Source organism: Mycobacterium sp. IDUB_5, assembly GCF_055419565.1.
In genome coordinates this window covers 428950-484064 of record NZ_JBVAXX010000006.1, presented here as the reverse complement: position 1 = coordinate 484064, position 55115 = coordinate 428950, and the positions used below count along the sequence as shown (strand labels likewise).

Here is a 55115-nt window from a genome sequence, read left to right as displayed (position 1 = left end):
CAGGTCGTCTCCGAACCGGCCGTAGGACAGCCGGACCATCTCGACGCTGCTACGCCGACCCCACTTGCGCGACGACAACGTCACCGCCTTGGTGTGCAGACGGCCACGGCCGGCGACCAGCACCCCGGACTGCTCCGGGAGCGGGGTGCCGCCGGGCAGGGCCAGCGCGACCACCGCGGCCGAGGCCACCTCGATGCGCCGGGCGGCCGCGACCGTGCGGGGAGCGAGATCGCCGAGCAGCGCCGGCAGCCGCGGCGCGGGAACCGCCAGCACCACCGCATCGGCGGGCCAGCGCGCACCCTCGTCGTCGATCACCTCCCAGCCGTGAGTCGCCGGAGCGACGCTGCGAACGGCGACCTGCGCCCACGTGAGTCCAGAACGCCGCACCAGTTCGTCGATCAGCACGGCGTAACCGCCGTCGATCGCACCGAACACCGACCCCGGCGCAGGCGGCGGCAGCGCGGCGGTGACAGCCTCGGTCAGGCTGCGCGCCCCGCGGTCGAGCGCCGCCGCCACCGTAGGGGCGGCCGCGCGCAACCCGATCGTCGCGGCCGACCCGGCGTACACACCGGCCAGCAGCGGGTCGATCGATCGCACCACGACCTGCTCGCCGAAGCGGTCGCCGACGAGGTCGGCCACCGTCGGGTCGGCGCCGGGAGTCCAGGACAGCGGGCGGCGGGGCTCGTCGAGCATCCAGCGGATCGTGGCGTCGTCGACCAGTCCGGTCAGCGAGGCAGGCCGCGTCGGGATGCCGTTGACGGTGTGCTGGGGTAGCGCATGCAGGCGGCCCTCGCTGTAGATCAGCGGACGCACCCCGGTCGTCGTCAGCTGCTTCCCCGACAGACCCAACTCCCCCAGCAGCGCGGGCACCTCCGGGCGGCGGGTGACGAACGCTTCGGCTCCGACGTCGATCGGCTGCCCGCCGATGCGTTCGGTGCGCAACACCCCACCGAGCCGGTCCGCCGGGTCCAGCACGGTGATGGACGCGTCCGGGCCGGCCGCCACCCGCAGTCGGTAGGCTGCCACTAAACCCGAAATGCCGCCGCCGACAACGCAATACGTTGTCACAGCTGGTGCACCAGGGCCACGGCCTTGGTGATGACGTCGGGGTCGGTGGCAGGCAGGACCCCGTGACCGAGGTTGAACACGTGTCCGACGGCGCCCGCGTCGATCGCGCGGCGCCCGTCCTCGACGACGGCCCGCACCGCGCGTTCGACCACCGGCATGCCGGCCAACAGCACCACCGGATCGAGGTTGCCCTGCAGTGCGACTCCCCGCTGCACCCGCGTCGCGGCATCGGCCAGCGACGTCCGCCAGTCCACCCCGACGACCGCGGGGACGTCGTGTCCGACGACGGCTTCCGACATGGCACCCAGCAATTCCGCCGTCCCGACGCCGAAATGCGTCATCGGCACGCCGTAGCCGGCCAGCGCAGCGAACACCCGGGCGCTATGGGGCAACACGTAGCTGCGGTAGTCGGCCAGCGACAGGGTGCCCGCCCAGGAGTCGAACACCTGGATCGCGTCGACGCCCGCCTCGATCTGGGTGCGCAGGAACGCGATCGTGACGTCGGTCAGGGATTCCATCAGCGCATGCCACGTGTCGGTCTCGCCGAGCATCATCGCCTTGGTGTGCTCGTGGTTGCGGCTCGGACCACCCTCCACGAGATAGGACGCCAGCGTGAACGGGGCTCCGGCGAACCCGATCAGCGGCACCTCCCCCAGTTCGCCGGTCAGCCGACTCACCGCTGCCGCCACCGGCGCCACCTGGTCGGGGTCCAGCTCAGTGATGGTGCCGACATCAGCTCGGGTGCGGATCGGATGATCGATGACCGGGCCCACATCGGGCACGATGTCCAACCCGATACCGGCCGCGCGCAGCGGGACGACGATGTCGGAGAACAAGATTGCCGCGTCAACGTCGTGGCGACGCACCGGCTGCAGCGTGATCTCGGTGATCAGGTCGGCGTCGAAGCAGGCCTGCATCATGGTGTTCTTGGCCCGAAGAGCCCGGTACTCGGGCAGCGACCGACCGGCCTGCCGCATCATCCACACCGGCATGCGGTGGGGCTTGCGGCCGGCGACGGCAGCCAGGTAGGGCGATTCGGGCAGCTCGCGGCGCGTGTTCATCGATGCCCATGCTGCCATGCCTCCTCCGCCCCGAATCGGCGCGCCATGAGCACAGACCTGTGAAAATGGACTACCGTCGATCGGCGTGACCTCCGCCGAACCGGCTCAATTCCGTGAAGCGGTGGCGGCGATGAACGCCACCACCGTACGGCCGGAGATCGAGCTGGGCCCGATCCGGCCGCCGCAGCGCCTCGCCCCCTTCAGTTACGCACTGGGAGCCGAGGTCAAGCATGCCGAAGCCCCGGTCGTCCCCGAGCGCTCCGACGGCGACGCGTTCGGGCGGCTGATCCTGCTGCACGACCCCGAGGGCGCCGACGCCTGGGACGGCACGATGCGGCTGGTCGCTTATATCCAGGCCGACCTCGATTCCACCGAGGCCGTCGATCCGCTGCTGCCCGAGGTGGCGTGGAGCTGGCTCGTCGACGCCCTGACCGAACGTGCGCAGCACCTCACCGCCCTCGGCGGCACCGTCACCGCCACCACCTCGGTGCGCTACGGCGACATCTCCGGACCACCGCGAGCCCATCAGCTGGAGCTGCGTGCGTCCTGGACCGCCACCGATCTGGAACTGGGGCCACACGTCGAGGCGTTCTGCGAAGTGCTCGAACACGCCGCAGGCCTGCCCCCCGCCGGGGTGACCGACCTGGGCTCGCGCACCCGCGCCTGATCCGATGACCGAACCCGACACCGGCGGTTCCCCGCCGGACGCCGAACACTCCGACGACGTCGACATCTCCGAGACACCCGCCACGCCGCTGCTGGCCCCGCGCGACGGAGTGCCGAACGTCGCGGTGAGCCGCAGCGAAATCGCCCGCGCCGCAGACTTTCTCGCGTCCGGGTCGGGCGCGTTCGCCGTCGACGCCGAACGGGCGTCGGGATTCCGGTACTCCAACCGCGCCTACCTGGTGCAGATTCGGCGTGCCGGCGCGGGCACGGTGCTGATCGACCCCGTCAGCCACGGCGGCGACTCCGTCGAGGTGCTCGCCCCGGTGGCACAGGTGCTGTCGGAGGATCAGTGGATCCTGCACGCCGCCGACCAGGATCTGCCCTGCCTGGCGGAGATCGGCATGCGCCCGCCGTCGCTCTACGACACCGAGCTGGCCGGGCGGCTGGCCGACCTCGACCGCGTGAACCTCGCCTCGATGGTGCAGCAGCTGCTCGGCCTGGCCCTGACCAAGGGGCACGGCGCTGCGGACTGGTCGAAGCGGCCCCTTCCCGACGAATGGCTCAACTACGCGGCGCTCGATGTCGAGGTGCTGATCGAGTTGCGTGACGCGATCGACGCCGTGCTCATCGCCGAGGGCAAAGACGGTTGGGCCAGAGAAGAATTCGAGTACCTCCGGACGGCCGAGAGCACACCGACCCGGCGGGACCGCTGGCGGCGCACCTCCGGAATCCACAAGGTGCGCGACCCGCGGGCGCTGGCCGCCGTACGGGAGTTGTGGCTGACCCGCGACCAGATCGCCCGACGGCGAGATATCGCCCCGGGCCGAATCCTGCCCGACAGCGCAATCGTGAGCGCGGCGACCGCAGACCCGGACACGGTCGAGAAGCTCGTTGCTCTGCCGATTTTCGGCGGAGCCCGGCAACGGCGCAGCGCAAGCGTGTGGCTCGACGCGTTGGCGCGGGCCCGCACGGCCGACCCGCCGTCGTCGCAGGAACCGTCCAGCGGTCCGCCGCCGGCATCACGGTGGGCCCGACGCAAGCCCGAGGCCGCCGCCCGGCTGGAGGCGGCGCGAGCCGCGATCAACGAACTGGCGCAACAGGTTTCCGTGCCGCCGGAGAATCTTCTGGCACCCGACATCGTGCGCCGGCTGTGCTGGGACTGGGTTGCCGTGGACGACACGACCGCCGCGGTGGAGGCGTTTCTCGACACCACGGCAGCGCGACGCTGGCAACGCGAGCTGACGACACCCCTGCTCGCTGCAGCCTTGAAATCAGCTCCCAGCGACTAGCGACCGGCAGTGCTCAGTCGAGCTGCTGGCTGACTTCCTTCTCCGCGACACCGGTACCCAGTGCTGCGACCCAGCCGGTGATCTGGCGGGCGAGATTGCGCTCGGTCAGGCCGACCTCGGTGAGCACCTCACCGCGGGAGGCGTGGGCGAAGAACTCCTGCGGCAACGCGGCGTCCCGGCAGGGCACGTCGATCTCCGCGCGACGCAATGCCGTCGAGACCGCCGAACCGATACCGCCGTGCACCCCGTTGTCCTCGAGCGTGACGACCAGCTTGTGCTGCGCGGCGAGCGTGGTGAGCACCGCGGGCACCGGCAGCACCCACCGGGGATCGACGACGGTGACGCCGATGCCCTGGTTGCGCAACCGCTCGGCCACTGCCAGCGCCATCGTGGCGAACGGTCCGATGGCGATGACCAGGACGTCGTCGGTGAGACCGTCGGCGGGCTTCGCCAGCACGTCCACCCCGTCGCGGCGTTCGACCGCTGTGATGTCTTGTCCGACATCGCCTTTCGGGAAACGAATGGCGGTGGGGCCGTCACTGACGTCGAGTGCTTCTGCCAGCTCTTCCCGCAGCCGGGCGCCGTCGCGCGGCGCCGCCACCTTCATGCCGGGGACCACGCCGAGGATCGACATGTCCCACATGCCGTTGTGGCTGGCCCCATCGGGACCGGTGACTCCGGCGCGGTCCAGCACGATCGTCACCGGCAGCTTGTGCAGCGCGACGTCCATCATCACCTGGTCGAACGCCCGGTTCAGGAACGTCGAGTACACGGCGACCACCGGATGCATTCCGCCCATCGCCAGACCGGCAGCAGAGGTGATCGCGTGCTGCTCGGCGATGCCGACGTCGAAGAAACGGTCGGGGTACCGCTGTCGGAACGCGCTCAGACCCGTCGGTCCCGGCATCGCCGCGGTGATCGCGACGACATCGCGCCGCTTGCCGGCCAGCGAGATCAACGACTCGGAGAAGGTCGACGTCCACCCCGGACCCGGGATCGTCGTCGCCAGACCCGTCTCCGGGTCGATCACACCGCACGCGTGCATCTGGTCGTCTTCGTCGTTCTCGGCGGGCGCGTAGCCCATGCCCTTGCGGGTGACGACGTGCACCACCACCGGCGCGTTGTAGGCGCGGGCATGCCGCAGCGCGCTCTCGACAGCGTGTTCGTCATGGCCGTCGATAGGGCCGACGTACTTGAGGCCCAGGTCGGTGAACATCACCTGCGGGGAGAGCGCGTCCTTGATGCCCGCCTTGATGCTGTGCATGCACTGGTAGCAGAACTCGCCGATCATCGGCACGCCCCGCACCGCCTTGCGGCCTTCTTCGAGCACGCGCTCGTAGCCCGGCTGCAGACGCAACCGCGCCAGATGCTCGGCGAATCCGCCGATCGTCGGCGCATAGCTGCGGCCGTTGTCGTTGACGACGATCACCACGGGGCGCTTGGATGCCGCGATGTTGTTCATCGCCTCCCAGCACATGCCGCCGGTCAGGGCGCCGTCGCCGACGACGGCCACCACGTGGCGGTTGCGGTGCCCGCTGAGCTCGAAGGCCTTCGCCAGACCGTCGGCGTAGGACAGCGCCGAGGACGCATGGCTGGACTCGACCCAGTCGTGGACGCTCTCCTCGCGCGAGGGGTAGCCGGACAGGCCGTCCTTCTTGCGTAGCGTCTCGAAGTCCTGGCAGCGGCCCGTGAGCATCTTGTGCACGTAGGCCTGATGTCCCGTGTCGAACAGGATCGGATCATGGGGCGAGTCGAAGACGCGATGCAGCGCGAGTGTCAGCTCGACAACGCCGAGATTGGGTCCCAGGTGACCGCCGGTTGCCGCGACCTTGTGGATCAGGAAGTGGCGGATTTCCCCGGCCAGCGCATCCACCTGTGCCTGCGACAGGTGCTGCAGATCAGCGGGACCGCGGATCTGTTCAAGCATTGGGTCAGTCTACGCACCGGTAACCAGATCAGTCGTTTCGACGCTGGTACACATCGGGCACGCCGTCGAGGTCCGCGTCCACCGATTCCTCACGACAAATCCGCCGGTAGGCCCTGTTCCTGGTCAGCAGGACGACCGCAGCGAGACATGCCGCCAGCAGTGATCCGCACAACACTCCGATCTTCACGAATTCGTCACGTTCGGAGCCCATGCCGTAAGCCAGGTCCCCGATCAACAGCGAGACCGTGAAGCCGATCCCGGCCAGCAGGGAGATGCCGAACACGTCGACCCAGCGCAGCGACGGATCGAGCGTGGCCCGGGTGATGCGCGACAGGACACCGGTGGTCAGCAGGATGCCGATGGGCTTGCCCAGCACCAGCCCGGCGATGATGCCGAGCGTGATCGGGTCGGTCAGCGCCCGGCCCAGACCACTGAGCCCACCGATACCGACCCCCGCGGCGAAGAACGCGAACACGGGGATCGCGAAACCGGCCGACACCGGCCGCAGCAGATGCTCGAAATGCTCGGCCAGGCCCGGCCCTGCGTCGGGACCCCCTGCGGCTTGGCTGCGCAGCACCGGCACCGTGAAACCGAGCAGCACGCCGGCGACCGTGGCGTGCACGCCCGACTCGTGCATCAGCACCCAGGTGGCCACCGCCAGCGGGATCAGCAGCCACGGGGCACGTATGCGGCGCTGCACGCACAGTGCGAACAACGCGAGCGGGATCAGTGTGGCCGCCAACGCGATCAGGTTGATCTTCTCGGAGTAGAAGACCGCGATCACAGTGATGGCCAGCAGGTCGTCCACCACGGCCAGGGTCAGCAGGAACGTGCGCAACGCCGACGGCAGGTGCGTCGCGATGACGGCGAGCACGGCGACCGCGAACGCGATGTCGGTGGCGGTCGGGATCGCCCAGCCGCGCAGGGCCCCGTTGTCGCTGCCGGTGCCGACGTTGATGGCGACGAAGATCAGCGCCGGCATCACCATGCCGCCGACCGCGGCCGCGATGGGCAGCGCGGCACGGCTCGGGTCGCGCAGATCGCCGGCGACGAATTCCCGTTTGAGCTCCAGCCCGACGACGAAGAAGAAGATTGCCAGTAGCCCGTCGGCCGCCCACGCGCCCAGCGTCAGATCCAGGTGCAGCCCCAGCCAGTGACCGCCGACCTCGAGGTCACGCAATGCGAAGTAGCTGGCCGCCCACGGGGAGTTGGCCCAGACGAGCGCGGCGGCGGCCGCGACGAGGAGGATGACCCCGCCGACGGTCTCCTTGCGAAGGATCTCGGTGGCCCGGCTGGTCTCGGCCCAGGACCCGCGGCTGAACAGCCGTCGCCGCAGCGGAATCCGGGGATCGTCGGCCATCAGGTGCCCTCCTCGGTCGTCGAAGTCACGCCGACCAGACTTCCCGGCACACCTGGCGATCACCCTACTACCGGGTGAGCACCGCCACGCACTCCACGTGGTGGGTGAGCGGAAACGAATCGAACACCCGGAGATCCTCGACCTGGTACCCACCTTCGCGGTACAAGCCAATATCGCGCGCGAAAGACGCTGCCTCACAACCGATGTGGACGACCCTCGGCACCTCGGCGGCAGACAGTGCGGCGATCACGTCGCGACCGGCCCCGGTACGCGGTGGGTCGAGCACGGCGACGTCCGCGCGGGTCGTCTGACTTGCCAGTGCGCGGCGCACCGAGTCCGTGACCACGCTGACCGAGCCCAGATCACCCAGCGCAGCCCGGGCGGCGCGGGCCGCTCCGCGTGAGGTGTCGACGGTGAGCACCCGTCCGGTGTCCCCCATGGCCGTCGCCAGCGCCGCCGCGAACACACCCGCGCCGCCGTAGAGGTCCCACGCGGTCATGCCCGGTTCGAGCTGCGCCCACTCCGACACCAGGGCGCTGTAGAGCGCCGGGGCATCACGATGCGCCTGCCAGAAAGCCGTCACCGGCACACGCCACGTCCGACCGGCGACGCGCTGCACTCCCTCGTAATCACCTTCTCGCACTTCAGCTTTGCGACCCTTTGCCGCCACCACGATGTGTCGGCGCCCGTCGTCGTCGACGGCCACGTGCACCGCAGCGTCCGACGGCCACCTCTGCTCGGCCACCCCGGACAGCAGCGCCGCGGGCACCTGCGCACAGTCGAGTCGGTGCACCAGGTCGGCGCTGTGGTATCGGTGGAATCCTGCCCGCCCGTCAGCCGACACATCCAGACGCACCCGGGTGCGCCAGCCGCTGTGCCCGGCCTCTCCCACCGCCTCTGCGGACGCGTCATCCTCGGCCCGCCAGTCGTAATTGCCAAGCCGCGCAAGCTGATTGGCCACCACAGCACCCTTGAGCCGTCGGGCCGCCGCGGGCTCGACGAACGCCAGGTCGCAGCATCCCGACCCACCCACGCCAGCGATCGGACACCAGGAGTCGACGCGATCCGGCGACGGTTCGATCACCTCGACCGCCTCGGCGTTCCAGAACTTCTCGCGCGTCGAACCGGCGTCGACCAGGCGCGCCCGCACGGTCTCCCCGGGAAGGGCGTAGCGCACGAACACCACCCGGCCGTCATGGCGGGCGACGACGCTACCGCCGTTGGCGGGGCGCCCCGTGGTGAGGATCAGCTCCGCGGGCACCTCAGCGGTCAATCGAGGAACCCCTTGCGCGCATCGCCCGGGGCGGACTGCGGAGAGAGCTTCTTGAGCCGCTCGGACGACGACAGCTGCCACGGCACCGACGTCACCATGACGTTGGGTTCGAACAGCAGTCTGCCCTTGAGCCGCAACGCACTCTGGTTGTGCAGCACCTGTTCCCACCAGTGGCCGACCACGTACTCGGGGATGAACACCGTCACCACCGTGCGGGGCGACTCACGGCTGACCCGCTTGACGTACTCGAGGACGGGACGGGTGATCTCGCGGTACGGCGAGGCGATGACCTTGAGCGGCACACTGATGTCACTGGATTCCCACTTGTGCACGAGCTCACGGGTTTCCCCGTCGTCGACGCTGACCGTGATGGCCTCCAGCACGTCAGGGCGGGTGGCGCGGGCGTACGCCAGCGCGCGCAGGGTGGGCATGTGCACGTTGGACACCAGCACGACCGCGTGATTGCGGCTGGGCAGCACGATGTCTTCCATTTCGGCTGCGCGGGCTTCCAGCTCGCGGCTCACCGACGCGTAGTGCTTGTGGATCAGCTTCATGATGAAGAACAGCGCAGCCATCGCGAGGATCGCGATCCACGCCCCCACCAGGAACTTGGTGAGCACCACGATGATGAGCACCGTTCCGGTGCACAGGAAACCGACGGTGTTGATGACCCGCGAACGCATCATTCGTGCCCGCGCGGCCGAATCGGTCTCGGTGCGCAACAACCGCGTCCAGTGCCGCACCATCCCGATCTGGCTGAGGGTGAACGACACGAACACCCCGACGATGTACAGCTGGATCAGCGCCGTCACCTGCGCCTGGAACGCCACGATGAACGCGATCGCGCCGAACGCCAGGAACAGGATCCCATTGGAGAACGCCAGCCGATCACCGCGGGTGTGCAGCTGCCGTGGCAGGAAGCGGTCCTGGGCGAGGATGGAGCCCAGCACCGGAAAGCCGTTGAAGGCGGTGTTGGCGGCGAGCACCAGGATCAGTGCGGTCACCCCGGCGATCAGATAGAGCCCGATGGGGAAATCGTGGAACACCGCGTCGGCCAACTGGGCGATCAGCGTCTTCTGCTGGTAGTCCGGCGGGGCCCCGCCCAGCTGTTCCAGCGGACGCTCGGCGATCTGCGCACCGGTGGCACGGGCCAGCATGATGATGCCCATGAACAGCGTGATCGCGATGCCGCCGAGCAGCAGCAGCGTGGTCGCGGCGTTGCGGGACTTGGGTTTCCGGAACGCCGGGACGCCATTGCTGATCGCCTCGACACCGGTCAGCGCCGCGCTGCCCGAGGAGAAGGCGCGCGCGATCAGGAACACCAGCGCGAATCCCAGGACGTCGCCGTGCTCGGAGTGCATCTCGAACCCCGCCGACTCGGCGCGCAGCTCGTGGCCCAGCACGTAGATCTGGAAGAAGCCCCAGCCCAGCATCAGGTACATGCCGATCATGAACGCGTAGGTGGGAACAGCGAATGCGGTGCCCGATTCCCGGATGCCGCGCAGGTTCAGCGAGGCCAGCACCAGGATCGCGATGATCGCGAACCACACCTTGTGCTGGTCGATGAACGGTATCGCCGACCCGATGTTGGACATCGCCGACGACATCGACACGGCCACGGTGAGCACGTAGTCGACCAGCAGCGCGCTGGCGACGGTCAGGCCGGCGGTCGGGCCGAGGTTGGTGGTCACCACCTCGTAGTCGCCGCCGCCGGACGGGTAGGCGTGCACGTTCTGCCGGTAACTCGCGATCACGATCAGCATGACCGCGGCGACCACCAGACCGATCCAGGGCGCCATCGAGTAGGCCGACAAACCCGCGACCGAGAGCACCAGGAAGATCTCTTCGGGGGCGTAGGCGACCGACGACAGCGCGTCAGAGGCGAAGACCGGGAGCGCGATCCGTTTCGGCAGCAGCGTGTGGGCGAGCTTGTCGCTGCGGAACGGCCGGCCCAGTACGAGCCGTCGGGCGGCCGTCGAAAGCTTGGACACGAGTGCCAAGAGTAAAGCCCGACGGTCGTGAGGTGACGCAAAGCTGTAGCGTTCCTCAGTGCACGGGTGGTAACAGCTCGCCAAACGCCACATTCGGCCCCGCCGGAAAGGACCCGCAGTGCGTGTAGTGGTGATGGGATGCGGCCGCGTCGGCGCGTCGCTGTCCGACAGTCTGGCCAGGATCGGCCACGACGTCTCCGTCATCGACCGTGACGGCACGGCTTTTCACCGCCTGTCCCCCTCGTTCCCGGGCCAACGCGTACTCGGCATGGGGTTCGACCGCGACGTGCTGATCCGCGCGGGCATCGAGAACGCGTCGGCGTTCGCTGCGGTCTCCTCGGGCGACAACTCGAACATCATCTCCGCGCGTGTCGCGCGGGAGACCTTCGGCGTCCAGCGGGTCGTGGCCCGCATCTATGACGCCAAGCGTGCCGCCGTCTACGAACGTCTGGGCATTCCGACCGTCGCGACGGTGCCGTGGACCACCGACCGACTGCTCAACGTCCTCATCCGCGAGACGGAGACCACCAAGTGGCGTGACCCGAGCGGCAACGTCGGTGTCACCGAGCTCGCCCTGCACGAGAGCTGGGCCGGCCGTCGGATGACCGACTTGGAGGCCGCCACGTCGGGCCGCGTCGCGTTCATCATCCGCTTCGGCGCGGGCCTGCTGCCCGACCCCAAGACGGTGATCCAGGCGGGCGATCAGGTGTACCTGGCCGCGATCTCCGGTCATGTCGCCGAGGCGTTGGCGATCGCGGCGCTACCGCCGAGCGAAGACGCGGAGGGCTGAGGACGTGAAAGTTGCGATTGCGGGTGCGGGTGCGGTCGGCCGGTCCATCGCCCGCGAGCTGGTCGAGTCCCATGACGTCACCCTTCTCGAACGCGACTCCGACCACATCGACGTGGAAGCGATTCCGGCGGCGCACTGGCGCCTCGGCGACGCGTGCGAGCTGAGCCTGCTGGAGGCGGTCAAGCTCGAGGAGTTCGACGTGGTGATCGCCGCGACGGGCGACGACAAGGCCAACGTGGTGCTGAGCCTGCTGTCGAAAACCGAGTTCGCGGTGCCGCGCGTGGTGGCCCGCGTCAACGATCCACGCAACGAGTGGTTGTTCGACGAGGCCTGGGGTGTCGATGTCGCGGTGTCGACGCCGCGGATGCTGGCCTCGCTGGTGGAGGAAGCCGTCTCGGTGGGTGACCTGGTGCGGCTGATGGAGTTCCGCAAGGGCCAGGCGAACCTCGTGGAGATCACGCTGCCCGACGACACGCCCTGGGGCGGTAAGCCGGTCAAGCGCCTCGAATTGCCACGCGACGCAACGTTGGTCACGATCCTGCGTGGGCCGCGAGTGATCGTCCCCGAACGGGACGAACCCCTTGAGGGCGGCGACGAGTTGCTCTTCGTGGCCGTGGCCCAGGTCGAGGACGAACTGCGCGAACTGCTCCTACGGCCCCGCCAGCGCTGAGTCCGCTCAGCGCTGCTCGGACACCGAATCGTCGGTCTCGGTCGCGGCAGCCGTCTCGGTCCCGGCAGCCGTCTCGGTCCCGGTAGCCGTCTCGGCCGGGGTCGGAGCCTGCTCACGCACCGCCCGTCGGGCCGCCCGAATCGCGCCGTAGGTCACCAGCGCCGCCACCGCGGTCAGCGGCCAACCCATGGCGATGCGCGCCACTCCCAGCCAGCCGGTCTGGTCCTCGTCGTAGAGGTGCTGCTGGACGAGGAAGCGGGCGGCGAACACCGCGACCCACACGAGCGTGGCGATGTCGAAGGCGTACACCGCGCGCCGCACGTCGCGCCAGCTGCGATCCTGGGTCTGCACCCAGCCCCAGATGTACCCGACGATGGGGCGGCGGATCACCACGGAGATGGCGAACACGACGGCCCAGAGCAGCGACGTCCAGATGCCGAGCAGGAAGTAGCCCTTGGACGCTCCGACGAGGTAGGCGATCAGCGCGCTGATCCCGACACCGAAGAAGCCGGAGATCGCCGGCTGCACGGAATCGCGGCGGACCAGACGCCAGATGAGGATCAGCGTCGCGACGCCGAGCGCCGCCGCGATGGCAGGCAGCAGGCCGAAGGCAGTGGAGACCGGAACGAAGACCACCACTGGCAGCGAGGAGTAGATGAGGCCGCTGATGCCGCCCATCTGCTCCAGGACGGCAGCGCCGCGTGCCGGCGTGTCTGGTGTGGCCTCGGTGCCCGGTTCGTCGCCGGGTGCGCTCACTTCTGGATCTCGTAGTGGGGGTTGTAGATCGCCTTGGCGCCGTTGTCGAGCTTGCCGACGCGGCCGTGCACCTTCAGGGTGCGACCCTGTTCGATACCGGGGATGCGGCGCTGACCGAGCCAAACCAGCACTACGGAATCGGTGCCGTCGAACAGTTCGGCTTTCACCCCGCCGGAGCATCCCTTGCCGTTGCACTCGACGCTGCGCAGCGTCCCGATCATGGTCACCTCTTGACCGCGCTGGCAGTCGATCGCCTTCTGCGCCCCGGTGCTCTCCACGTCGTCGCTGAGTTCCTCGACGTCGAGCTGCTCAGGGTCTTCGGTCAAACGACGGGTGAGCCGCCGTAGGTAACCCTCGGCCGTAGCCATGGCTTCTCCTGACCTCTTACCACTACTTGCTGTGCCTACTCCAACCGAACGCCACGGTAGACCTGTTGGTTCCCAGATGCGAACGCCGCGGCGGGTCGCGGGACAGCTGATTCCACGACCAGGCACGATCGAAACATGACCGTCGATCTCCGCGGTGTCACGACCGTGCTCCTGCCCGGCACCGGGTCGGACGAGAACTTCGTCGACCGGGCGTTTTCGCCGGCGTTGCACCAGCTCGGCGCGGTGGTGGTGACGCCGGCTCCGCAACCGCACCGCCTCATCGACGGCTACCTCGACGCGTTGGCCGACGCCTCCCGCGCCGCCGCCGGGCCGATGGCCGTGGGTGGCGTGTCCATCGGCGCCGCAGTGGCCGCGGCGTGGGCACTGTCACACCCCGGCGATGTGGTCGCGGTGTTCGCCGCACTGCCGGCGTGGACAGGCCCGCCCGATACCGCTCCGGCGTCGCTGGCCGCCCGGGCGTCGGCGGAGATGCTGCGCCGCGACGGGTTGGTGTCGACCACCTCGGCGATGCAGGCGTCGAGCCCAGCGTGGCTGGCCGAGGAGCTGACCCGGTCGTGGGTCGGGCAGTGGCCCGACCTTCCGGAGGCGATGGACGCTGCCGCCCGCTACGTCGCGCCGAGCGTCGGCGAGTTCGAGGCACTCTCCGCACCGATGGGGGTGGTCTCGGCCACCGACGACGCCGTCCACCCACTGGAGGTCGGATTCGAGTGGGTGGCTGCTGCACCACGCGCGGCGTTGCGAACTGTGACATTGGCCGACATCGGCGCCGACCCGTCAGTGCTGGGCACGGCCTGCGTCGCCGCGTTGGCGGAGGCCCAGCGCTGACGCCGTAGCGCTGGTCAGCCGCCGGTGATGGTGCGTAGCTGTTGCATCGCTGATCCCTGCGCTGCGCGGCGCGCCGCACCGTCGGGTGGCTGCGGCGGCTCGGGCTGCTGCTGTTGTTGTTCCGGAGCGGCCTGCGCCTGCTGCGCGGCGGCAGCCTGCTCGGTGGCGGCACGCAGCTGCTCGGCCATCTGCTCGGGAAGGGCGACTGGAAGCGGGGTGCGCACCGGTAACGGGGTGTCGCCGCGGCGGACCACCGTGTCGGCGAGGGCCTCACGGGCCTGCTCGGCCAGCGCTCGGATGCTCTCTTCGGGGCCGTTGACCACGCAGCGGATCATCCAGCGGTAGCCGTCGACACCGATGAAGCGGACCACGGCCGGACCACCCGAGCCCACCACTTCGCGGCCCCACGGGCCGTCCTCGATGCTGACCTTGGGCACGTCCTTGCGCAGCGACTCAGCCAGCTCGGAGGCGACCTCGCGCCACAGGCCCGTCGATTTCGGTGCCGCATAGGCAGCGACGGTGAAGCGGCCGTGCTGCGTCACCACCCAGACCGCGCTGGGTACCCCGGTCTCGTTGATCTCGACCTGCACCTGTCCCGCCTCAGGCATCGGGATCATCACGGATCCCAGATCCAGCCGCGCGACGGCGGCCTGGTCCGGGTCGTCGAAATCGTCGATGTCGAACGGGCCTTCGAGTTCCTCGTCGGCTTCCACTGCTACCACCTCAGGGTCTGTCGGTTCGTCTCTGGAGGCCATCGTCACAGACTGGCATGCCCGCCGGAAGATCCGTGGCCTCCGGCGCCGCGGGTCGTGTCGGCCAACCCTGCCTCGTCGAAAGAAGTGACCTCCACCAGCTCGGGCAACTCCACCCGCTGCACCAGCAGCTGGGCGATGCGGTCCCCCCGGTGTACGACGATGGACGTCTGCGGATCCAGGTTGATCAGCGACACCTTGATCTCGCCGCGGTATCCGGCATCGATCGTCCCCGGGCTGTTGACTATCGAAAGGCCAACACGCGCAGCCAATCCCGACCGCGGATGGATCAGCCCGACCATTCCGTGCGGGATGGCTACGGCAATTCCGGTGCCCACCAGCGCCCGGTGGCCGGGGGCCAGCTCGATGTCGACGGCACTGAACAGGTCCACTCCCGCGTCCCCGTCGTGGGCCCGTTCGGGCATCGGCAGTTCCGGATCCAGGCGAACGACCGGCAGGGAGGTGGGCACGGCGTCAGAGATTACTCTTGGCCCCGTGTCCGACACGCACACCACCGCCCGCAGCGTTCGCTACCGCGAACGGCTTTGGGTGCCGTGGTGGTGGTGGCTGCCAGGGTTGGGGCTTGCCGCGCTGATCGGCCTCGAGATCAACCAGGGCGTCCCTGCCCTGCCGCTGTGGCTGCCGTATGCCTTGCTTCTTCCTGTGGCTGCCGTCGCCCTGCTGTGGCTCGGCCGGATGGAGATCGCGGTGGTGGACCCCGGCACCGGGAGCGCCGAGCTGTGGGTGGGACGTGCGCACCTTCCCGCCGCGGTGATCACCCGGTCGGCGACGGTGCCCAAGACAGCGAAATCGGCGGCACTGGGTCGACAACTCGACCCGGCCGCCTACGTCGTGCACCGGGCGTGGGTGGGTCCGCTCGTTCTTCTCGTGCTCGACGATCCAGATGATCCGACGCCGTACTGGCTGATCAGCGCTCGCCACCCCGACCGGGTACTCGCGGCCCTGAACTCCTGAGCCACAAGCCGTGCAGAGGTCCTAAGCCGTGCAGAGGTCCTAAGCCGCGCAGTCCGAGCAGATCATCATGCCGTTCTTCTCACTGGCCAGGCGGCTTCGGTGGTGCACCAGAAAGCAGCTCGAGCAGGTGAACTCGTCTGCCTGCTTCGGGATCACCCGCACGGACAGTTCCTCGCCCGACAGATCAGCGCCCGGCAGTTCGAACGATTCGGCGGTCTCGGATTCGTCGACGTCGACGACAGCAGACTGAGCTTCGTTTCGGCGTGCCTTCAGTTCCTCGAGGGAATCCTCGGAAACGTCATCGGTCTCTGTGCGCCGTGGGGCGTCGTAATCGGTAGCCATGGCCTGTCCCCTCCGAAAAAGCTCGTTGCAGCGTTGGTTTTGTACCAGCGTCGAACGCTTCCACCAAATGATTCGTGCCCGGAATGAGCTCGGATCCAATGTGATTTGCATCACATGGCCGACCGTTGGCCTGTCGGTGCCGGTAGGAGGCTCGGCGCGCGGGCCTCTAGAGTCTGTGCCGTGGTCGCGCAAATCACCGAGGGCACTGCGTTCGACAAGAACGGACGCCCGTTCCGGCGACGGAACTTCCTGCCCGGCGCCTTGATGTTCGCAGCATTGGCCGTGGCCGCGCTGCTGGTCTGGGTGATCGCGCTGTCACAACCGCCGGACGTGCGCGAGGTCGCCGTGTGCAACCGCCCGCCCGCCCCCGCCGACCCCAACGCGCCGACCCCCACCCTCGGGGAGCAGGTGTCCCGCTCCGACATGACCGACGTCACCCCCGCCAAGCTCGCCGACACGAGGATCAAAGTCCTCAACGCCAGCGGGCAGGGCGGCCAAGCGGCCGAAGTGGCCGGCGCGTTGCGTGATCTCGGATTCAACGAGCCCGAGGCTGCCAACGATCCCGTCTACGCCAACGGGCGACTGGAGTGCCAGGGCCAGATCCGGTTCGGCCCCGCCGGCCGTGCCGCCGCCGCGTCGCTCTGGCTGGTGGCGCCGTGCACCGAGCTCTTCCAGGATCAGCGCCAGGACGACACCGTCGACCTGGCGATCGGCACCGACTTCACCGAGCTGGCCCACAGTGACGACATCGACGCAGTGCTGGCCAGCCTGATGCCCGACGCCACTGCCCCCGCGGATCCGTCGCTGCTCACCAAGATCCACACGCAGACCTGCTGACCTCAGCGGTCCCCGGCACCGTCGAGATCCACACCACAGCGCCGCAGGACATCGTCGAACGCGCCGGCCACCCCAGGGGCGGCCGCCACCATGAGCCCCGCTCCCGTGGCCCTCGGCGCTCGCACCACAGCGCCCGCCTCCGCGGCGATCAGCCCGCCGGCCGCCCAGTCCCAGACGTGGACGCCGTCTTCGAAGTAGGCGTCGAGCCGGCCCGCAGCCACCATGCACAGATCCAGGGCGCAGGACCCGATACGCCGAAGATCCCGGATCTCGGGCAGCAGCTGCGCCACGACGGCGCCCTGGCGCCGACGATCGTCGGGTTGGTAGGAGAACCCGGTGCCGACGAGCGCCATCGGCAACGACGACGCCGCACTGCAGCGCAGCCGGGTGCTCTGCCCGTCGCGTACCACCCAGGCCCCGTGACCTGCCGCGGCCGCGTAGACGGCATCGTGCGCGACGTCGGCGACCGCGCCGGCCACCGGCACGCCGCCCTGGTGCACGCCGATCGACACTGCGAACGCCTCGATGCCGTAGACGAAGTTGACCGTGCCGTCGATCGGGTCGAGCACCCATGTGAGCCTCTCGTCCTGCCCGCCCTCGGGTCCTCCCTCTTCCTCCCCCAAGATCGGCTCCCCCGGCCGCAGCTGCGCCAACCGCTCGCGCAGCAGACGTTCGGTCTCTGTGTCGACGACGGTCACCGGGTCGGTCGGCGTGCTCTTGGATCGGATCGCGGCGTCGGCGTCGGCCTGACTGGCCTGGTCGAACACCTCGGCGCGGCGGCGCCTGACGAACGCCGCCGCTTCGGCGGCCAATTGCTGGGCGACTTCCGCGACGGCCAGTGGTTCGGTGTCGATCTCGCTCACACCGACCATCGCAGCACACCGACGCCCGCCGCGGCGGCCCGGGATGGCCGACTGACGCCCCGCGCGATTGGCCAGCCGATAGGGTGGGCACCACCCGGGCCGCCCACCTGTGCAGAGGAGCTTGCATGACTGCCACCGACTCACCTGCGACCGCGCCCGAAAACGGCTCGCAGCGCCGCGGATTCGGCATCGACGTCGGCGGCAGCGGCGTCAAGGGCGGCATCGTCGACCTCGATACCGGGACGCTGATCGGCGACCGGTACAAGCTACTGACCCCGCAGCCGGCCACTCCGGATGCCGTGGCTGCCACGATCGCGGAGGTGGTCAAGCACTTCGGGTGGGAGGGACCGCTGGGCGTCACCTATCCCGGCGTGGTGTCCGACGGCATCGTGCAGACCGCGGCCAATGTCGACAAGTCCTGGATCGGCGCCAACGCGCGCGAGGTCATCAGCTCAGCGCTGGGCGGCCAGCCCGTGACGGTGCTCAACGACGCCGACGCCGCCGGGCTCGCTGAAGAGAAGTTCGGGGCCGGGCGCGGCCACACCGGGGTGATCGTGCTGTTGACGTTCGGCACCGGTATCGGTTCGGCGGTGATCCACAACGGTGCGCTGCTGCCGAACACCGAGTTCGGCCACATCGAGGTCGAGGGCAAGGAAGCCGAGCACCGCGCTGCGAGCTCGGTGAAAGAGCGCAAGGACTGGAGCTACGAACGCTGGACCAAAGAGGTCACCAAGGTGCTGGTGGCCATCGAGAACGCGATCTGGCCCGACCTGTTCATCGCGGGCGGCGGCATCAGCCGCAAGGCCGACAAGTGGATTCCGCTGCTGGAGAACCGCACCCCGGTGGTCGCCGCGGCCCTGCAGAACAGCGCCGGCATCGTCGGCGCGGCGATGGCCGCCGCGGTCGACGTCACGGCTACTCACAAGTAACCGACGCGGCGCGCCCGTCAAATTTGCCGCTCGGCACGGTACGCACCCACACTGTCGTTACAATGGTCGACGGCGGCCGCCTACACCGAGAGCGGCGGAGCATCCTCACTAGAGATCGTCGCCGACATTCGACATAGCCGACACTTTTGGTGGCGCACGCATGCGCGCCGAAACCCGCACGATTGGAAGGGTGTACGTGGCAGCGACAAAGGCAAGCCCGGCAACCGATGAGCCGGTGAAGCGCACCGCCGCCAAGACTCCCGCGAAGAAGGCGCCCGCGAAGAAGGCGGTGAAGAGCACCGCCAAGCGACCGGCCAAAGCCGCAGACGCTCCCGCCGGTCGCGGCCGGGCCAAGAAGGCGGCCGGCCCCGACGGCGTCGACGCCGACCTGAACGCCGACGAGCTGGAGACCACTGACGAACTCGAAGCCGAGCCCGGCGAGGATCTCGACGTCGAGGACGCCGAGATCGAGCTCGACGACATCGAGGTCGACGACAGCAGCGACGACGAGGCCGACGAGCCCGCCGCCGACGATGCGACCGACGCCCCGGTAGCGGCCGGAAAGCCTGCTGCAGCCGGCAAGGACGGCGCTGACGATGACATCGCCGAGCCCTCGGACAAGGACAAGGCCTCCGGTGACTTCGTCTGGGACGAAGAGGAATCCGAGGCGCTGCGCCAAGCGCGTAAGGACGCCGAGCTCACCGCCTCCGCCGACTCGGTGCGCGCCTACCTCAAGCAGATCGGCAAGGTCGCGCTGCTCAACGCCGAGGAAGAAGTCGAGCTGGCCAAGCGCATCGAGGCCGGTCTGTACGCCACGCAGCTCATGGCAGAACTCGCCGAGAAGGGCGAGAAACTGCCTGCCGCCCAGCGTCGCGACATGATGTGGATCTGCCGCGACGGCGACCGCGCGAAAAACCATCTGCTCGAAGCCAACCTGCGCCTCGTGGTCTCGCTGGCCAAGCGCTACACCGGTCGCGGGATGGCGTTCCTGGATCTCATCCAGGAGGGCAACCTCGGTCTGATCCGTGCGGTCGAGAAGTTCGACTACACCAAGGGTTACAAGTTCTCGACCTACGCCACCTGGTGGATTCGGCAGGCGATCACGCGCGCGATGGCCGACCAGGCGCGCACGATCCGCATCCCGGTGCACATGGTCGAGGTCATCAACAAGCTCGGCCGCATCCAGCGTGAGCTCCTCCAGGACCTGGGTCGCGAGCCCACTCCCGAAGAGCTCGCCAAGGAAATGGACATCACGCCGGAGAAGGTGCTGGAGATCCAGCAGTACGCGCGTGAGCCCATCTCGCTCGATCAGACCATCGGCGACGAGGGCGACAGTCAGCTCGGCGACTTCATCGAGGACTCCGAGGCCGTCGTGGCCGTGGACGCCGTGAGCTTCACCTTGCTGCAGGACCAGCTCCAGTCGGTGCTCGAGACGCTGTCCGAACGCGAAGCCGGTGTGGTGCGGCTGCGGTTCGGCCTCACCGACGGCCAGCCGCGCACGCTCGACGAGATCGGGCAGGTCTACGGGGTCACCCGTGAGCGCATCCGCCAGATCGAGAGCAAGACGATGAGCAAGCTGCGCCACCCCAGCCGGTCGCAGGTCCTGCGCGACTACCTCGACTAGGTCGTCACCAAGCGTCGTCCAAGAATTGTTCAAGGCGGTTCACTTACTGTCACCGCCATGGGACGACCTCTTCCGCCGGTGGCGGCGATCCGGGCGATCGATCGGATGCGTGCAGCGCTCGCAAAGTGGCATCGTGGCACCGCCCCCGGCAACGTGGCGCTGCTCGAAATCGCCACTGGCGCCTGGACCACCCAGGTGCTCTATGTCGCGGCCAAGCTCGGCATCGCCGACCAGTTGGCCGGCGGTCCACGCCACTCGGCGGACGTCGCGGCGGCCGTGGGAGCCCATCCCGGTGCGGTTCATCGACTGATGCGCGCCATGACCAGTCGCGGCGCCCTGCGCGAGCGTCGTGACGGTCGCTTTGCGTTGACGTCGGTGGGTCAGGCGCTGCGGGCCGACGCCCCGGGTTCGATGCGCGACATGGTGCTGTTCATCGGGCATCCGGCGCGATGGGCGGACTGGGGCAGCCTGGACTACTCGGTGCGCACGGGTGAGCCTGCCGCCGACATGCTGCGTGGGATGCCGTTCTTCGACTACCTCGACACCGACCCCGAGTTCGCCGAGGTGTTCAACAACGCGATGACCGCGGCCAGCGGATTGTCGAATGACGTTGCGCTGCAGGCCTATGACTTCACCGGCAGCCGGCTCACCGTCGACGTCGGCGGTGGGCACGGGGCGGTTCTGGCCACCATCCTGCAGAAAGCACCGGACGCGCGGGGGGTGCTCTTCGATCTGCCTGCGGTCGTCGAGGGTGCCGCTCCGGTCTTCGAGGCCGCCGGCGTCGCCGCACGCGCGAGCGTCGAGAGCGGGTCGTTTCTCGATCGCGTACCCGCCGGCGCGGACCTGTACGTGATGAAGAACGTCATCCACGACTGGGACGACGAGCACGCAGCCACGATCCTGCGGAACATCCGCACCGGCATCGTCGCCGACGGCAAGCTCGTCCTGCTGGAAATGGTGCTCCCCGAACGCGCGTCATCGTTCATCGGACACATGCTGGACCTCGAGATGCTGCTGATGCTGCACGGCCGGGAACGCACTCGAGCCGAGTACTCGGAGTTGTTGCGCCAAGCGGGTTTTCGACTCACCAAGGTGATCCCGACGGTCAGCCCGCTGTCGGTGATCGAGGCGGTGCCCGTCTAGGCCCCGTCTAGGCCCGTCTAGTCAGCGCGGTTGCCCGCCCCGCCGGTACCGCCATCGCCCCCGGCACCGCCGGCCGTTCCGCGTCCCGCGCTTCCGGCACCGCCCGACGATCCCGCCGCTCCGGCGTTGTCACCGCGGGAGCCGCCGCTGCCGCCGCGGCCACCGAACCCGCCCGCACCGCCGCCGCCGGTCGCTCCGCTGACACCATCGCTACCTGCCGAATGCTCCTCTTCGCTGCCCGCGCCGCCTCGTCCACCGGTGCCACCGGCACCGCCGGCACCGCCGGTCCCGCCGCGGCCACCGACACCGCCGTCGCCTCCGTCGCCGTCAGTCACCGTGCCGCGCACCGGGTCGGACAGGTCGATCCCGCCGTCGCCGCCGTCGCCACCCGTGCCGCCTGTCGCGCCGGTGCCACCCTGGCCGCCCGCGCCACCCGCGCCGCCGACACCACCGGTGCCGGTGAGCCGGCCTGCGCGGCCGCCTGCGCCGCCTGCGCCGCCCGTCGCACCAGTGCCGCCCGTCGCGCCGGTCCCGCCGGCGCCGCCGTTACCGCCCGTGCCGCCAAAGCCCACTGTGGAACCGATGTCGACGCTGCCGCCATCGCCTCCGTCACCACCTCGGGCACCGGTGCCACCGGCGCCGCCGTTGCCGCCCCGGCCGCCGAACGCTGCCGCGCCGGGCGCGTTCTGCTGCGCCAGCCCGGCGTTCCCGCCGTCGCCGCCCATCCCGCCGCCGGCTCCGTCACCGCCGTCGCCACCGTTTCCGCTGACCGTGAACAGGTGACGTCCTCCCAGGAGGCCTCTGGCGCCCTGCCCGGTGCCACCCTGTCCGCCGGACTGGTTGCTGCCCGCAGCCCCGTCGGCACCGCGACCACCGTTGGCGCCGGTGATCGCCCCATCGACGATGGTGCCGGCGAACGGCAATCCGGAGGTACCCAGATAGCTGGGGTTGCCTGTCGCGCCCCGGCCGCTGGGAGCCGGGTTGTCCCCGTCGAGGCCTACCCCGCCCTTGCCGCCGGCGCCGCCATTCCCGCCGTTTCCGTGCAGCGATCCGGCCGCCCCACCGGCGCCACCCTTGCCGCCGGCCATGCCCGGCCCGCCATCCGCACCGTTGCCGCCGTCGCCTCCGTTGCCGGTTTCGGCGAAGCGTCCGGCGTTGCCACCGGCTCCGCCGTCCTGGCCCGGATAGCGTCCATCTCCCCCGCGGCCGCCATTTCCGCCAAGGAGTCCGCCGTTGCCACCTTTGCCACCGTTGGCGCCGTCGCCACCATCGCCCCACAGCAGACCGCCGTTGCGGCCGTTGCAGGCCGCGCCCGTGCAGTCCGCCGCAGCATCGGCGCCGTCACCGATCAGCCAGCCGCCCGTGCCGATCATCCGGACACGCGGAACCGTTCCAGGCGCAGCGGCAGACGTCGACCCACCGTCGCCATGAACAGTTCCGGACCGCCCTAGCCACCACACATCCTGTGCGGCAACCTCTTCCGACGAGATGCTCGATTCGGTCGAGGCCAGAGCGACCTCCAGCCGAATCGGATTGCCCGCGCCGGGCTGTAGGGCCATCACGAAGCCGGCCCCGACCATCGCCGCCCCACCGGTACCCGCCACGAACCACTGCCGCGCCGTGACGCGATGACGGCCGGCCGCTGCGCTGCGCCCAACTCCGGACATGTTCGATCCCCCCGCGATTGAGTCCATGAATTGCTGGAATCTAACCGGCAAATTATGACCGCAGTCAATAGGCACGCCGACGCCGCGTGGATTCTCGCACCTCACCGAGGCGATGACGGCGGCTAGGTTGGCAGCGTGCACCAGCGAGTCAACGCCTTTTCCGGCTCACCCTTCGAAGACCAGGTCGGCTATTCCAGGGCGGTGCGTGTCGGGCCGCTCGTCGCCGTCGCAGGAACCACCGCTCCGGGTCCTGATGCGGCCACTCAGACGCGAGAAACGTTGCAGCGCATCGCTATCGCGCTCGGCGAGGTCGGGGCCTCCCTGTCCGATGTCGTGCGGACCCGCATCTTCGTCACCGACATCGCGTCGTGGCGCGAGGTCGGGGCCGTGCACGCCGACGTCTTCGGAGACATCCGCCCGGTGACGACCATGGTCGAGGTGTCGGCCCTGATCGATCCCGGATTGTTCGTCGAGATCGAGGCCGACGCCTATGTCGAGGTCGGCAGCGGAGCGAACAGTCCGTCAGGCCCCGGCTCGTAGGGAGTGACGCGGATCACAGCGTCTATCGGCAGTTCTCCATACAAATGTGGGAACTCCATGCCATCTGGATCGGTCGGGACTCCCGGCTCCCAGCGAACAGGAGAAGACAGACGTGCCCCCTCGACGTGCAACAGCACCAGGTCCGCGCGACCGGCGTACAGCCGGTTGGCGGGCAGATGGACCTGCTGCGGTGCGGACAGGTGTACGAAGCCGACGTCAGACAGCGAGGAGGGCCGGTGCGCGCCGCACGCCACCGCAGCTGCCCACTCGTCAGCGGTGCACAGGTGCACGTAATCCGCAGCAGTTCGGGGATCGGGCATACCAGCCGCCTCTCAGAGTCGTCGATCGGACGGCCGTGAGACACGACACACCCGTAAACCCCCGGGGAACAAGGCCGAAACCCCAAGCGTCTGACACAGTAGAACTACGTCGCTACACCCTATGGAGGTGCCATGACCGCAACGCTCACCAGTCCGGAATTGACCAGGGCTGATCGCTGCGACCGGTGTGGAGCGGCGGCCAAGGTACGCGCCAAGCTTCCGTCGGGCGCTGAGCTACTCTTCTGCCAGCATCACGCCAACGAGCACGAGGCCAAGCTCGTCGAACTTGCAGCGGTGCTCGAGGCGAGCCCGGTGGAGTCGTAGCCAGAAATCAGCCATGCTGTGCTGGTCATGACTGACCAGTCTTCGCGTTCGGGTGACCGAGCGTTCCGGCCGACCCCGTCGCGTCACCACATCAGGCAGATCTCACTGAGAACGCTGTCGAAGAGTTGGGACGATTCGATTTTCTCCGAATCGGCTCAGGCAGCGTTCTGGTGCGCACTCTCGCTCCCGCCGCTGCTGCTCGGCATGCTGGGCAGCTTGGCCTACATCGCGCCACTGTTCGGACCCGACACGCTGCCGGTGATCGAAAACCAGTTGATCAGCACTGCGGGACGGTTCTTCTCACCGAACGTCGTCAGCGAGATCATCGAGCCGACCGTGCGGGACATCGTGCGGGGCGCGCGGGGTGAGGTCGTGTCGGTCGGCTTCGTAATCTCACTGTGGGCGGGATCGTCGGCCATCTCGGCCTTCGTCGACTCGATCACGGAGGCGCACGACCAGACACTGCTCAGACATCCGGTGCGCCAGCGTTTTTACGCGCTCGGGCTCTACGTCGTCATGCTGGTAGGAGCCATCATCACAGCGCCGTTCCTGGCGCTGGGGCCGCGCAAGATTGCCGAGTTCATTCCCGACAGCTGGGACAACGTGCTGCGGTTCGGCTACTACCCGGTGCTGTTCGTGGCAATCACCGTCGCCGTGAACGTCCTGTACCGGGTGTCGCTGCCCAAACCGCTGCCCACGCACCGCCTGCTCGTGGGTTCGGTGCTGGCGACCACGGTGTTCCTCGTCGCCACGTGGGGTCTACGGGTGTACCTGACCTGGATCACCAGCACCGGCTACACCTACGGAGCGCTCGCCACACCCATCGCGTTCCTGCTGTTCGCGTTCTTCCTCGGGTTCGCGATCATGATCGGCGCAGAGTTGAACGCCGCGATCGAGGAGGAATGGCCGGCGCCGGCCACGCACGTCAACCGCGTGCGCGAATGGCTGGAGACCCGATCGGACACGGTGAGCAGCAACGGATCCGCGCCCGCCACCACACCAGCGGCGAAAGACTCGGACGCCGCTACTTCTTGAGCTGGTCGTAGATGCGTTTGCAGTCCGGGCAGACCGGCGATCCCGGCTTGGCCGAACGGGTCACGGGAAACACCTCACCGCACAGCGCCACGACGTGCGTGCCCATGACGGCGCTCTCGGCGATCTTGTCCTTCTTGACGTAGTGAAAGAACTTCGGGGTGTCGTCGCCGGTGCCGTCGTCGACGCGTTCGTCGGTGTCGGGGCGCTCGATGGTCTGGGTTTGCATGACGCCATTCTGCCTGGGAATCAATTGGTAATAAATGCGGCAGGCATTGCCTGCTCCCGATGTGGAACAGTGGAGATATGAAACAAGGCCAAGAGCTGAGTTTCGACGACGAGGGCCGACCCGTACTGATCACCAAGGCCGCCCCCGCCTACGAGGAACAGCACCGTCAGCGGGTGCGGAAGTACCTGGCATTGATGTCCTTCCGCATTCCGTCACTCATCCTTGCCGCCGTCGCCTATGGCATCTGGCACAACGGCCTCGTCTCGCTGGCCATCGTCGTGGTGGCCATCCCGCTTCCGTGGATGGCCGTGCTGATCGCCAACGACAGACCGCCGCGGCGCGCCGAAGAGCCTCGGCGCTACCGGAATCAACCGCGCATTCCGCTGTTCCCGACCGCAGAGCGGCCGGCCCTCGATATCGGCCGTCCCCGGGCACCGCAACCTGATGCGGACAATTCGGGCGACGACTTCCGCAGCTGAGCGCGTTCTTGCTCATTTCTCAGCACATTCTCAGGTCGAGCCCGAATAACCGCTGATCAGAAGGTGTGAAGCGGATCCATCGTGGGAACTCTGAGCGGGTCTGGGGCGTTGTAGCTCTTGAAAGTTCCACCCGATCAGGAGGCCGTCATGGCAAATGCCACCACCAGCCGCATGGACCAAGACCTCGACGCTCAGTCCCCCGCCGCCGACCTGGTGCGGGTGTATCTGAACGGGATCGGGAAGACGGCTCTGCTCAATGCCGCCGACGAGGTCGAACTGGCCAAGCGGATCGAGGCGGGGCTCTACGCGCAGCATCTTCTCGCCACCCGTAAGCGGTTGGGCGAGAACCGCAAGCGTGATCTGGCGGCTGTGGTTCGTGACGGTGAAGCAGCCCGTCGCCACCTGCTGGAGGCGAATCTGCGTCTCGTGGTGTCGCTGGCCAAGCGCTACACGGGCCGTGGGATGCCGCTGCTGGACCTCATCCAGGAGGGCAACCTCGGTTTGATCCGCGCCATGGAGAAGTTCGACTACAGCAAGGGATTCAAGTTCTCCACCTACGCCACCTGGTGGATTCGGCAGGCGATCACCCGAGGCATGGCCGATCAGAGCCGCACCATCCGCCTGCCCGTGCACCTGGTCGAGCAGGTCAACAAGCTGGCCCGCATCAAGCGCGAGATGCACCAGAACCTCGGCCGCGAGGCAACCGACGAGGAACTGGCCGAAGAATCGGGCATCCCCGTGGAGAAGATCACCGACCTTCTGGAGCACAGCCGGGATCCGGTGAGCCTGGACATGCCAGTCGGCAGCGACGAGGAGGCACCGCTGGGTGACTTCATCGAAGATGCCGAGGCGATGTCTGCCGAGAACGCCGTGATTTCCGAACTGCTGCACACCGACATCCGGTACGTGCTGGCCACTCTCGATGAACGCGAGCAGCAGGTGATTCGTCTGCGCTTCGGACTCGACGACGGCCAGCCGCGCACGCTCGACCAGATCGGCAAGCTGTTCGGGCTCTCCCGGGAGCGGGTCCGTCAGATCGAGCGCGAAGTGATGGCCAAGCTGCGTAACGGCGAACGCGCCGACCGGCTCCGGTCGTACGCCAGCTAGACGTGTCCTGCCAGTAGGCCCGTCGGGAACTCCCCGGCGGGCCTCCTGCTGTGTCGTGCCCGTGTGGCCGGTGTCGCCGCAGGAAGAGCCGCTAACCGATCGGGTGGCCGGTAGACTCGCCCCAGACGGAGGGTGTGCGAATGAATGACCTAGTCGATACCACCGAGATGTATCTGCGAACCATCTACGACCTCGAAGAAGAGGGCGTAGTACCGCTGCGCGCACGTATCGCAGAGCGTCTCGAACAGAGCGGTCCCACCGTCAGCCAGACCGTGTCACGGATGGAGCGCGACGGCCTCCTGCGCGTCGCCGGCGACAGGCACCTCGAACTGACCGACAAGGGCCGGGCGCTGGCCGTGGCGGTGATGCGTAAGCACCGGCTCGCTGAACGTCTGCTGGTCGACGTGATCGGTCTGCCGTGGGAAGAAGTACACGCCGAAGCGTGCCGGTGGGAGCACGTGATGAGCGTGGACGTCGAGCGCCGCTTGGTGCAGGTCCTCGACAACCCCACCACATCACCGTTCGGCAACCCGATTCCCGGGCTTGCCGAGCTCGGCGTGGACAGCCGGCTCGACGAGACCCACAACCTGGCCCGCCTGACTGAACTGCCCGCCGGTATGCCCGTCGCCGTGGTGGTGCGCCAGCTCACCGAACACGTCCAGGGCGACGTCGATTTGATCGCGCGGCTCAAAGACGCGGGCGTGGTACCCAACGCGCGGGTGACCGTCGAGGTCAACGACCACGGCGGCGTGATGATCGTGATTCCCGGACACGAGCAGGTCGAGCTGCCGCACGAGATGGCCCACGCCGTGAAGGTCGAGAAGGTCTGACCGCATCACCCGGCGCGCCTGCCGAACGTCTGGCGCGGCGGTAAACGGACGCCGAGTTGTGCTGCGAGCCGGTACCCGGTGCGCGCGAGCTCCCGGATCTGCTCCGGCCGTAGACCGGACTGCAGTGCCTGATCGAGCATTCCCGCCATCCGGTGCAGCGGCTGACACCGCAGTGCTGCGTCGAGCGAGATCCCGGCCAACGGCCCATCGCCTCGCGCGTACGCCGAGAAGGCCAGTAGCACAAGCGCTTCCACACGCCACGGCGCGGGAAGCCGGCGCGACAGCTCGGCCCACAACGCCTCGGCCATGCCCGCCCGGTCGCCGACGGCGAGCGCATAGAGCGTGTCGCGAACCCGCGGATCGGTCAGCGACAGCGCCAGCCGGCTGGCCTGTTCGTCGCGGACCGGTTCCCCGGCGGCGAGTTGTTCCGCGCACTGCAGGGCATGCTCGATGTCGCTGCGCGCAAAGGCGCCCGAGCGATCACCCTGCAGCGGCCCCGCGGCCCCGATCATTTCAGCCAGCTCGGCGCAGTGCGCGGGATCGCTGACGGCGACGACGTCGAGCAGCTCATCGCGGCGGGCGTAGAGCCGACGGCCGTCGAGCACCGCCGCCGCCGCGACGGGTGATGCGCTCGGATCCTCGACCGCACCGGCGGCGCCGCACCCGTCGGCGCACCTCCACCGCCCACCGGCAGCAACCGCGTCGACGACGTGCGCGGCGAGCAACTCGATCCCCCACCGCCCCAACTCCCCCTCGAGGTCACCCGCCCACTCTCGATACAGGTCCTTGCACATGGGGCAGCTCGCTCCCTCCGCATCGACGATCACCGCGATCACCGCCTCCGCGCCCGACGCCGCCGCCAGCTCGGCCAGATGCGGCACACACGTCTCCCGCGGCTCAGACAGATCGGCGCGCATCACCGCGCCCATCTCGTCGTCGGCGACGGTGACGAGCACGATCGATTTCTCGGGCGCGAAACCCAGCACGGCAGGCAGCGCCGCGATCAGGGCGCCGGGCCGGTCGAGAGGAGCGTCGGGATGTGGTGTTGAGGACATATCGCCAACCTGGCAACCGACACCGACACCGAGGCGCTGTCGCCATCGCAGCCCCGCCGAACTGGGGATCGATTCGGCTTTGGGGATAACAGTGGGCAGTGTTCACGAGAAGTTGACCTCCGCCGGCATGCGTACCGGCGGCAACCGCGCGAGTCTGTCTGCATGGCTTCGATGGTGGAATACGACCTGGTGGTCATCGGCTCGGGTCCGGGAGGGCAGAAAGCCGCGATCGCCGCCGCCAAACTGGGAAAGTCCGTGGCGGTCATCGAACGCGGGCGCATGCTCGGCGGGGTCTGCGTCAACACCGGAACCATCCCGTCCAAGACGCTGCGCGAGGCCGTCGTCTACCTGACCGGCATGAGCCAGCGCGAGCTCTACGGCGCGAGTTACCGGGTCAAGGAGAAGATCACGCCTGCCGATCTGCTTGCCCGGACCACCCACGTCATCGGCAAGGAACAGGATGTCGTGCGCTCCCAGCTGATGCGCAACCGCATCGACCTGATCTCCGGTCACGGCCGGTTCGTCGATGCGCACACCATCGAAGTGGACGATCCCGACCGCCGCGAGCACACCACGGTGAAGGGCCGATACATCGTGCTGGCCACGGGGACCAAACCCGCCCGCCCCGCGGGCGTGGAGTTCGACGACGAGCGGGTGCTCGACTCCGACGGCATCCTCGATCTCAAGACCCTGCCGACGTCCATGGTGGTCGTCGGCGCCGGCGTGATCGGCATCGAGTACGCGTCGATGTTCGCCGCGCTGGGCACAAAGGTGACGGTCATCGAGAAGCGCGACGCCATGCTGGAGTTCTGCGACCCCGAGATCATCGAGTCGCTGAAGTTCCATCTGCGGGATCTGGCTGTCACGTTCCGGTTCGGTGAGGAGGTCACCGCCGTCGACGTCGGCGCCACCGGCACGGTGACCACTCTGGCCAGCGGCAAGAAGATCCCGGCCGAAACGGTGATGTACTCCGCCGGCCGGCAGGGCCAGACCGAACACCTCGATCTCGCCAACGCAGGCCTGGAAGCCGACGCCCGGGGCCGCATCTTCGTCGACGACAACTTCTGCACCAAGGTCGATCACATCTACGCCGTCGGCGACGTCATCGGGTTCCCCGCACTGGCAGCCACCTCGATGGATCAGGGCCGGCTGGCGGCCTACCACGCCTTCGACGAACCGTGCCGCGGGATGACCGAGCTGCAGCCGATCGGGATCTACTCGATCCCCGAGGTGTCCTACGTCGGAGCGACGGAAGTGCAGCTGACCAAGGACTCCGTGCCCTACGAGGTGGGGATATCGCGATACCGGGAGCTCGCGCGGGGCCAGATCGCCGGCGATTCCTACGGCATGCTCAAGCTGCTGGTTTCGACAGAAGACCTGACCGTGCTCGGGGTGCACATCTTCGGTACCAGCGCAACGGAATTGGTGCACATCGGGCAGGCGGTGATGGGCTGCGGTGGAACCATCGAGTACCTGGTCGACGCGGTGTTCAACTATCCGACGTTCTCCGAGGCCTACAAGGTCGCCGCGCTGGACGTGATGAACAAGTTGCGCGCCCTCAAGCAGTTCCGCGCCTAGGTCTAGGTGCAACCGTCGTCGAAACTCGCCGGCGGATCGTCGGACGGCCCTCCTGATTCCGCACGGGCCACGAGCGTGCGCACGGCGTCTCCGAAGGCCGGCGTGTAGGACACCTCGTCGCGGCATCCCCCGCCGTCGAGTCCACCGATGACCCCCACCACCGTCGACCCCACCATCCACGGTGCGCCGGAGAAGCCGGCAACGATGCCGTCGCAGCGCACCACCGGGAACCCGTCCCGTGGCGGTGCGGTCGCCGCAGAGCACGCAGTCGGCCCTCCGCCGACGCCGGCGCCGTAGCCGACGACCGTGACCGGCGTCCCGGGGGCGGGCGCGACACCCAGGTGCAGACCACCGTCTGCCAGCGACCGCAGGGAATCACCGTCGTTGCGGCTCACCCGCGCGACGGCGACGTCAGCTGCGGGATCCTGGTCGGCTATCCAGCGCGGGTCGAGGTAGATGGCGTCGAGGCGCCACCTGTCATCCGGTGACGCCTCATCGGAGAACCCGGGCACGAACGTGGTGTCCGCTCCGTCGGTGACGCAGTGCGCGGCGGTCAGGATCAGATCGGCGACCGCGGACTCGACGACCGAGGCTGTGCAGAAGTGCAGGTCGTCGCTGGCGTAGAACAGCGCCCCCATTCGGGTATCCGGCGATACCGGGTGGGCGGCGGCAAGCGTCTGCTCGGCGTTCGTCGTCACCGGGGCCTTCGCCGGCGGCGGCTCCGAGTAGGCGGCCCCGCACGAGGTCAGCGAGGCCGTGGTGAGCACGGCCAGCACGGGCCGAGCGCAGGCGAACAGGCGCATACCCTCCGATGATCCTCCATGTGGCGTTTCCATGACGGCCGACGAGGGTAGAACCGGCCCGACGCCGCGGAATGCCACATCGGTCGACCAGTGTTCGAACTCACGGGTGGTGTTGCCGCACACGGATGACTCCGGTGGGGCGCACGATCGCCGGTGAGGGACACTGGTGGAACACCCGACATCGAGAGGAGGCGAGGGCCATGGCTGACGAAACAGAGTCCGGTCAGCACTACCAACCCGAGCAGACAGGCATGTACGAGCTCGAGTTCCCCGCGCCCTCGCTCTCTTCCCCCGACGGTCGCGGACCGGTGTTGATCCACGCACTGGAGGGCTTCTCGGACGCGGGCCGGGCCATCAAGCTGGCCGCCGAGCACCTGAAAAACACCCTCGACACCGAACTGGTGGCCTCCTTCGCGATCGACGAACTGCTCGACTACCGATCACGACGCCCGCTGATGACGTTCAAGACCGACCACTTCACCAGCTACGAGGAGCCCGAACTCAACCTGTACGCGGTGCGCGACAGCGTCGGTACGCCGTTCTTGCTGCTCGCCGGCCTCGAACCGGATCTGCGCTGGGAGCGCTTCATCACCGCGGTCCGGCTGCTGTCGGAGCGACTGGCGGTGCGGCGTGTGATCGGCCTGGGCGCGATCCCCATGGCCGTGCCGCACACCCGTCCGATCACCCTGACCGCCCATGCCAACGACAAGGAGCTGATCACCGAACACCAGCCCTGGGTCGGCGAGGTCGTGGTGCCGGGCAGCGTGTCGAATCTGCTGGAGTTCCGGATGGCCCAGCACGGGCACGAAGTGGTCGGCTTCAGCGTGCACGTGCCGCACTATCTGGCGCAGACCGACTACCCGGCGGCCGCGGAAATACTGCTCGCGGAGGTGGCACGCACCGCATCACTGCAGATCCCGACCGCCGAACTGAGCCGGGCTGCAGCCGAGGTCGCCGAGAAGGTGAACGAGCAGGTGGCCGCGAGCGCGGAGGTCGCTCAGGTGGTGGACGCCCTGGAGAGGCAATACGATGCGTTCGTCGCCGCACAAGAGAACCGGTCTCTTCTCGCGCGCGATGAGGACCTGCCCAGCGGCGACGAACTCGGTGCCGAATTCGAGCGGTTCCTCGCTCAGCAGGCCGGCGAGTACCAGAAGGACAAAGACAAGGACGACCCCCGGGACAGCTCGTAGTCGTACCGGGTCCAGCGGGCCCGCCGGGGTCCGTGCGTAGCTGTCCCGACGACGGAGTGGGCGACATGACATGTGACTTGGGGCGATGACCGAACGCAAGCCGAACCTGCGCACGGTGCGCGAACTGACGCCGACGCTGCAGTTCCGCACGATCCACGGATATCGGCGCGCTTATCGCATCGCCGGCTCCGGGCCCGCGATCCTGCTGATCCACGGAATCGGTGACAACTCCACCACCTGGAGCACGGTGCAGACCGCGCTTGCGCAGCGGTTCACGGTGATCGCCCCCGATCTCCTCGGCCACGGGAAGTCCGACAAACCGCGCGCCGACTATTCGGTGGCCGCCTACGCCAACGGCATGCGGGACCTTCTCAGCGTGCTCGGCATCGACAGTGTCACCGTGGTCGGGCACTCGCTCGGCGGCGGCGTGGCCATGCAGTTCGCCTACCAGTTCCCCCAGCTGGTCGAGAGGCTCATCCTCGTCGGTGCAGGCGGAGTGACCAAAGACGTCAACATCGCGCTGCGGGTGGCGTCGCTTCCGATGGGCACCGAAGCCCTTGCGCTGCTGCGACTGCCGTTGGTGCTCCCGGCCCTGCAGCTCGTGGGCCGCCTCGGAGGTGCGATGTTCGGGTCGACCGGCGTGGGCCGCGACATCCCGGACATGCTGCGAATCCTCGCCGATCTGCCGGAGCCGACGGCCTCGTCGGCATTCGCACGCACGTTGCGGGCCGTCGTGGATTGGCGAGGCCAGGTCGTCACGATGCTCGATCGCTGCTATCTGACGCAGTCCGTACCGGTGCAACTGATCTGGGGCAGCTGCGATTCGGTGATTCCGGTCGACCATGCCGAGATGGCCCATACCGCGATGCCAGGCTCGCGGCTCGAGATCTTCCCGGGCTCCGGGCATTTCCCTTTCCACGACGATCCGGACCGCTTCGTGGAGGTGGTCGAGAAGTTCATCGACGGAACCCAACCTGCGGTGTACGACCAGGAGTATCTGCGCACGCTGTTGCGCACCGGGATCGAAGAGAGCGCGCTGTCGGGTTCGGTGGACACTCGCGTCGCTGTTCTCGATGCGATGGGCGCAGACGAGCGCAGCGCCACCTGAGCGCGCCGACGACGTAGCATCGGCTCATGGCGATCCACGTGACCGTTCTGCGTGTCTTCACCGACGAGAACGGCGACTTCGGTAACCCTCTCGGCGTCATCGACTCCGCTACCGTATCCCCCGCGGATCGGCAGGGCATTGCAGCCGAATTGGGTTACAGCGAAACGATTTTCGTCACCACACCCGAGCTCGGCACGCACACGGCGCATGCTCACATCCACACCCCGACAACCGAGTTGCCCTTCGCCGGGCATCCGACCGTCGGCGCGGCATGGTGGCTCAAACATCAGGGCACGCCGATCCGGACGCTGCAGGTGCCTGCCGGCATCGTCCAGGTCGACTACGCCGATGACCTGACCATGGTGAGCGCGCGTGCCGAATGGGCGCCCGAATTCGCGATCTACGACATCGACAGCGTCGATTCTCTGGCGGCTGCCGACCCCGAGGACTTCGGCGACGGCGACGTCGACGAGCACTATCTGTGGACCTGGCGCGACCGAGAGGCGGGAGCCATTCAGTCACGGATGTTCGCCCCAGGGCTCGGTATTCGCGAGGACGAAGCGACCGGTGCTGCGGCCGTGCGCATCACCGAGTATCTGAGTCGCGACCTCACCATCGTTCAGGGCCGCGGCTCGGTCATTCAGACGGTGTGGAGCCCACAAGGGTGGGTTCAGGTGGCCGGGCGCGTGGTCGAGGACGGACACCGCGAGATAGACTGAGCGATCTCAGCTGCCCGCGGACACCTCGCGGTGCGCGCGTAGCGCCTCGATCTCACGCTCGAAGTCCTCGGCCGACGAGAAGGACCGGTACACCGAGGCGAATCGCAGATAGGCCACTTCGTCGAGATCGCGTAAGGGGCCCAGGATCGCAAGACCGACTTCGTGACTGGGTACCTCAGGAGATCCGGTCGCACGCACGGCATCTTCCACCGTCTGAGCGAGCAGATTGAGCGCGTCGTCGTCGACCTGCCGCCCCTGGCACGCTCGCCGCACGCCCTTGATCACCTTCTCGCGACTGAACGGCTCGGTGACACCGCTGCGCTTCACCACGGCCAGCACCGCGGTTTCCACGGTGGTGAACCGGCGCCCACATTCGGGGCAGGATCGGCGGCGACGAATGGCCTGGCCCTCGTCGGTCTCTCGAGAATCGACAACCCGTGAGTCGGGATGGCGGCAGAACGGACAGTGCACCACTGCTCCTTCACCGCACCGACGGAACACTTCGAACGTCTTCGAGCGTACCTGCGGCAGCAGGGCGGAGCTCAGCACCAGACCCATCGGCGCGTTCCAAGGCGAGATGTCCACGATCGCCACCATGCTGCCTGCCCGCTGGACTACCTGTGTGCGGTCAGGCGACCGGGGCGATCAACGTCTGTCCGGCGGTCAGCGCGACCGTCTCGAGCTGGTTGAGTTCGCGAATCCTGGCGACCACATCAGACACCGGCGCGTGCGGCGCCACGCGTTCGGCGACGTGCTGCAACGACTCCCCCGTGTGCACCTGGACGACGGCCAACCGACCCGGCACCTCGACCTGCGGTCCCACCACACCGCCCGCCTGGGCCACAAGACCCAGCCACAACGTGATGGCGCCGGCGACGAGCGCGAGAACGACCGTCGCGGCGGGAGTGATGGGACGGCGCCGGTGCGACGCACGAGACACCAGCACGCCGCTCCCGCGATAGCTCAGGCGTGCGCCGCCGGGACGCTGGTGATGCCGCTGCCGAGCCGTCCTGGTAGCGCGCCCGCTGGGCGCGACCGCGCTGGCCGGCCCGATCCGCACGGGACGTGCGACGCGGCCTGCGGGCTGACGAACATCGGGGGTGTGGAGAACGGTCATCTGAGTGCCTTTCGCTCCGTGGATTCGCTCTTGTGTTCGAACATTACTCGATCAAGTGTTCGATCGATAGAACATGTGATCGAACTGTTGCGAACGCTAACGGAGGGCACCGACAAGTCGCCGCGGGCGAACTTTCGGCGCCGGTTGCTCGCGACACGCCTCGAACACATGTTTGATTCCGCGTGCGCTGCGCGTTACATTCGTGGTCATGAGCGACGACAGCAGCGACACCTCGGCCGGTACGGACTCCGCCAACCGACGTGAGCGCGGGGCAGGTCTGACCGACCGTCAACGCACCATCCTCGACGTCATCCGCTCGTCGGTGACCACCCGGGGCTACCCACCGAGCATCCGCGAGATCGGCGACGCCGTCGGTCTGACGTCCACCTCGTCGGTGGCGCACCAACTGCGCACACTCGAACGCAAGGGCTACCTGCGCCGTGACCCGAACCGGCCGAGGGCCGTCGACGTGCGCGGCATCGATGACGCACCCGCCACTCCGGTCGTCGCGACCGAGGTCGCCGGTTCCGACGCCCTACCGGAGCCCACATTCGTGCCGGTCCTCGGGCGGATCGCAGCCGGAGGACCGATCCTCGCCGAGGAGGCCGTCGAGGATGTGTTCCCGCTACCCCGTGAGCTCGTCGGGGAGGGCTCCCTGTTCCTGTTGAAGGTCGTGGGTGAGTCGATGATCGACGCGGCGATCTGTGACGGCGACTGGGTCGTGGTGCGCCAGCAGAACGTCGCCGACAACGGCGACATCGTCGCCGCCATGATCGACGGGGAAGCTACGGTCAAGACGTTCAAACGGACCAAGGGTCAGGTCTGGCTCATGCCGCACAACCCGGCCTTCGACCCCATCCCCGGCAATGACGCTGCCGTGCTCGGCAAGGTCGTGACGGTCATCCGCAAGATCTGACGGGGCACCGACGCGGTTCGTCAGCTTCCGCGGACGAACCCGTTGGTGCGGGCGATCTCCTCAGTGGCGAACCAGATTTCGGCCCGCGCCTCGTCGTACTCGGCGCTGTCGGGACTCCAGTACAGACCTGATCGGGTGTCGGCCTTGATCGGATACCCGTCGGGAATGGTGTCTGGGTCGTCAAGGGGCAGGTGCAACGCGGTGCCCATCGGCGCGATGTCATCGTCATCGATCCGCGCGTGCCTACCGGTGTCGTTGAGGGCGTCCCGCTCGAGAGCGGGCGCTGCCGCAAACGCCGAGGTGACGGCCACGTGGTCCGAATCGGCGTCCTTCTCGTCAGCCTCGTCCTCGTACGACGACTCTTCGTACACCGGTTCTTCGTCGACCGGTTCCTCGTCGACCGGTTCCTCGTAGACCGGTTCCTCGTCGACCGGTTCCTCGTCGACAGCGTTGTCGGAACCCGAAGCCACGGCGTAGTCGTGCTGCTCGACGGGGACGTCGGTCGCGGACTGAATCCGGGTCGGTGCGGTGTCGACCGAATCGGGGTCGTCCTGCTCGACGAAAGGATCGGCATCGCGATCGACCGTGGCGGGACGGTCCGTGTCTGCGGACTCGCTGAGCCCCCACAGGTGCAACCCGCTCGGTTCGTGACCTTCGGCGGGCGTACCGGGCCGCGCGGCGGGAGCCACCGACCCGAGACCCTCACGCGCGTAGCGATCGGCGAACAGCGCGTCCTCCCCCACATCCGACGACTCCCGGTCGTAGCCACCGGCGTCGTGATCATCGGCGTCATAGGGAGGCAGCGCGAACGAGTCACCGTCGCGATCGCGACCTCGACGCCGAACAACCGCCAGCCCGACCACCGCGAGGACGAGAAGTACCGGGATGACCGCCAGCAGCCACCACCACGTCCAGCGGACCCCGTCACCCGACCCGGTGTCACCACCCTGCGCCGACGGAATGGGCTGTGTCGCCTCCTGCCCCGGAACGTCCAGGCCGACGAGCTGCGAAGCGAGATTCGCCGGCTCGGTGCTGAATCGCTTGGTGCCGGTGTCATAGGTGATGGCGCCGCCGCTGAACTTCTGGGTGATCGCGTCGCCGCTCTGGGTCTGATCGGACACCGGTGCACCGAGCGTGCCGGTGGCGCCGCCCAGCTTCTCCCACGCCGCGTTCATGGCACCGCGCACGATCACCGCGCCGTAGTCGGGCGTCCAGAAGATCACCGGCTTGTCCGCCGCGGCGAAGCTGCTCATTCTGCTGGCCGGGGCGACGCCGCCGTCCACCTCGCCGGTCACCGGGAATCCGAGGTCTCCCTCGGGGCCGCCCACGCTCTCGTACTTGGCCAGCACCTGGCCGGTCACGACGTTCGCGCCGGTCGCGGGGCTGTAGAAGATCTTCCCGTTGACGAAGTCCTGACCCAGACCGTCGGAGCCGATCTTGTAGGGCTCACCCTCGCTGGCACCCAACGGTCCGAGCGGGCCCCCCGCCGCCCGGCGGGCTGCGTTGATCGCAGCCACCGGGTCGTCCGGCACGGAGACATCGGTGAGCTGCCCGGCCAGATCTGCCGGGTCGGTGGTGAATTTCTTGGTGCGCCCGTCGTAGGAGACTTGGCCGCCGGTGAACTTCTGCGTCACCGCCGCGCCGTCGTAGGTCTCGTCCTCCGCGGGGACACCCAGGACACCCGACGAGCCGCCGAGTTTGTCCCAGGCTGCGTTGATCGGACCGCGGACCACGTGTGCGCCGGTGTTCGGAGTCCAGAAGATCACCGGGTTGTCCGACGCGCTGAATGTGCTGTTTCGGCTGTCGGGTGCGCGCCCGGGCCCCTCGTCGATGGTCGGGAACCCGAGATCGCTGTCGGCGGGACCGCCGAGCGACTCGTACTTCTCGAGAATCGCGCCCTGCATGGCGTGCGCGCCGGTCGCGGGCGTGAAAAAGACCTTGCCGGACGCGAAGTTCTGCGCGAATCCCGTTCCGACGGGGTAGACGTCGCCGGAGGGAGGCCCCAGCGGACCGGTGTCACCGCCGGTGGCCTGCCACGTGGCGGTGATCGCGTTGCCGGCGTCGACGTCGGGTTGCGCGGTGGCGACCGGGGAGAGCAGGAGCGCTGCGGCGACCCCCAGCAATCCGACGGCCCAACGACTGGACCCACGTCGACGCGGCATCGGCTGCCGGGTCATTCATCCTCCCCGTGGTCGGCGACTGAGGTAACTCCATCACGGTTCAGCGAAAATTACCGCGTGCGTTCACTCTGCGTCAGTGGACCCTGTTTACCAAGCCACCTCGCCGCACAGTGCCGGAAAATGCCACCGCCCGGCTAGACGCCGAGGCTGCGGCCGATGATCTCCTTCATGATCTCGGTGGTCCCGCCGTAGATGGTCTGTACCCGGGCGTCGAGGTAGGCGCGCGCGACGTCGTACTCGCGCATGTAGCCGTATCCGCCGTGCAGCTGCAGGCAGCGGTCGATGAGGTGGACCTGCTTCTCGGTGGAGTACCACTTGGCCATCGCGGCCTGCTCGACGGTCAGCTTGTCCTCGAGGTGCAGCCCGATGAACTCGTCGACCATCATGCGCACCACGGTGGCTTCGGTGGACAGCTCCGCCAACAGGAATCGGCTGTTCTGCTGGCTGCCGATCGGCCTGCCGAACGCCTTGCGCTCCTTGGCGTACTGCAGCGTGCCTGCCAGTACGGCCTCCATGGCCGCGGCGGCCATGATCGCGATGCTGATGCGCTCCTGCGGCAAGTTCTGCATCAGGTAGATGAAACCCTGCCCCTCCTCGCCGAGCAGGTTCTCGACCGGAACCTTCACGTCGGTGAATGACAGCTCTGCGGTGTCCTGGGCGTCCAGACCCACCTTGTCGAGCTTGCGGCCCCGCTCGAAGCCCTCCATGCCGCGCTCGACGACCAACAGCGAGAAGCCCAGCGCACCCTTGTCGGGGTCCGTCTGCGCCACCACGATCACCAGGTCGGACAGGATTCCGTTGGTGATGAAGGTCTTGGAGCCGTTGAGTACGTAGTGGTCCCCGTCGCGTACCGCCCGGGTCTTGATGCCCTGCAGGTCACTGCCGGTGCCCGGTTCGGTCATCGCGATCGCGCTGATGTATTCACCGCTGCAGAATTTCGGCAGCCAGCGCTGCTTCTGCTCCTCGGTGCCCAGCCGGATGAAGTACGGCGCGGTGACGTCGTTGTGCAGGCTGAAGCCCAGGCCGCTGTACCGGCCCGCGGTGACCTCTTCGGTGATGACGGTGTTGTAGCGGAAGTCGGTCACCCCGCCGCCGCCGTACTCCTCGGGCACCGCCATACCGAGAAAGCCCTGCTTGCCGGCTTCGACCCAGACGCTGCGGTCAACCAGCTTGGCGGCCTCCCACTGATCGTGGAACGGCGCGACGTGGCGCTCGAGGAAGGTGCGGAAGGAGTCGCGGAACATCTCGTGCTCCGGCTCGAACAGCGTGCGCTCGTAGGCGATGACGGATTTTTCGGCTGCAGAGCCCATGGAGGTTCCTCGCGTCGGTGATCGGATTGCCGCCACGGTACCCCACCCAACCGGATGGTTGGTCGTTCGGCGGCGCACGGCGGCGCGTGAGATCCGCGCGGCCGCCCTACACTCGGGCCCCATGGGCACCAGCCTCACGCACTGGGGCGCCTTCAGCGCCACCGTCGAGGCCGGCGACGTCGCGTCCGTCGCCCCGATCGCCGGCGACACCGACCCGTCTCCCGCACTGGGCAATCTGCCCGGTTCGGTGCGCCACTCCTCGCGCATCACCGGCCCTGCGGTGCGGCGCGGCTGGCTCGAGGACGGGCCGGGGCCGAGCACCCGCCGCGGCGCCGACGACTTCGTCGCCGTCAGCTGGGACGAACTCACCGAACTCCTCGCCGCCGAACTGCGCCGCGTCATCGACCGCCACGGCAACGCCGCCGTCTACGGCGGCTCCTATGGCTGGGCGAGCGCCGGCCGATTCCATCACGCGCAGAGCCAGGTTCACCGCTTCCTCAACTGCCTCGGCGGTTACACGTTTTCCCGGCACTCCTACAGCCTGGGCGCCACCGGGGTGATCATGCCGCGGGTGGTGGGCACGCACGACGACCTGTTCAAGCGGTCCACCTCCTGGGACGTCATCGTCGAGAACACCGAGTTGCTGGTGTGCTTCGGCGGGCTGGCGCTGAAGAACACCGGAGTCAACCACGGTGGTACGACGGCACATCCGGCCCGGGACGCGCTGCACCGCTTCCGCGAACGCGGCGGCCGGATCGTGTCGTTCTCCCCGTTGCGCGACGACGTCGACGGACCGTGCGACTGGTTCGCACCCGTGCCCGGCACCGACGTGGCGATCATGCTGGCTCTGGCGCACGTGCTGGCCACCGAGTCGCTGGCCGACCACGAGTTCCTGGCCACCTACTGCACCGGGTACGAGCGGTTCGAGCGCTACCTGCTCGGCACCGACGACGGCGTGCCCAAGTCGCCGCAGTGGGCGGCTGCGCTCTGCGGGCTGGACGCCGAGGACCTGACCACGCTGGCTCGTCAGATGGCCGCACATCGCACGATCGTCACGGTCAGCTGGTCGTTGCAGCGCACCAGGTTCGGCGAGCAGGCGCCGTGGATGGGGGTGACGCTGGCCGCGATGCTGGGCCAGATCGGCCTGCCCGGCGGAGGATTCGGCCACGGCTACGGGTCGATGAACGAGCCGGGGCTGCCGCCACTGCGCTGTGCGCTGCCCCGCCTGCCGCAGGGACTCAACCCCGTCACCTCGTTCATCCCCGTTGCCGCGATCAGCGATATGCTGCTCCACCCCGGAGAACCGTTCGATTACAACGGGTTACGGCTCACTTATCCCGACATCCGGCTGGTGTACTGGGCCGGCGGCAACCCGTTCCACCATCATCAGAACATTCCGCGGTTGCGGCGCGCGCTGAGCCGTGTCGACACCGTGGTGGTGCACGACCCGTACTGGACGGCGATGGCCAGGCATGCCGACATCGTCGTGCCGTCGACGACGTTCGCCGAGCGCGACGACTTCTCGGGGTCCCGCAACGATCCGGTGCTGATGGCGATGCCCCGTCTGACCGAGCCCTACGCCGATGCCCGCGACGACTACGACACCTTCGCCGCACTCGCGCACACCCTCGGCGTCGGAGCCGAGTTCACCGAGGGGCGGACTTCTGCGCAGTGGCTGCGCCACCTCTACGAAACATGGTCACAGACACTCGATTTCGAGGTGCCCACGTTCGACGAGTTCTGGTCTGCGGGGCAGGTGAGACTCCCGGTCGAGGACGGCTTGACCCTCCTGGCCGACTTCCGCGCCGACCCGGTCGCGCACCGGCTCGGCACGCGCAGCGGGTTGATCGAGATCTTCTCCGAAGACATCGACGGTTTCGGGTATCCGGACTGCGCGGGGCATCCGGCGTGGTTCGAACCCTCCGAATGGCTCGGCGGCTCGCGCGCCCGGCGCTATCCGCTGCACCTGGTCGCCAACCAGCCTGCGGCCCGGCTGCACAGCCAGCTCGACGGAGGAAAGACCAGTCAGGATTCGAAAGTGGCTGGGCGAGAGCCGATCCGGATGCATCCGTCGGACGCGGAGGCGCGGGGGGTGAGCACCGGCGATGTGGTGCGGGTGTTCAACGACCGCGGCGCCTGCCTGGCCGGGGTGCTCGTCGACGATCGGGTGCGGCCACGAGTCGTACAGCTCTCGACCGGGGCGTGGTACGACCCGCTCGACCCCGCCCACCCCGATGCGATGTGCGTCCACGGCAACCCCAACGTGCTCACCGACGACATCGGCACGTCGTCGCTGGCGCGTGGCTGCACGGGCGCACACGTTCTGGTCGAGATCGAGAAGTACACCGCGACACCGCCTCCGGTGCGCGCGCACCAGCCGCCGCGGTTCGTCAGTAGGTAGCGAACTCGGTGAGGCCGGCGGCCAGCGCGACCGGGACCCGTGCTGTGATCCGCGTTCCCGCCTCGGTGTGATCGGTGGCGTCGATGCGACCTTCGGCGTGCACCCGCGCGACCAGATCCCCGCGGTCGTAGGGAATCGTCACGTCGACCGCCATGTCGGTGGGGACGACGAGTTCGGCCATCCTGGCCCGCAGCCGGTCCAGTCCGTCGCCGGTGTGCGCCGAGACGAAGACCGCCTCGGGCAGCGCGCGCCGCAGTGTGGCCAGCATCAACCCACTCGCCGCGTCGGTCTTGTTGACCACCAACAGTTCTCGCGGCGCGGCGATGCCGTACTCGGCGACCACGTCGTTGATCACCGCGCGCACGGCGTTGATCTGGGCCAGCGGATTCACATCGGAGCCGTCGACCACGTGCACGAGCAGTTCCGCGTCGACGACCTCTTCCAGCGTCGAGCGGAAGGCCTCGACCAGCTGGGTGGGCAGGTGCCGCACGAACCCGACCGTGTCGGTCAGGACGAACGGTCTGCCGTCGTCGAACTGGCCGCGACGCGTGGTGGGCTCGAGGGTCGCGAACAGCGCGTTCTCGACCAGCACGCCCGCACCGGTGAGCGCGTTGAGCAGACTCGACTTGCCAGCGTTGGTGTAGCCGACGATCGCGACCGAGGGCACCTCGCTGCGCCTGCGGCCGCTGCGCTGGGTGTCGCGGATCTTCTTCATGTCCTTGATCTCGCGACGCAGCTTGGCCATCCGCTCGCGGATGCGCCGCCGGTCGGTCTCGATCTTCGTCTCGCCGGGGCCGCGGGTACCCACGCCGCCACCGGCACCGCCGGCGCGGCCACCGGCCTGTCGGGACATCGATTCACCCCAACCGCGCAGCCGGGGCAGCATGTATTCCATCTGCGCCAGCGAGACCTGGGCCTTGCCCTCCCGGCTGGTGGCGTGCTGGGCGAAGATGTCGAGGATCAGCGCGGTGCGGTCGATGACCTTGACCTTGGCGACCTTCTCCAGCGCGTTGAGCTGGGCGGGGCTGAGTTCACCGTCGCAGATCACCGTGTCGGCGCCGGTGGCGACGACGATCTCGCGCAGCTCGGCGGCCTTACCGGAGCCGATGTAGGTGGCGGGGTCGGGCTTGTCGCGGCGTTGGATGAGGCCTTCGAGAACCTCGGAGCCGGCGGTCTCGGCGAGTGCGGCGAGTTCGGCCAGGCTGGCGTCAGCGTCGGCGGCCGAGCCGTCGGTCCAGACCCCGACCAAAACCACGCGTTCGAGGCGCAGCTGGCGGTATTCGACCTCGGAGACATCGGCCAGTTCGGTGGACAGCCCGGCGACGCGGCGAAGCGCCGAGCGCTCTTCGAGGGCGAGTTCACCCGAGCTGGGGATGTCGTTGCGGAATTCGGGATACGTCATAGGCGAATCAAGGTTCGCACGGAAAACACTGTTCATGCACTTTCTTTAACGGTCATGCGTGGCCCACCATTCCGCGGCGAGCTCGCCGTGGGCGACCAGGACGGAGGGTCCGCGCAGGTAGCTGGTCGCGTCGGTGACGGTGACGGTGACGGCGCCACCCGGGACGTGCACGCTGACCTCGCCGGTCTGCGTGCCCCGCTGGGCGAGTGCGGCGACCGCTGCGGCAACGGTTCCGGTGCCGCAGGATCGGGTCTCCCCTACGCCGCGTTCGTGCACGCGCATCGAGACGACACGGTCGGCGTCCAGGGCGGTGAGCACCTCGACGTTGACGCCGTCGGGGAACTGTTCGTGGTCGAAGCTCACTGGCGCAGCGACGTCCAACGCCGCCAGCGCCTCGGCCGTCAGCTGTGGGTCGACGCAGGCCAGATGCGGGTTGCCGACGTCGACGGCGAGCCCGTCGAACAACCGTCCGCCCACCGTGGCGGCGCCCGAGCCGAGCACGTTGGCTTTACCCATCTCGACCGTGACCTCGGCGCGCACCGGGTCGACGCTGTGCAACACCACCGGACGCGGCCCGGCAAGCGAGCCGACGACGAACTCGTCGCGCGCTTCCAGTCCGCTGGCCCGCAGGTAGTGCGCGAAGACCCGCACCCCGTTGCCGCACATCTGGGCGATGGACCCGTCGGCGTTGCGGTAGTCCATGTACCAGTCGTCGGCGGTGAGGCCCTCCGGCAGGCGATCGAACACTCCGGCGGCCTGCGCCGCACCCGCGGTGGTCACCCGCAGCACACCGTCGGCCCCGAGACCCTGCCTGCGATCACACAGCGCGGCGACCGCGGCGGGTGTCAGCGTCAGCTCGGCCGCCACGTCGGGCAGCACGACGAAGTCGTTCTGCGTGCCATGCCCTTTGGCGAACTTCACCAGCTCAGGATACGTCCCGCCAGATGCGCACGGCGCTGACGGCGAGATCGGCGGCCGAACCGTCGAGCCAGGTGATGCGGTGGTCGCGACGGAACCACGACCGTTGCCTGCGCACGTAGCGGCGGGTGCCGATGAAGGTGGGTTCTCGGGCGGCCATGCCGTCGCCGCCGGCATCGAGATCGGCCAGGACCTGCGCGTAGCCGAGAGCCCGGGCGGCTGTCACGCCGTCGCGCAGTCCGCGCGCCTGCAGCACACGCACTTCGTCGATCAGACCCGCGGCGAACATGGCGTCGGTGCGCTGAGCCAGACGGTCATCGAGATGCTCTGTGGGCCAGTCCAATCCGATGATCGCGGTGTTCCACCGCGGTGTCCCGATGGTAGGCGCCGACGCGGCGAACGGCTGTCCCGTCAGCTCGACGACCTCCAGGGCCCGCACGATGCGCCGCCCGTCGCTGGGCAGGATCGACGCCGCAGCGGCGGGGTCGACCTCGGCGAGCTCACGGTGCAGGCCCGCGACGCCGACCTCGGCCAGCCGCGCCTCCCACCGGGCCCGCACGGCGGGATCGGTCGCCGGAAACGACCACTCGTCGAGCAGGGACTGAATGTAGAGCATGGAGCCGCCGACGATCACCGGCACCGCATCGCACGCCAGGATCGCTTCCACGTCCTCGGACGCGGCCTGCTGATACCGGGCCACCGTCGCGGTCTCGGTGACATCGAGCACGTCGAGCTGGTGGTGCGCTATCCCCCGCCGCTCCTCGGGGCGCAGCTTCGCGGTGCCGATGTCCATCCCGCGGTAGAGCTGCATCGCGTCGGCGTTGACGACCTCGACCGGATGGCCGATCACCTCGGCGACGGCCAGCGCGAGCGCGGACTTGCCGGTGCCGGTCGGGCCGATGATCGCCAGCGGTCGGATCACGGTGTCCAGACACCGACGAAGTACCCGACGCCGTAGGGCGCCCCGCGGTAGAGCTGCTCGGCCGAGCGGGGTCCGGAGTCGGCCAGTCCGGCGAGCACCTGGTGGGCGACCCGGCCGACGATCCCGGTGGGCACACCGGCCAGCGCGGCGGTGTCACCGCCGGCGAGCGCGTCGTCGAGGGCGGTCTGCACCGGAACGGAATCCGGGTCGTGGCCGCCGGGGGCGGCCGCGGTCAGCGTGTTGGCGCCGTCGGCGACGACGAGCACCCCGACAGCCTCGCGCGCGGTGTCGAGCTCGCGGCGCAACGCCCGACCCGCAGCCAGGGCTGCCTCCGGCGAGGTGCGGTCGGCGTAGGTGCGCACCTCGACCACGGCAGGGGCAGCGACAAGACCTCGCAGCCAGCCGGCGATCAGCGCAGCCAGCGGAAGGGAATCGGGAGGGCCGGCGGCCCCGTCGGACAACCGGACCGGCACGTCGACCCCGTATCCGGCGAAGGTGCCGACGGCGTCGGGCCCGATCACCGCGTCGGTGGCCGCGACCCCGACAGCAACCCAGCGGGACGGCAGTCTGCCGGCCGCCGTCGCCGCCGCGGTACGCAGGTCGGCGACCTCGGCGGCCACCGCACCGGCCAGTTCGGGCACCATGACCGGCGGCGACGGAACGATCGCGATGGCCGTCAACACGGACACCAACCTAACGGGCGCACCTCACCCGGGTTCTCGTGTGGCCGCTTCCCCGCGGGCCAAGGCCGCCGTCGCCACGACCATCACGACAACCGCGACGACCAGAACGAAGACCCCGGCCTCCCCGGGACGCAGCGTCTCGCCGAGCACGACGACGCCCAGCACGCTCGCCACGACCGGTTCGGCGACCGTCATCGTGGGCAGCGACGCCGTCAACGCCCCCGACCGGAACGACGCCTGCTGCATCGCGGTGCCCGCGATCGCGACAGCCGCCCAGACATACAGCTCCGGGGTCTTCAGCAGCGTGCCGACCCCCTCCCAGCTGCCCAGATCCAGGCGGGTCACCACGGCTTTGGTCAACACCGCGAACAGTCCCCACAGCGCACCGGACACCACCGCCAGCAGCACAGCGCTGACCGTGGGTGAGGCGATCTGCGCGACCAGCATGCACACCGCCAGGGCCGGCCCGAGCACGGCGGCCACCCACACCCACGTGTGCAGCGATGCCCGCGACGCGCCCTCGGTCGGATCGCCCACCGTCACGATCAGCGCCACCGCCGCAGCCAGCAGCGCCGCCCACAGCCACTGCCAGTTCGTCACGCGGCGGTGCGACAGCCGCGCACTGATCGGCAGCGCGAACAGCAGCGAGGTCACCAGCAGCGCCTGCACCAGCAGCACCGACCCCAGGCCCAGCGCGGCGGCCTGCAACGCGAAGCCGACGGCCGCCACCCCGCTACCCAGCCACCATCGCCCGTCTCTGAGCAACCGGCCGAACAGCTCGACGTGGCCGACGGGTTCGTCGGTGACGTCGTGGGCGCTGCGCTGGTGGATGACGTCGCCGATGGCGATGAACAGGGCGGCAGCCAACGCCAGCACAGCAGCGATCTCCGCCTTGGCCATCGGCCACCTCCCCGCCCGCCCGATCCGATTCCGCACCGAGCGTAGAGACCGCGGACGCCAAGCCGTGGGCGCAGCGCCGGGCGACCTGTTTGAATAGCGGTCACACCATCTTCAGGCGCCGCGCTGCGCGGCAGGTGCGCGGGACCCCGCGCGGAGACACGAGGTAGCTGACATGACGACGACCGAACCGGGCGAATCCGCAGGCACCGGCGTACCCGAGACGGGCGCTGCGACGGCGTCCCCGCCACGCCCCAGCCCGTCGAGCACCAGGCCCAAACCGGGCCCGGCACGTCCCGTTCCGCGCCCGGCGGCACCTGCAGCCGCACCGGTCGTCGCGACGGTGCCGTCGGTCGACCCGCACCGTTTCGGCCGCGTCGACCCGGACGGCACGGTGTGGCTGATCACCGCCGCCGGCGAGCGCCAGATCGGATCGTGGCAGGCGGGCGACGCCGAAGCCGCCTACACGCACTTCGGGCGCCGCTTCGACGATCTGCACACCGAGGTGGTCCTCCTCGAGCGCCGGCTGGCGTCGGGTTCGGGCGATGCCCGCAAGATCCGCACCGCCGCCGTGGCACTGGCCGAGGGCCTGCCCGAGGCTCACGTGCTCGGCGATGTCGATTCGTTGTCGGAGCGGCTGGCGGCGATCGTCACCCAGGCCGACAGCGCCTCGCAGGAGGAGAAGGCCAAGCGCGAGGAGTTCCGCGCACAGCAGACGGCGCGCAAGGAGGCCCTTGCCGTCGAGGCCGAGGAGCTGGCCGCCACGGCGACGCAGTGGAAAGCCGCGGGTGACCGGTTGCGCGCGATCCTCGACGAGTGGAAGACGATCAGCGGGGTCGACCGCAAGACCGACGACGCGCTGTGGAAGCGGTATTCCGCGGCACGCGAGACGTTCAACAGGCGCCGCGGTTCACACTTCGCCGAGTTGGACCGTGAGCGCGCCGGTGCGCGGCAGGCGAAGGAAGCGCTGTGTGTGCGCGCCGAGGAACTCAGCGGCTCCACCGACTGGGGAGCCACGTCGGCAACGTTCCGGGATCTGCTGACCGAGTGGAAGGCGGCGGGCCGGGCCTCCAAAGACGTCGACGACGCGCTGTGGCAGCGGTTCAAGGGCGCCCAGGACACGTTCTTCGCGGCCCGTAACGCCGCCACCGCAGAGCGCGACGCCGAGTTCACGGCCAACGCCGAAGCCAAAGAGGCGTTGCTGGCCGAGGCGGAGCGGATCGACCCCTCCGACCGCGACGCCGCCCGCGCGGCATTGCGCACGATCGGCGACAAATGGGACGCCATCGGCAAGGTCCCCCGGGAGCGTGCGCCCGAACTCGAGCGACGCATGCGTGCGGTGGAGAAGAAGATCCGCGACGCCCCGACCGGTGGCGTGGACCCGGAGGCGCAGGCTCGCGCCGACCAGTTCCGGGAGCGGGCCGAGCAGTTCGAACGCCAGGCCGAGAAAGCCGAAGCTGCGGGTCGCACCAAGGATGCCGAGCAGGCCCGTGCCAGCGCTCAGCAGTGGCGGCAGTGGGCCGAGGCGGCTGCCGAGGCGCTCGAGAAGCGGCGCTAGCAGCTACGTCGACCTACGACGCCGACGTGTCGTCGTCGCCGAAGGTGTCGAGCAGGCTCTTGCTCTCACGTTCGGCGAGGAGGCGGCGGCGATGCTCTTCGGTGGCCAGCTGCAGTGCACTGCGCGCCGCGACCACCCGGGCCCAGTGGTAGGCCAGCAGAACCACCGAGAACCACGCGATCAGCAGCCCGATGCCCGGCCCCGGGTAGGGCGCGGCCGCGGTCTGGCGGGACCACACGGCGAGCAGTCCGAGGAACGACGCCACGGTGGAGCCGGCGAGCGCGATCCACGCGAGCGCCCAGCGGCGGGTCAGCAGCGCGAGGATCGAGAACCCCGCCCCGAAGACGATCGCCAGCCAGGCGAACACCTTGTGGGGCAACGCGATCGCGCTGGCGTGCGCGGCATCGGAGCCGGCGAGCACGTCGAGGCCGCGCGCGTCGCCGGCGTGCGGCAGTGCGAGCGTGGCCAGCAGGGCGAACACGAAGATCGCGATGGCCAGCGCGCGAGGGCCCGGGTCGATCTCCCGGGCGATGCGGCGCTCGGCCTCCTCGAGGTCCTCGCGGAGATGGTCGAAATCGTCGGGACGGCCCGAGGGCGCAGTCATCGAGCACATCCCGCGGTGACCGGTGCGGTGTGGGCCGGCGCGCCGATGCCGGGCATGCCCAGGCCGGTTCCGGTGCGGGGCCGTTGCCCGCTCTCGTGTGCGTCTCCGGCGCGGGTGCGGCGGTGCGAGATCAGGCTCGCGTCGGCGATGAGATGGTGGGGCGCGGCGCCGGTGACCGTGGTGACGACGACGTCGCCGGGACGGATGGCCCCCGCGTCGGCTCCCGGCGCGAAGTGCACGAGGCGTCCGTCGCGTGCACGGCCGGACATGCGAGCGGTGGCGGTGTCCTTGCGCCCCTCCCCCGTGGCGACGAGCAACTCGACGGTCCGGCCGATCTGGGCCGCGTTCTCCTCCAGCGAGATCCGCTCCTGCAGGTCGATCAGCCGCTGATAGCGCTGTGAGACAACGTCTTTGGCGATCTGATCGGGCAGCTCGGCGGCCGGGGTGCCGGGCCGCTTGCTGTATTGGAACGTGAAGGCTGTGGAGAAGCGTGCGGCGGCGACCACGTCGAGGGTGGCCTGGAAGTCCTCCTCGGTTTCCCCGGGGAAACCGACGATGATGTCGGTCGTGATCGCGGCGTCCGGGATCGTGGCCCGCACGCGGTCGATGATGCCGAGGTAGCGCTCCGCGCGGTAGGAGCGCCGCATCGCCCGCAGCACCCGGTCGGAACCGGACTGCAGCGGCATGTGCAGGGTGGGGCACACATTAGGGGTCTCGGCCATCGCCTCGATGACGTCGTCGGTGAATTCGGCCGGGTGCGGCGACGTGAAGCGCACTCGCTCCAAGCCGTCGATCCGCCCGCACGCGCGCAGCAGCTTGGCAAACGCCCCACGGTCCCGCGGTTGAGCCGGGTCGGCGAACGACACTCCGTAGGCATTGACGTTCTGGCCGAGCAGCGTGATCTCCAGCACGCCCTGGTCGACCAGCGACTGCACCTCGGCCAGCACATCACCGGCCCTGCGGTCGACTTCTTTGCCACGCAGCGAGGGAACGATGCAGAACGTGCACGTGTTGTTGCACCCGACGGAGATCGAAACCCAAGCGGCATAGGCAGATTCGCGTCGCGCTGGTAACGACGACGGGAATTCTCGCAAGGCTTCGGCGATCTCGACCTGGGCGGTGCGGTTGTGCCGGGCCCGGTCCAACAGTGCGGGCAGCGAGCCGATGTTGTGGGTGCCGAACACGACATCCACCCAGGGCGCCTTGCTCAGGACGGTGTCGCGGTCCTTCTGGGCCAGGCAACCGCCCACGGCGATCTGCATGTCCGGCTCGGCCTGCTTGCGCGGCGCGAGGTGGCTGAGATTTCCGTAGAGCTTGTTGTCGGCGTTCTCCCGCACCGCGCAGGTGTTGAACACCACGATGTCGGCGTCCGCACCGTCGGCGGCGCGCTGGTAGCCGGCCTCTTCGAGCAGGCCGGCGAGGCGCTCGGAGTCGTGCACGTTCATCTGGCAGCCGTAGGTGCGGACCTGGAAAGTGCGTGCCGGGCGCGCGGCTGCCGCCGCATCGCCTCCCCTGGTCACCACCGAAGTCACGGCGCCCATCCTACGGCGGCCGGCTGGGCGGCCCGTCCAGCGGCAGTTTGCGCAAGTTGCGGGGCCATCTGTGCGTTCCCTGGGTAAGGTCACCACCCATGGAGAGCCCCAGGGAGTCCCCTGACGTGCCGATGATCTCGATGAAGGCGGTCAACAAGCACTTCGGCTCCCTGCATGTCCTCCAGGACATCAACCTCGATGTCGGCAAGGGTGAGGTCATCGTGGTGATCGGCCCGTCGGGCTCTGGAAAATCGACGTTGTGCCGCACCATCAATCGACTCGAGACCATCGATTCGGGCACGATCACGATCGACGGGCAGACACTGCCCGCGGAGGGCCGCAAGCTCGCTCAGCTGCGCAGCGACGTCGGCATGGTGTTCCAGTCGTTCAACCTGTTCGCCCACAAGACGATCGTCGAGAACGTCATGCTGGCGCCGGTCAAGGTGCGCAAGAAGGGCAAGGGCGATGCGCGCGCGGCGGCGATGACGCTGCTCGAACGGGTCGGGGTGGCCAACCAGGCCGACAAATATCCCGCGCAGCTCTCGGGCGGCCAGCAGCAGCGGGTGGCGATCGCACGGTCGCTCGCGATGAGCCCGAAGGTGATGCTGTTCGACGAACCCACCAGTGCACTCGATCCGGAGATGATCAACGAGGTCCTCTCCGTGATGACCGACCTGGCGTCCGACGGTATGACGATGCTCGTGGTCACCCACGAGATGGGCTTCGCCCGCCGCGCAGCGCACCGCGTGGTGTTCATGGCCGACGGGGCGATCGTCGAGGACGCCGAACCGGCGCAGTTCTTCGACAATCCGACCTCTGATCGCGCCAAAGACTTCCTCGGCAAAATCCTGCATCACTGATTGCGAAAGGAACCCTTGACCATGAGTTTCTCCACACGCGCGGTGGCCGCTCTCGCGCTGGCTGTCGCCCTTCCGTTCGCCGCGACAGCGTGCGGCGGTGGCGGCAACGGCGGAGGCGGTGGCGGGGGTGGTGACACCATCGTCATCGGCACCAAGTTCGACCAGCCGGGCCTGGGAATGAAGAACCCGGACGGCACGATGAGCGGCTTCGACGTCGACGTCGCGACCTACGTGGCCGGTGAGCTCGGCTACGCCCCGGACAAGATCGAGTGGAAGGAATCCCCGTCGTCGCAGCGGGAGAACCTGATCCAGAACGGTCAGGTGAGCTTCATCGCCGCGACGTACTCGATCACTGACGCACGCAAGGAGAAGGTGTCGTTCGCCGGTCCGTACCTGATCACCGGCCAGAGCCTGCTGGTCCGGGCGGACAACAACGACATCACCGGCAAGGCGTCGCTGGAGAACAAGATCCTGTGCTCGGTGTCGGGTTCGACGCCGGCGCAGAAGATCAAGGACGAGTACCCGAAGGTGCAGCTGCAGCAGTTCGACACCTACTCGGCGTGCATCGAGTCGATCAAGAACGGCGCCGTGGACGCGGTCACCACCGACGAGGTCATCCTCGCCGGCTACGCCGCGCAGAGCCCGGGCACGTTCAAGATCGTCGGTGAGCCGTTCTCCGAGGAGCGTTACGGAATCGGGCTGAAGAAGGACGACACCGAACTGCAGACCAAGATCAACGACGCGCTGAAGAAGATGGAAGACAGCGGGGCGTGGAAGGCGGCGTTCGACAAGAACCTCGGGCCCGCCGGAATCACGGCACCCGCGCCGCCGCCGCTCGACAAGTAGTCTCCAGGTCCGGCTTCGCAGTGGACATCTTCACCGAGTACCGCGCCGAGATATTCACGGCGTTCTGGACGACGATTCAGCTGACGGTGTTCTCGGCGATCGGGGCGCTGGTGTTGGGCACGGTGCTGGCCGCGATGCGGCTGGCGCCGGTCCCGATGCTGAACTGGCTGGGCACCACCTATGTCAACGTCGTACGCAACACGCCGTTGACGCTGATCGTGCTGTTCTGCTCGTTCGGACTGGCACAGACGTTGGGCATCACGCTGGCCGACCGCACGTCGCCGACGTTCATCGCCGACAGCGGGTTCCGTCTGGCGGTCCTCGGATTCATCGTCTACACCGCGTCGTTCGTGTGCGAGACGGTGCGGTCGGGGGTCAACACCGTTCCGCTCGGGCAGGCCGAGGCCGCTCGCTCGCTCGGGTTCACATTCTCCCAGAACCTGCGAATCATCCTGCTGCCGCAGGCCTTTCGCGCGGTGATCGCTCCCCTAGGCTCGGTGCTGATCGCGCTGACCAAGAACACGACGATCGCCTCGGCGATCGGAGTGGCCGAGGCGGCGCTGCTGATGAAGGAGATGATCGAGAACACAGCGGCGGTGCTGGTGGTGGGATCGATCTTCGCGCTGGGCTTCGTGATCCTGACCTTGCCGCTGGGCCTGCTGTTCGGCTGGCTGGGTCGTCGACTGGCGGTGGCCCGATGAAGATCTCTCCCCGCGAGCAGACACGAACTCGCGCGACACGCCGCCAGAACACGCGAGTTCGCGTCTGCTCGCCGAGGGGTGGTGAGTCCTCATGACCGGATCGTCGGTGCTTTTCGACGCGCCCGGGCCGCGGGCGCGGGTCCGCAACCGGTTGATATCAGCGGTCACCGTGGTCGTGGTGGCGGCGATCGCGTGGGTCGTCTACGCCCGGTTGGACGCCAAGGGGCAGCTGACCTCCGCCAAGTGGGAGCCATTCCTCACCGTTGATCTGTGGCGGACCTACATCCTGCCCGGTATCGAGGGCACCCTGACCGCCGCCGCGGTGTCGATCGCATTGGCGCTGGTGCTGGGCTTCCTGCTGGGCGTGGGCCGGTTGTCGACGAACCGCCCGATCCGCTGGTTGTCCTCGGTCATCGTCGAGTTCTTCCGCGCCGTGCCGGTGCTGATCATGATGATCTTCGCCTACTTCCTCTACGCCAACTACGACGTCTTCGCGTCGAAGTACTTGGCGCTGGCAGGCGTCATCACGGGCCTGACGCTGTACAACGGCGCCGTGATCGCCGAGATCGTCCGCGCCGGTGTGTACGCCCTGCCACGAGGGCAGGCCGAAGCCGCCTCGGCGCTCGGACTGACGTCGGGCCAGACGATGCGGTCGATCCTGCTGCCTCAGGCCGTCACCTCGATGCTGCCGGTGCTGGTGTCCCAGGTCGTGGTCGTCCTCAAAGACACCGCTCTGGGATACCAGATCACATTCGTCGAGCTGGTGCGCCAAGGCACGAACGTCGGCTCGTCCTATGGCAACTACATACCGGCACTGATCGTGATCGCGCTGCTGATGATCTGCCTGAACTTCACGCTGTCGTGGCTGGCCACCCGGCTGGAGGCGCGTCTGCGACGGTCCCGCAAGGGTCCGGCGCCGATGGAGGCGGAGCCTTTGGAATTGCAGGGTGACCGGAGTCGCGGGGTGTGACCCACACGCTCGCGGCCTGGGAGATCCTGCCCGAATCGGCACTGCGCACCCTGGTCGACACCATGGTGCGATTGATCGAAGCGTGCGGCGCGATCGTCATCATGATCGGCGCGCTGGTCGCGATCGTGAAATTCGTTGCCGCGCTGGGCCGCCGCGACATCAACCAGTTCTCGTCGGTGCGGCTGTCACTGGCTCGTTTCCTGGTGCTGGGGCTGGAGTTCCAGCTCGCCGCCGACGTGCTGCGCACCGCGATCTCCCCGTCGTTCGCCGAGATCGGCAAGCTCGCCGCGATCGCCGCGATCCGGACACTGCTCAATTACTTTCTCAACCGCGAGATCGCGCAGGAACAGCGGGAGATCGAGGCGCAGAAGCAGCCGCGCCCGGCGCCCCCGCCATGAGCACCGCCCTCTCGAGCGTCGTCGCGGCGTCGTGGTGTCTGCCCATCGCCGGCATCGCGATCGGAGTGGCGTCGCTGCTCGTCTTCCGCCGGCCACTGCCCGCGCTGCGTGCGATGATCGACCTCTTCACCGCAGCCGGCCTTCTGCGTCTCAGTGTGGACATGTCGTGGACGGCGATCCTCGGCGTCGTCACGCTCATCGCGGTACGACGGGTCGTCACCCGGAGTCTGACCGCCGACCTCGGCGTGTCCGACGCGGCGGTCAGCTCGCGCTGAAAGCCATTCCGACGCTCCGAGTTTCGCGCCCGTTCGGACGGCGAGCCGCCAACCACGACCACACGCTACCGATGATCACCCAGAGCACCGCCTGGATCAGCACGGAGTACAGCC

58 protein-coding genes (2 of these 58 only partly in view) are annotated in these 55115 nt (G+C 68.5%); 29 read left to right on the top strand and 29 right to left on the bottom strand.

Annotation, left to right across the window (positions count from 1 at the left end):
* Both ACZY1G_RS22375 and hemE read right to left on the bottom strand, forming a co-directional pair.
* Positions 1-1068: the 5' portion of a protoporphyrinogen oxidase gene (locus ACZY1G_RS22375; protein ID WP_463823625.1), read on the bottom strand. 273 nt of this gene lie to the left of the window's left edge; only the first 1068 of its 1341 coding nucleotides appear in the window; its start codon is at positions 1066-1068; its stop codon lies beyond the left edge, outside the window.
* Positions 1065-2129 (bottom strand): uroporphyrinogen decarboxylase, encoded by a 1065-nt coding sequence (gene hemE, locus ACZY1G_RS22370; protein WP_463823661.1) that lies wholly within the window; start codon positions 2127-2129, stop codon positions 1065-1067. The genes ACZY1G_RS22375 and hemE overlap by 4 nt, the downstream gene beginning before the upstream one ends.
* Positions 2130-2259: 130 nt before the next feature.
* Between hemE and ACZY1G_RS22365 the strand changes: the two genes are divergently transcribed.
* Complete coding sequence (locus ACZY1G_RS22365; RefSeq protein ID WP_463823660.1) at positions 2260-2796, top strand: DUF3000 domain-containing protein; 537 nt, start codon at positions 2260-2262, stop codon at positions 2794-2796.
* 4 nt (positions 2797-2800) lie between these two features.
* Positions 2801-4084 (top strand): HRDC domain-containing protein, encoded by a 1284-nt coding sequence (locus ACZY1G_RS22360; RefSeq protein ID WP_463816694.1) that lies wholly within the window; start codon positions 2801-2803, stop codon positions 4082-4084.
* A 13-nt stretch (positions 4085-4097) separates the two neighbouring features.
* On the opposite strand, the gene dxs is transcribed toward ACZY1G_RS22360, so the two are convergent.
* The 4 genes from dxs to ACZY1G_RS22340 all read right to left on the bottom strand — a co-directional run bounded on the left by dxs (position 4098) and on the right by ACZY1G_RS22340 (position 10635).
* On the bottom strand, positions 4098-6011 hold the full coding sequence (gene dxs / locus ACZY1G_RS22355; protein WP_463823624.1) for a 1-deoxy-D-xylulose-5-phosphate synthase: 1914 nt from the start codon (positions 6009-6011) through the stop codon (positions 4098-4100).
* A 28-nt stretch (positions 6012-6039) separates the two neighbouring features.
* Complete coding sequence (nhaA, locus tag ACZY1G_RS22350; protein ID WP_463816696.1) at positions 6040-7371, bottom strand: Na+/H+ antiporter NhaA; 1332 nt, start codon at positions 7369-7371, stop codon at positions 6040-6042.
* Between the two features lie 67 nt (positions 7372-7438).
* Positions 7439-8644, bottom strand: coding sequence for a class I SAM-dependent RNA methyltransferase (locus tag ACZY1G_RS22345; RefSeq protein WP_463823623.1), 1206 nt, complete (start codon positions 8642-8644; stop codon positions 7439-7441).
* The gene (locus ACZY1G_RS22340) at positions 8641-10635 is read right to left on the bottom strand and encodes an APC family permease (protein ID WP_463816698.1); all 1995 of its coding nucleotides are present in this window, start codon (positions 10633-10635) and stop codon (positions 8641-8643) included. Before ACZY1G_RS22340 ends, ACZY1G_RS22345 begins: the two co-directional genes overlap by 4 nt.
* A gap of 118 nt (positions 10636-10753) precedes the next feature.
* Here ACZY1G_RS22340 and ACZY1G_RS22335 point away from each other — a divergent pair, with 118 nt between their 5' ends.
* Together ACZY1G_RS22335 and ACZY1G_RS22330 are read left to right on the top strand one after the other, a co-directional pair.
* Entirely contained in the window at positions 10754-11425 is a 672-nt protein-coding gene (locus tag ACZY1G_RS22335) for a potassium channel family protein (RefSeq protein ID WP_463816699.1), read from the top strand.
* A gap of 4 nt (positions 11426-11429) precedes the next feature.
* Positions 11430-12095, top strand: coding sequence for a potassium channel family protein (locus ACZY1G_RS22330; protein ID WP_463816700.1), 666 nt, complete (start codon positions 11430-11432; stop codon positions 12093-12095).
* Positions 12096-12101: 6 nt separating this feature from the next.
* Here ACZY1G_RS22330 and ACZY1G_RS22325 read toward each other — a convergent pair whose 3' ends face one another.
* Together ACZY1G_RS22325 and ACZY1G_RS22320 are read right to left on the bottom strand one after the other, a co-directional pair.
* Positions 12102-12851, bottom strand: a complete 750-nt coding sequence (locus tag ACZY1G_RS22325) for a DUF3159 domain-containing protein (RefSeq protein ID WP_463823622.1) — start codon at positions 12849-12851, stop codon at positions 12102-12104.
* Positions 12848-13219, bottom strand: coding sequence for an OB-fold nucleic acid binding domain-containing protein (locus tag ACZY1G_RS22320; protein ID WP_046366313.1), 372 nt, complete (start codon positions 13217-13219; stop codon positions 12848-12850). The genes ACZY1G_RS22325 and ACZY1G_RS22320 overlap by 4 nt, the downstream gene beginning before the upstream one ends.
* A 135-nt stretch (positions 13220-13354) precedes the next feature.
* Here ACZY1G_RS22320 and ACZY1G_RS22315 point away from each other — a divergent pair, with 135 nt between their 5' ends.
* Positions 13355-14065, top strand: a complete 711-nt coding sequence (locus ACZY1G_RS22315) for an alpha/beta hydrolase (protein ID WP_463816702.1) — start codon at positions 13355-13357, stop codon at positions 14063-14065.
* A 14-nt stretch (positions 14066-14079) separates the two neighbouring features.
* Here the strand turns inward: ACZY1G_RS22315 and ACZY1G_RS22310 are convergent, their stop codons facing one another.
* Both ACZY1G_RS22310 and dut read right to left on the bottom strand, forming a co-directional pair.
* On the bottom strand, positions 14080-14820 hold the full coding sequence (locus ACZY1G_RS22310; protein ID WP_463823621.1) for a DUF3710 domain-containing protein: 741 nt from the start codon (positions 14818-14820) through the stop codon (positions 14080-14082).
* Positions 14821-14822: 2 nt separating this feature from the next.
* Entirely contained in the window at positions 14823-15287 is a 465-nt protein-coding gene (gene dut, locus ACZY1G_RS22305) for a dUTP diphosphatase (protein WP_463816704.1), read from the bottom strand.
* A gap of 25 nt (positions 15288-15312) precedes the next feature.
* Here dut and ACZY1G_RS22300 point away from each other — a divergent pair, with 25 nt between their 5' ends.
* Entirely contained in the window at positions 15313-15792 is a 480-nt protein-coding gene (locus tag ACZY1G_RS22300) for a DUF3093 domain-containing protein (protein ID WP_463816705.1), read from the top strand.
* A gap of 39 nt (positions 15793-15831) precedes the next feature.
* Here the strand turns inward: ACZY1G_RS22300 and ACZY1G_RS22295 are convergent, their stop codons facing one another.
* The gene (locus tag ACZY1G_RS22295; RefSeq protein WP_043408120.1) at positions 15832-16134 is read right to left on the bottom strand and encodes a DUF4193 domain-containing protein; all 303 of its coding nucleotides are present in this window, start codon (positions 16132-16134) and stop codon (positions 15832-15834) included.
* A 180-nt stretch (positions 16135-16314) separates the two neighbouring features.
* On the opposite strand from ACZY1G_RS22295, the gene cei reads away from it, so the two are divergent.
* Positions 16315-16971, top strand: coding sequence for an envelope integrity protein Cei (gene cei / locus ACZY1G_RS22290; protein WP_463816706.1), 657 nt, complete (start codon positions 16315-16317; stop codon positions 16969-16971).
* Positions 16972-16973: 2 nt separating this feature from the next.
* Here cei and ACZY1G_RS22285 read toward each other — a convergent pair whose 3' ends face one another.
* Complete coding sequence (locus ACZY1G_RS22285; RefSeq protein ID WP_463823620.1) at positions 16974-17834, bottom strand: inositol monophosphatase family protein; 861 nt, start codon at positions 17832-17834, stop codon at positions 16974-16976.
* Between the two features lie 125 nt (positions 17835-17959).
* Here ACZY1G_RS22285 and ppgK point away from each other — a divergent pair, with 125 nt between their 5' ends.
* The 3 genes from ppgK (at position 17960) to ACZY1G_RS22270 (ending at position 21530) form a co-directional block, all read left to right on the top strand.
* Entirely contained in the window at positions 17960-18763 is an 804-nt protein-coding gene (ppgK, locus tag ACZY1G_RS22280) for a polyphosphate--glucose phosphotransferase (RefSeq protein ID WP_463816708.1), read from the top strand.
* Positions 18764-18959: 196 nt separating this feature from the next.
* Complete coding sequence (locus ACZY1G_RS22275) at positions 18960-20387, top strand: RNA polymerase sigma factor (protein WP_463816709.1); 1428 nt, start codon at positions 18960-18962, stop codon at positions 20385-20387.
* Positions 20388-20444: 57 nt separating this feature from the next.
* Positions 20445-21530, top strand: coding sequence for a methyltransferase (locus ACZY1G_RS22270; protein ID WP_463816710.1), 1086 nt, complete (start codon positions 20445-20447; stop codon positions 21528-21530).
* A gap of 17 nt (positions 21531-21547) precedes the next feature.
* On the opposite strand, the gene ACZY1G_RS22265 is transcribed toward ACZY1G_RS22270, so the two are convergent.
* Positions 21548-23224 carry a hypothetical protein gene (locus ACZY1G_RS22265; protein ID WP_463816711.1) on the bottom strand — a complete coding sequence of 559 codons (1677 nt, stop codon included), beginning with the start codon at positions 23222-23224 and terminating at the stop codon, positions 21548-21550.
* Between the two features lie 108 nt (positions 23225-23332).
* Between ACZY1G_RS22265 and ACZY1G_RS22260 the strand changes: the two genes are divergently transcribed.
* Positions 23333-23737: a RidA family protein gene (locus ACZY1G_RS22260; protein WP_463816712.1), complete on the top strand. Its 405-nt coding sequence runs from the start codon at positions 23333-23335 to the stop codon at positions 23735-23737.
* On the opposite strand, the gene ACZY1G_RS22255 is transcribed toward ACZY1G_RS22260, so the two are convergent.
* Positions 23686-24057, bottom strand: coding sequence for a DUF952 domain-containing protein (locus ACZY1G_RS22255; RefSeq protein ID WP_463816713.1), 372 nt, complete (start codon positions 24055-24057; stop codon positions 23686-23688). The two genes, ACZY1G_RS22260 and ACZY1G_RS22255, sit on opposite strands and share 52 nt — an antisense overlap.
* A 132-nt stretch (positions 24058-24189) precedes the next feature.
* On the opposite strand from ACZY1G_RS22255, the gene ACZY1G_RS22250 reads away from it, so the two are divergent.
* Together ACZY1G_RS22250 and ACZY1G_RS22245 are read left to right on the top strand one after the other, a co-directional pair.
* Entirely contained in the window at positions 24190-24381 is a 192-nt protein-coding gene (locus ACZY1G_RS22250) for a DUF7455 domain-containing protein (protein WP_221359708.1), read from the top strand.
* Positions 24382-24408: 27 nt separating this feature from the next.
* Positions 24409-25416 carry a YihY/virulence factor BrkB family protein gene (locus tag ACZY1G_RS22245; RefSeq protein WP_463823619.1) on the top strand — a complete coding sequence of 336 codons (1008 nt, stop codon included), beginning with the start codon at positions 24409-24411 and terminating at the stop codon, positions 25414-25416.
* Here the strand turns inward: ACZY1G_RS22245 and ACZY1G_RS22240 are convergent.
* On the bottom strand, positions 25406-25642 hold the full coding sequence (locus tag ACZY1G_RS22240) for a DUF3039 domain-containing protein (RefSeq protein ID WP_463816715.1): 237 nt from the start codon (positions 25640-25642) through the stop codon (positions 25406-25408). The genes ACZY1G_RS22245 and ACZY1G_RS22240 overlap by 11 nt on opposite strands.
* A 59-nt stretch (positions 25643-25701) precedes the next feature.
* Between ACZY1G_RS22240 and ACZY1G_RS22235 the strand changes: the two genes are divergently transcribed.
* The 3 genes from ACZY1G_RS22235 to ACZY1G_RS22225 all read left to right on the top strand — a co-directional run bounded on the left by ACZY1G_RS22235 (position 25702) and on the right by ACZY1G_RS22225 (position 28058).
* Positions 25702-26121 (top strand): DUF3099 domain-containing protein, encoded by a 420-nt coding sequence (locus ACZY1G_RS22235; RefSeq protein WP_463816716.1) that lies wholly within the window; start codon positions 25702-25704, stop codon positions 26119-26121.
* Between the two features lie 147 nt (positions 26122-26268).
* Positions 26269-27228, top strand: coding sequence for a sigma-70 family RNA polymerase sigma factor SigB (sigB, locus tag ACZY1G_RS22230; protein WP_463816717.1), 960 nt, complete (start codon positions 26269-26271; stop codon positions 27226-27228).
* 140 nt (positions 27229-27368) lie between these two features.
* A complete protein-coding gene (locus tag ACZY1G_RS22225; protein ID WP_335331584.1) occupies positions 27369-28058 on the top strand; it encodes a metal-dependent transcriptional regulator in 690 nt (229 codons plus the stop codon).
* A gap of 5 nt (positions 28059-28063) precedes the next feature.
* On the opposite strand, the gene ACZY1G_RS22220 is transcribed toward ACZY1G_RS22225, so the two are convergent.
* On the bottom strand, positions 28064-29113 hold the full coding sequence (locus ACZY1G_RS22220; RefSeq protein ID WP_463816719.1) for a DUF4192 domain-containing protein: 1050 nt from the start codon (positions 29111-29113) through the stop codon (positions 28064-28066).
* Between the two features lie 171 nt (positions 29114-29284).
* Here ACZY1G_RS22220 and sthA point away from each other — a divergent pair, with 171 nt between their 5' ends.
* A complete protein-coding gene (gene sthA, locus ACZY1G_RS22215) occupies positions 29285-30691 on the top strand; it encodes a Si-specific NAD(P)(+) transhydrogenase (protein ID WP_463817175.1) in 1407 nt (468 codons plus the stop codon).
* A 2-nt stretch (positions 30692-30693) separates the two neighbouring features.
* Here the strand turns inward: sthA and ACZY1G_RS22210 are convergent, their stop codons facing one another.
* Complete coding sequence (locus tag ACZY1G_RS22210) at positions 30694-31494, bottom strand: trypsin-like serine peptidase (RefSeq protein WP_463816720.1); 801 nt, start codon at positions 31492-31494, stop codon at positions 30694-30696.
* 200 nt (positions 31495-31694) lie between these two features.
* Between ACZY1G_RS22210 and ACZY1G_RS22205 the strand changes: the two genes are divergently transcribed.
* From ACZY1G_RS22205 to ACZY1G_RS22195, 3 genes are all read left to right on the top strand, one after another.
* On the top strand, positions 31695-32684 hold the full coding sequence (locus ACZY1G_RS22205; protein ID WP_463823618.1) for a proteasome assembly chaperone family protein: 990 nt from the start codon (positions 31695-31697) through the stop codon (positions 32682-32684).
* An 85-nt stretch (positions 32685-32769) separates the two neighbouring features.
* Positions 32770-33792: an alpha/beta fold hydrolase gene (locus ACZY1G_RS22200; RefSeq protein WP_463816722.1), complete on the top strand. Its 1023-nt coding sequence runs from the start codon at positions 32770-32772 to the stop codon at positions 33790-33792.
* A 26-nt stretch (positions 33793-33818) separates the two neighbouring features.
* On the top strand, positions 33819-34511 hold the full coding sequence (locus ACZY1G_RS22195; RefSeq protein ID WP_463816723.1) for a PhzF family phenazine biosynthesis protein: 693 nt from the start codon (positions 33819-33821) through the stop codon (positions 34509-34511).
* A gap of 6 nt (positions 34512-34517) precedes the next feature.
* On the opposite strand, the gene nrdR is transcribed toward ACZY1G_RS22195, so the two are convergent.
* Both nrdR and ACZY1G_RS22185 read right to left on the bottom strand, forming a co-directional pair.
* The gene (nrdR, locus tag ACZY1G_RS22190; protein WP_463817176.1) at positions 34518-34982 is read right to left on the bottom strand and encodes a transcriptional regulator NrdR; all 465 of its coding nucleotides are present in this window, start codon (positions 34980-34982) and stop codon (positions 34518-34520) included.
* A gap of 157 nt (positions 34983-35139) precedes the next feature.
* Positions 35140-35628 (bottom strand): LysM peptidoglycan-binding domain-containing protein, encoded by a 489-nt coding sequence (locus tag ACZY1G_RS22185; RefSeq protein WP_463816724.1) that lies wholly within the window; start codon positions 35626-35628, stop codon positions 35140-35142.
* A 208-nt stretch (positions 35629-35836) separates the two neighbouring features.
* Here ACZY1G_RS22185 and lexA point away from each other — a divergent pair, with 208 nt between their 5' ends.
* Positions 35837-36544 carry a transcriptional repressor LexA gene (lexA, locus tag ACZY1G_RS22180; protein WP_463816725.1) on the top strand — a complete coding sequence of 236 codons (708 nt, stop codon included), beginning with the start codon at positions 35837-35839 and terminating at the stop codon, positions 36542-36544.
* Between the two features lie 20 nt (positions 36545-36564).
* Here the strand turns inward: lexA and ACZY1G_RS22175 are convergent, their stop codons facing one another.
* On the bottom strand, positions 36565-38721 hold the full coding sequence (locus ACZY1G_RS22175; protein WP_463823617.1) for a sunset domain-containing protein: 2157 nt from the start codon (positions 38719-38721) through the stop codon (positions 36565-36567).
* Between the two features lie 137 nt (positions 38722-38858).
* Positions 38859-40034, bottom strand: a complete 1176-nt coding sequence (locus ACZY1G_RS22170; protein ID WP_463823616.1) for an acyl-CoA dehydrogenase family protein — start codon at positions 40032-40034, stop codon at positions 38859-38861.
* A gap of 121 nt (positions 40035-40155) precedes the next feature.
* Between ACZY1G_RS22170 and ACZY1G_RS22165 the strand changes: the two genes are divergently transcribed.
* Positions 40156-42435, top strand: coding sequence for a molybdopterin guanine dinucleotide-containing S/N-oxide reductase (locus tag ACZY1G_RS22165; protein WP_463823615.1), 2280 nt, complete (start codon positions 40156-40158; stop codon positions 42433-42435).
* On the opposite strand, the gene hflX is transcribed toward ACZY1G_RS22165, so the two are convergent.
* The 5 genes from hflX to ACZY1G_RS22140 are packed head-to-tail and all read right to left on the bottom strand — an operon-like array spanning position 42425 to position 47260.
* Positions 42425-43837, bottom strand: coding sequence for a GTPase HflX (hflX, locus tag ACZY1G_RS22160; RefSeq protein WP_463816730.1), 1413 nt, complete (start codon positions 43835-43837; stop codon positions 42425-42427). The genes ACZY1G_RS22165 and hflX overlap by 11 nt on opposite strands.
* 45 nt (positions 43838-43882) lie before the next feature.
* Positions 43883-44758, bottom strand: coding sequence for a diaminopimelate epimerase (dapF, locus tag ACZY1G_RS22155; RefSeq protein WP_463816731.1), 876 nt, complete (start codon positions 44756-44758; stop codon positions 43883-43885).
* A gap of 4 nt (positions 44759-44762) precedes the next feature.
* The gene (gene miaA, locus ACZY1G_RS22150) at positions 44763-45677 is read right to left on the bottom strand and encodes a tRNA (adenosine(37)-N6)-dimethylallyltransferase MiaA (RefSeq protein ID WP_463823614.1); all 915 of its coding nucleotides are present in this window, start codon (positions 45675-45677) and stop codon (positions 44763-44765) included.
* Complete coding sequence (locus ACZY1G_RS22145) at positions 45674-46360, bottom strand: class III extradiol ring-cleavage dioxygenase family protein (RefSeq protein ID WP_463816733.1); 687 nt, start codon at positions 46358-46360, stop codon at positions 45674-45676. Before ACZY1G_RS22145 ends, miaA begins: the two co-directional genes overlap by 4 nt.
* A 24-nt stretch (positions 46361-46384) precedes the next feature.
* Positions 46385-47260: a DMT family transporter gene (locus ACZY1G_RS22140; protein WP_463816734.1), complete on the bottom strand. Its 876-nt coding sequence runs from the start codon at positions 47258-47260 to the stop codon at positions 46385-46387.
* A gap of 172 nt (positions 47261-47432) precedes the next feature.
* On the opposite strand from ACZY1G_RS22140, the gene ACZY1G_RS22135 reads away from it, so the two are divergent.
* A complete protein-coding gene (locus ACZY1G_RS22135; protein ID WP_463816735.1) occupies positions 47433-48815 on the top strand; it encodes a DUF349 domain-containing protein in 1383 nt (460 codons plus the stop codon).
* A gap of 13 nt (positions 48816-48828) precedes the next feature.
* Here ACZY1G_RS22135 and ACZY1G_RS22130 read toward each other — a convergent pair whose 3' ends face one another.
* Positions 48829-49428, bottom strand: a complete 600-nt coding sequence (locus ACZY1G_RS22130; RefSeq protein ID WP_463816736.1) for an Rv2732c family membrane protein — start codon at positions 49426-49428, stop codon at positions 48829-48831.
* Positions 49416-50960, bottom strand: a complete 1545-nt coding sequence (gene miaB / locus ACZY1G_RS22125) for a tRNA (N6-isopentenyl adenosine(37)-C2)-methylthiotransferase MiaB (protein ID WP_463816737.1) — start codon at positions 50958-50960, stop codon at positions 49416-49418. Before miaB ends, ACZY1G_RS22130 begins: the two co-directional genes overlap by 13 nt.
* Before the next feature lie 122 nt (positions 50961-51082).
* On the opposite strand from miaB, the gene ACZY1G_RS22120 reads away from it, so the two are divergent.
* From ACZY1G_RS22120 to ACZY1G_RS22095, 6 genes are all read left to right on the top strand, one after another.
* Entirely contained in the window at positions 51083-51811 is a 729-nt protein-coding gene (locus ACZY1G_RS22120; protein ID WP_463817178.1) for an amino acid ABC transporter ATP-binding protein, read from the top strand.
* Positions 51812-51832: 21 nt separating this feature from the next.
* Positions 51833-52657: a glutamate ABC transporter substrate-binding protein gene (locus ACZY1G_RS22115; protein ID WP_463823613.1), complete on the top strand. Its 825-nt coding sequence runs from the start codon at positions 51833-51835 to the stop codon at positions 52655-52657.
* A 20-nt stretch (positions 52658-52677) separates the two neighbouring features.
* Entirely contained in the window at positions 52678-53358 is a 681-nt protein-coding gene (locus ACZY1G_RS22110; protein WP_463816739.1) for an amino acid ABC transporter permease, read from the top strand.
* A 91-nt stretch (positions 53359-53449) separates the two neighbouring features.
* Positions 53450-54328 carry an amino acid ABC transporter permease gene (locus tag ACZY1G_RS22105; RefSeq protein ID WP_463823612.1) on the top strand — a complete coding sequence of 293 codons (879 nt, stop codon included), beginning with the start codon at positions 53450-53452 and terminating at the stop codon, positions 54326-54328.
* Entirely contained in the window at positions 54325-54726 is a 402-nt protein-coding gene (locus ACZY1G_RS22100; RefSeq protein WP_111511110.1) for a DUF1622 domain-containing protein, read from the top strand. Before ACZY1G_RS22105 ends, ACZY1G_RS22100 begins: the two co-directional genes overlap by 4 nt.
* On the top strand, positions 54723-55001 hold the full coding sequence (locus ACZY1G_RS22095; protein ID WP_463823611.1) for a hypothetical protein: 279 nt from the start codon (positions 54723-54725) through the stop codon (positions 54999-55001). The genes ACZY1G_RS22100 and ACZY1G_RS22095 overlap by 4 nt, the downstream gene beginning before the upstream one ends.
* On the opposite strand, the gene ACZY1G_RS22090 is transcribed toward ACZY1G_RS22095, so the two are convergent.
* A protein-coding gene (locus ACZY1G_RS22090; RefSeq protein ID WP_463816742.1) for a CbtA family protein crosses the window boundary here: on the bottom strand, positions 54988-55115 show its 3' end. Its footprint extends 649 nt past the window's final position; only the last 128 of its 777 coding nucleotides appear in the window; the start codon falls outside the window, past its right edge; it ends in the stop codon at positions 54988-54990. The genes ACZY1G_RS22095 and ACZY1G_RS22090 overlap by 14 nt on opposite strands.

Bases quoted from the DNA above. Each gene is read 5' to 3' on its own strand.
- ACZY1G_RS22105 (WP_463823612.1), top strand. From the start codon at position 53,450: ATGACCGGATCGTCGGTGCTTTTCGACGCGCCCGGGCCGCGGGCGCGG.
- ppgK (WP_463816708.1), top strand. From the start codon at position 17,960: ATGACTGCCACCGACTCACCTGCGACCGCGCCCGAAAACGGCTCGCAG.
- ACZY1G_RS22320 (WP_046366313.1), bottom strand. From the start codon at position 13,219: ATGGCTACGGCCGAGGGTTACCTACGGCGGCTCACCCGTCGTTTGACC.
- ACZY1G_RS22200 (WP_463816722.1), top strand. From the start codon at position 32,770: ATGACCGAACGCAAGCCGAACCTGCGCACGGTGCGCGAACTGACGCCG.
- ACZY1G_RS22135 (WP_463816735.1), top strand. From the start codon at position 47,433: ATGACGACGACCGAACCGGGCGAATCCGCAGGCACCGGCGTACCCGAG.
- ACZY1G_RS22240 (WP_463816715.1), bottom strand. From the start codon at position 25,642: ATGCAAACCCAGACCATCGAGCGCCCCGACACCGACGAACGCGTCGAC.
- ACZY1G_RS22175 (WP_463823617.1), bottom strand. From the start codon at position 38,721: ATGACCCGGCAGCCGATGCCGCGTCGACGTGGGTCCAGTCGTTGGGCC.
- sigB (WP_463816717.1), top strand. From the start codon at position 26,269: ATGGCAAATGCCACCACCAGCCGCATGGACCAAGACCTCGACGCTCAG.
- ACZY1G_RS22295 (WP_043408120.1), bottom strand. From the start codon at position 16,134: ATGGCTACCGATTACGACGCCCCACGGCGCACAGAGACCGATGACGTT.
- ACZY1G_RS22170 (WP_463823616.1), bottom strand. From the start codon at position 40,034: ATGGGCTCTGCAGCCGAAAAATCCGTCATCGCCTACGAGCGCACGCTG.
- ACZY1G_RS22360 (WP_463816694.1), top strand. From the start codon at position 2,801: ATGACCGAACCCGACACCGGCGGTTCCCCGCCGGACGCCGAACACTCC.
- ACZY1G_RS22185 (WP_463816724.1), bottom strand. From the start codon at position 35,628: ATGACCGTTCTCCACACCCCCGATGTTCGTCAGCCCGCAGGCCGCGTC.
- dxs (WP_463823624.1), bottom strand. From the start codon at position 6,011: ATGCTTGAACAGATCCGCGGTCCCGCTGATCTGCAGCACCTGTCGCAG.
- ACZY1G_RS22210 (WP_463816720.1), bottom strand. From the start codon at position 31,494: ATGCGCCTGTTCGCCTGCGCTCGGCCCGTGCTGGCCGTGCTCACCACG.
- ACZY1G_RS22165 (WP_463823615.1), top strand. From the start codon at position 40,156: ATGGGCACCAGCCTCACGCACTGGGGCGCCTTCAGCGCCACCGTCGAG.
- ACZY1G_RS22205 (WP_463823618.1), top strand. From the start codon at position 31,695: ATGGCTGACGAAACAGAGTCCGGTCAGCACTACCAACCCGAGCAGACA.
- ACZY1G_RS22315 (WP_463816702.1), top strand. From the start codon at position 13,355: ATGACCGTCGATCTCCGCGGTGTCACGACCGTGCTCCTGCCCGGCACC.
- ACZY1G_RS22140 (WP_463816734.1), bottom strand. From the start codon at position 47,260: ATGGCCAAGGCGGAGATCGCTGCTGTGCTGGCGTTGGCTGCCGCCCTG.
- miaB (WP_463816737.1), bottom strand. From the start codon at position 50,960: ATGGGCGCCGTGACTTCGGTGGTGACCAGGGGAGGCGATGCGGCGGCA.
- hemE (WP_463823661.1), bottom strand. From the start codon at position 2,129: ATGAACACGCGCCGCGAGCTGCCCGAATCGCCCTACCTGGCTGCCGTC.
- hflX (WP_463816730.1), bottom strand. From the start codon at position 43,837: ATGACGTATCCCGAATTCCGCAACGACATCCCCAGCTCGGGTGAACTC.
- ACZY1G_RS22250 (WP_221359708.1), top strand. From the start codon at position 24,190: ATGACCGCAACGCTCACCAGTCCGGAATTGACCAGGGCTGATCGCTGC.
- ACZY1G_RS22245 (WP_463823619.1), top strand. From the start codon at position 24,409: ATGACTGACCAGTCTTCGCGTTCGGGTGACCGAGCGTTCCGGCCGACC.
- ACZY1G_RS22095 (WP_463823611.1), top strand. From the start codon at position 54,723: ATGAGCACCGCCCTCTCGAGCGTCGTCGCGGCGTCGTGGTGTCTGCCC.
- ACZY1G_RS22130 (WP_463816736.1), bottom strand. From the start codon at position 49,428: ATGTGCTCGATGACTGCGCCCTCGGGCCGTCCCGACGATTTCGACCAT.
- ACZY1G_RS22195 (WP_463816723.1), top strand. From the start codon at position 33,819: ATGGCGATCCACGTGACCGTTCTGCGTGTCTTCACCGACGAGAACGGC.
- sthA (WP_463817175.1), top strand. From the start codon at position 29,285: ATGGTGGAATACGACCTGGTGGTCATCGGCTCGGGTCCGGGAGGGCAG.
- ACZY1G_RS22225 (WP_335331584.1), top strand. From the start codon at position 27,369: ATGAATGACCTAGTCGATACCACCGAGATGTATCTGCGAACCATCTAC.
- ACZY1G_RS22115 (WP_463823613.1), top strand. From the start codon at position 51,833: ATGAGTTTCTCCACACGCGCGGTGGCCGCTCTCGCGCTGGCTGTCGCC.
- ACZY1G_RS22265 (WP_463816711.1), bottom strand. From the start codon at position 23,224: ATGGACTCAATCGCGGGGGGATCGAACATGTCCGGAGTTGGGCGCAGC.
- ACZY1G_RS22220 (WP_463816719.1), bottom strand. From the start codon at position 29,113: ATGTCCTCAACACCACATCCCGACGCTCCTCTCGACCGGCCCGGCGCC.
- nhaA (WP_463816696.1), bottom strand. From the start codon at position 7,371: ATGGCCGACGATCCCCGGATTCCGCTGCGGCGACGGCTGTTCAGCCGC.
- ACZY1G_RS22120 (WP_463817178.1), top strand. From the start codon at position 51,083: ATGATCTCGATGAAGGCGGTCAACAAGCACTTCGGCTCCCTGCATGTC.
- ACZY1G_RS22255 (WP_463816713.1), bottom strand. From the start codon at position 24,057: ATGCCCGATCCCCGAACTGCTGCGGATTACGTGCACCTGTGCACCGCT.
- ACZY1G_RS22310 (WP_463823621.1), bottom strand. From the start codon at position 14,820: ATGGCCTCCAGAGACGAACCGACAGACCCTGAGGTGGTAGCAGTGGAA.
- ACZY1G_RS22270 (WP_463816710.1), top strand. From the start codon at position 20,445: ATGGGACGACCTCTTCCGCCGGTGGCGGCGATCCGGGCGATCGATCGG.
- ACZY1G_RS22365 (WP_463823660.1), top strand. From the start codon at position 2,260: ATGAACGCCACCACCGTACGGCCGGAGATCGAGCTGGGCCCGATCCGG.
- ACZY1G_RS22235 (WP_463816716.1), top strand. From the start codon at position 25,702: ATGTGGAACAGTGGAGATATGAAACAAGGCCAAGAGCTGAGTTTCGAC.
- lexA (WP_463816725.1), top strand. From the start codon at position 35,837: ATGAGCGACGACAGCAGCGACACCTCGGCCGGTACGGACTCCGCCAAC.